Below are 57671 nucleotides of genomic sequence, written 5' to 3' on the forward strand. Positions count from 1 at the left end.
TTGTGTTGTGTTTAACATACTTTTAAACCTCAGCTTGCTCAGTGCGTATTGTTTCTTAATCGACACGGAAAACAGGTCCTTTAGGAGAAAAAGGTAGTTCATTTCCTCTTGGCAGTAAATAAGCATGTTCTCGTCGAATGGTCAGTTTGTCGCAATAGCCATCAGTAATAATTAAAAGTGGTCCATTTTTCGGAAAGTCCTCAGCATGAGAGATTAAATCAATCGCAGGCTGCAAAACGGTCCCCCCTCTACCTCTGACTTGAACACGATCGGCGATTGTCTCTGGGGCAACATAACCCGCATCGTAAGGAGCTGCATCGCAGAACACAAGACGAGCAAATGGTACATCTCGAGCTTGCGCGTAACTAGCAATAGCACCAAGCGCCTTAGCAAGCAATTTTTTATCCATTGAACCAGACGTATCCAAAATCACACCAAACGTACGTCCATCCTCGGATGAACCGCTGTAAACCCATTGAGGTCTTGGGATATCTGGCGTTGATGATTGGCGACGGCTGACACGGGCATAGGACCGCGTTTTTTCAAGTGGAGAAAAATATGAATCAAACCATTTGGCAAGCTCAACATCCCATTTAATCGGTGGTTGACCAAGTGCTCTAATTTCTTCAACAAGCCCAGAAGGAAGTAAACCCCTAGCTTGTTCTTCGTGATACATTAAACCTTGTTGAAGAGCATTCTTGCAAAAATCATCAAGCGTTTGCCCATTTCGAACATCCCAGAGCGACGGATCACCTTTGCCAATCATATCGCCTAATCCATTGCCACGAAGCGTAGCTAGTTTTCTATATAAGCGAATATCTCCAACCATTTTGTCGTAAATCGATTCTGCAGATAAACCTTTCAACTCTGGGTCTAAAAGCAGACCGATATTAGGATATTCACCAACTTGCATTTCAACCAACCAAAGGTTGATGACATAATCACAAGCGACATTCCACAAATAAGGATCGCGACCTTGGCAGCGTTCATGATGCTGTAGACCTGCGTGTAATAACTCATGCGCCATCACAAAAATACATTCTTCGTCCGTTAATCCAGCTGCTGGATTCATGTAAATTTCGCGTTCTACAACATCAATAGCCGCAACGGAAATGCTTAATCTTTGGCAGATAGCTTGGTCTTCAATAATTGAAAAACCGGAAGCAAGTGCGCCGAGCAATGGATAACGGTCCATGAACCACCGTTTTGCCCGCTGTGCAGCACTTTTAACACTCGTAGAATCTGTCAGGGAAGCGGAGTAACCTCCTGCAACACTTACAGCACTTGTGACCGCGTTAGATAACCCAATTGCAAAGTATTTTTCCCATTCGGGTTCTCCCCCCCAATAGCTACGCGCTGCTGTAGCCCGAACATCCATATCCGAACTTGCTACACCTGCTGTGCCAAAATATTTCAAAACTTCCGGAACGCCCCGTGCACAAAATTGCTCATAAAGAAACTCCTCATCCTTTACGGTCATATCCGTCCGTGTTTCCATATCAGAAGGAGGTGTTCCTAGTTTTAAATCAGCAAGAAATTTGGCTATGTATAAATCACAAGCTGCATTCCATGCCACTGGATGATCTTTCGTTTTCAAATGACCAAGTCCTAAATGCAACAAACAATGAGCAAGCACATAGACCCACTCCGAGGTTTCGCCTCGGCGTTTAGGGTGCGTGTAAATATATCCACCTTTTGTAACAGTTGCCCAACCATTTATTGGATAAGGGGTCCCATCACGATGGACAATACTGGTTCTTGAACATAAAGGCGAAAATATAGGATGGTTTTCAATTATTTCTACTGCTGCTTGGAATTGTTTTAAAGCTGGATTTACAGGTGTCGATTTTTTTGACATCATTACCCCTTATCTTTAACGGCGAGCCGTGGTAAGTCACGAACAATTTCCACCATTAGCCAGTCAGGAATATTAGAGGATTGTTCATTTTTCGCAACAACGAGCTGTGCAATTTCAAAACTAATGGTAGACAAATCTTTAATCAATTTTTTCACCGTATGAGCAAACTGCCTATGATTCCCACTGATATCATCTTTTCGAGCAGGAAGTTCTTTAATAATTTGTGCTCGAAAAGATTGAGCCAGAAAATAGAGAACATCACGACCTTCTGCAGCAGACGGAAATGAAATTTTGCCCTCTAAAATAGCATTTAATTGATATTTACCACTTAGATTTTTGTAAAAAGCTTTAAATTGTGTTGCATGAGCAGGAGTTAAAGAACCACCCGATAAAATACCGACCACTTCTGGTGATAAATTATCGCCAAACTCGCGAAGTGCATCAGATAGCATATGCCAGGACCTTGGCGTGGAGAACGGTTCTTCCGTTTTCGGAGGGGCACTCCACAGATGGTCGGGGCGAGACTCTAAATATTCAATAACTATCGGATGAATTTCGTTTTCGTACGCCCAAGAAATCCAATCTTGAAACGATACATTAAGTTGGACATGAAACATACGATTAATGAGCGCAGAGGACATCGGTTTTACAATTGCACTATCTTGCGCACGGTTGCCGGCACCGATTACAATCGAGCCTTCTGGAAGATGATAATCACCAATTCGACGCTCATGAATAAGACTGTAAAAAGCTTTTTGGACTTCTTGCGAACAAGCATTAAGTTCGTCCAAAAATAAACAGTAAGGTTCCTTGCGAGCAATCATTTTGGGTGGACAAAATTGACTTTTGCCGTCAACGATCTGAGGTACGCCAATAATATCTTCTGGCGCAAGCTGAGAGCCTAAAAGTGAAACACATGGAAGTCCGACTTGATCTGCAAATGATTCAACTAAAGCTGATTTTCCAATTCCTGGGGCACCCCAAATAAAGACAGGGCGAATAACGGAAACGTTAAGCAATATCTGCATCAATTGTGACTGTGTAACGGGAACAGCAAGATTCAATAGATATACTCCTTTTTCTTGAAAGATAATCTTATTATAACAAAAACCACCATTACGGCGGTTTTAAGAAAGCGTAAAATATGTTGTACAAACCCTTTCCATTTAATCGACTCTTTTAGGTTAGTGAAAGAAGGAATAAAATACCAACAATAGAGGCCCTCTTTAAGATAAGTGATTGATAATGAAGTGAACCATTTTTTAATGGTATAGCATTAAAATAGACCTCTTCAAAATGCTGACCTATGAGAGTCCTTAGTGAATCATCGGAGTATGACAAAAAAACGTTTTGGTTCGAATGAATCCTCCATCCATATTCCCTCTGACTCAGTTTCCGTACATCCCCATATAAAAGAGACCCTCCGGCTTTATAACCCGTTTTACTTCTTTAATCACTTGGTGAATTTCGGCCTTGGGAACATGTAAGAGGCAGTTTAGCGCATATACTGCATGGAATGAATTATCATCGAAATCTAAACAAGCATTTTGCATAGTTCAATACTAAATTCCAAGAAATAAAAAAGCCGAATGGATCGTTCTCATCCACTCAGCGCTTAGGGTTATTTTACAATAATTTGTATAACATCACTTACCGTTGTTCCACTTCCATTCATAAACTCACCGCGATATTGATAAATGCCAGGAGATTTCCCAGAGATTTGTGTAATGGCCGATTGAGCACTTGGTATAGTTCCCACCATGATCCCAGTTGTCACTGGACAACACAGGTTTGCCGGGATTCGCCTCAACGCCGCTATTATTCGGAAAGTGTCGGTTTACCTGGCGACTCATTTGCAAGCAGCTCCGGACTAACGGAATGCCGTTCGAACTTGACTGCATCAGCCCTCGTATAGATCATATCGGCAGGAAGGGTTGGCGGATCTACCGTTGTTGGAGTCTCCCTGGTTAAACGAACATACTCGCTACCGTCTCCCGTAAAGTCGAACGTTCCTAGATTAACCCAACCCGAAGAGCCGACCGTTGCATCGATATACGTCACCTCGGTACCCGTCTGATGTTTCACTTCCACTTTGACATGATTATCGTTTGCCGTCGTATGGACGAGCTTGTAGATGGAGACCGTATATTTCCCCTCTGGAAACTGGCCTTTCCACGTTGCTGATGATCCTTGAACTGTAGTGTAACGGGACTTAACCCCAATTTTGTATCCGGCTAAATTGCTTTGGCTCCAAGACCCTTCTGTCGTGTATAACCCCGTTGTATCTGTACTGTCGACGATAACCGTTAGGTCCTTGATCGATATGGTCAAAGGCGGTGTGGTTAAGGTCACTCCGTCAATCGTTACAGTGGCCCATACCTCAATGTAATCCCTTTCCCCATCGAGATTTAGAAGGGTCAACCGACCGCTGCTATCCACTTCAGCCAGATCCGTACGATCCACGAAATACTGCACATTAGCCTGTGTCAGATCACCGATCAAACCGTTATCCAAATAACCGGTTACACTTAGTTGTGCGTTTTGAGTCATCTGCAGCTCATTTCGATCAGATTGGATCACCGCCGATTCCAATTGCGGTATTCTGTTCGGGTCCACCCACATGATCGCATCGGCTACTACCCTTGACTTGTTGGCCTTATTGGTTAGTTCCACGTAGCCACTATCGCCTGCAGCAAAAGGATAGTCACCTAGGTGTACCCAAGTACCATTGGCCGTTGTCTCATCAACGGTAACTGTCTCGGAGCCCCCGCTATAATAAACAGTAAATGAGGCATTCGTTGCCCAATTTTCAGTCGCAGCCGTTATTTGCGGAAGCTTGTAATACACACTGTAAGTAACACTTTCCGGCAGCTCCGGCCGCCATTTCATTTTGCTTGTCGCTGTGCCGGCCGTCGATTTGGCATACACATAGTTATCATAGTAATAGTCGTTAGCCGTCGTATCCCTTATCCAGATGCCTTCTGCCTCCGCCTCCGTATTATCCACAATGATAGATGAACCATCCTGTCCGTCGGGTTGGACTGGAGTTTCCGTTACCTGATCAGGCAGATAGAGTGTCCGCTTGCGGGTCTGTTTCCCCTCCGATTCCACATAATACGTGAAGGTTTGGGATAAATCGTTCACCCGTATCGACCATTCCATCGGATATATCGTATCTGGGATGGTTGTATACGTAGCCCCGCCATCCAAGGAATAATGAATTGTCGCTGGTTTCGTCGTTTTGGCCTGCACATAAGCATCATAAACCGTTTCGTCAGGCTTGACGATCAGCATACCTTTAACTGCATCGATTGGACTGTGAATATCGAAGAAATAGCTTGCATCCGATGTATCAGCAGTTCTGACCTGGTGCAGCGGCACATCAATGTTGAGTCCTTCTACAATGATAGCAGTTATTCCCTTGCTTGAAACCGTGGCTTGAATGATTCCGCCACTCATAACCGCTTGTTCTGGTGTGCCATTATCGCGGATGATCGTTACGGTATAATCTTGTGCCGGGTTGAATCCAATGATTTGTTTATTCAATTCGATCGGAGTCTGAACTTCATCTGACGATGCGTTGCTCAGCCCGATGTAGAATTTATCCCCGCTCTCACCCGTTATCCAGTTCAATTGAGGATGATTAGTCTTAATAATCCCCTTGGGCATCCAGAGCCAAACGTCCGAATTACCATAAAAATGACCTGGTTTATTCCCATAGAGGTGATATTTGAACCATAAAAAATTCGTTTCAAATACGGAAGGAAATGTAATACTCCCATTCGATTTCAACGATTGTTCGCTGATCAAATAATCCATCGTTTGCCCGAGCTGCCCCGGTATATGGTGATAATAGATGGATGTTGCCCCGCTTGGGCCTTCCAGAGGGAAATCCGGTTCAAGTTGGCTAACGGCGAAGCCCTTATAGTAATAACCCGGGTAACTGGAAGATCGACCAATAACCGCATTATGAGCAATATCCTGCAGCAGTTTATCACCTGTATAGAGCGACAACCTCAGCATGAATGGGGCTTCCTGGGCATTCATCCGATAATAGCCGGTTGTACTTCCCGCCTCAAACGTCAATCCGCTCGGTGAAACAAGCCAACGATCCGCTTGTACGCCTCCGGCTATATCTTCTGGGAGCTTGGTTCTAGGATACTGGTATTTACCGCTTTCTGGCCAATGGAACGATTCTGCGTAATTATACGTCTCGGGCTGCGGAATTGTAACGGTACCTTCAGGAACCGGACGAGCAACGAACATCGTTGCATAACGTTTGGCTTCCTTATATGCAGCATTCAAGTATTTGGGATCCTGAGTTTCCTCGTAAAGCTCCAAAATCTCCATCCACAGCTTGCTATAATAATAAATGAACTCATTTTTGCTCACATTCACGGATGCAGGCGTATCGATATGCTGCATGATATAGCTGTCGGCTGCATCCTTGGCAGCCTGCAAATACTGCGCATCTCCTGTCATACGATACATCATCAGGGGCTGAATGACAGGACCGCGGTCTTTCTGGTCAGGATCACGCACGAGGTACTCTTCCTGTGCCAGCGCCCCAATTCCTGCCGAAGTGCCCATCATCTGATTAACAGCGGCGACGCTTGAAACATCGAATGGCAGGGTGGCCATTTTCCATAACGAAGGCACGCCGTATACTTTCTTCTGCGTCGGCGACCAACCGATGCCATTTCGTGATACGCCATACTGAACGGAGGGCAATGCTCTCGTATCGTAAAGCTGGTCATCCCCGGTCAAATAATAAGCCCCCAGAAGAACCGCATTCGAACTTGTTCGAACGCTATCCTCGTTCTCGATATCAATAAAGCCCTTGGCACGGCTCCACCACCCGCTAGGTGACGGGACATACTGAACAGAGTCGTCCCCTTGCGGGTCAATCTTAAGTAAATCGATCATATTGAACATCGCGTCAGTAAGCGACTGATCTGAAACATTTTCCCGGTATGCCGAGTAACCGTACTCGTTGCGAAGAATATCCGCATAGGACTCATAAAGATTGTTTTTTTGAGCGATTAGCCCCATATGAAATTGATAAGTGTTTTCTGCGGTCATTTGCGAATAAGTCCCTAATTGAGGAGCATACAGGATTGGCTGCACGCTGCCTTCATTGTTGACTAGGCTCATGCCAAGCCGTTGTTTCGTGACGCCTCCCGTCGGTTCAAACTCAACCGGAAGCTCTTGCGAAGGTACAAATACTCCATACGTCAATGGATTCCCCGAACTGTCATTCTTCTCAACCAGACTCATTGGAGCGCTCAGCTCCCTCAAGCTTGTTGATTCCACCGTACCTACCATTTTGGCATGCGACCTGAATCCATTTAACACTTCATTGATGCCAGAGACTACCTCTGTTGTGAAGGACTGATATCCAATCACATAATTACCATCGCGGCGAGGCGTGAAGGCGAAGGAAACATCTGGTTTATCCCCTGCCATGGACCAGTTCACTTCAAAATCGTAATCACTTCCATTCATAGAATCGGTTAATACCGCCGTGCGGCTGTCGGGAAAAGTGATCCCGTCGAATGTAATCCAGCGTTTGTTCATCGTATCGTAGTAATTGGTTCGGCTCCCTGCATTCCCATCCAATAAAACCCATTGCTCCTCAAGTCTTTCCGCCACAGTATTGATTGGCATCCAGTTTCCTGTGTCCGTGTTCCTGTAGAACATGTCACGAACGATGGATTTGCCCCCATCCCATGCTGCTTCATAGAAGGTCGCCTTATAGTTATCATTTTCGATGCTGCCCTTTTCCGTGTAACTGAGATTCGCTAATGTGCGGCTCCGCAGCGGGGGCAACGGCGGTTCTTGCTGCCTGATATTTCCTTCGAACTTGACTGCATCGGCGCGAGTAATAATCGTGCCCGTCGTAGGTTGCGTTCGAGTCAGCCTGACAAATTCGGAATCATCACCACTAAATTCATACTCCCCCAAATCAACCCATCCGACCGATGGACCCGACGAAGGTCTAAGATCCATAAACTTGACATCCGTAATCCCGTTATGAACAATTTCAATCTTCACATTACTATCTGCTTTATCCGCCCAGTCAAGCTTATAGAACGATATTCTCGCCGTCCCTGCTTCCAAGCGTGGATTCCATGTGATGCTTCTACCTACGGCATCCGTATATTTTGAACTGGAATTATTGTATCCCTTCACTCCTGCGCTTGTGGTCCAATAAGGAGCGGAGAACCCGTTATTGGCGTTACCCGCATCAGGTGTCACAACATCATTGATCGTGATGCTCCCGTCATCAATGATAATCGTCTGATAAGGTAAGGTTTCCGCATAAGCGGCCCTTATTCCGATCAGGCTGAAAGGAACTACTATCGTCAACATGAAAACGATGAAGAAAAACAGCTTCCTTTTGACCATACAACTCACAGCCTCCCTTAAATTGATAACGCTTTCAAAATAACAATGCCCTCCTTTGTTCGAAGATCGTAAAGAAGCAATTAGCCTTATCCTTCTGGCTAATCCCGCTCCGTCGTTTTTATCATAGCATGCCATATCACCGTGAAATTTCTTTCATTTCAAGAATTTCTTATAAGATTTTAAGTAAAAAAAGAAACCTACATTCGAATTGATCGCTCCATTGCAATCAGATAGAATGTAGGTCTTCCAAGTGGAAAAATCAATTATAATGGCGGCTGCACCAATAGCAGCTTTCCAATCTGAATGACCGTTTGATCATACCAAGCTGGATGCTGCCGAACATGCTCCATACTTCTTTCATTGCCGCTTGCCTCAAACACGGCCGCTTTGTCTGTCTTCTTGTGGTCAACTTCGAAGCGAACCGTATGTTTCCCATTCGGTAGCACAGGTAAGAAAACATACTGATTTCGATTATGGTCGTTATAGGGTGTGAATCGATCGATAAGGAAGGGTTTCCCTCCATCCACCGACACCTTCAATCTGCCAGAATCCGGCCCCCCGATATCGAATAATCCGATGTGGGTCCCCTCAAACTCCACTGTGATCGTCTCTCCGGGATCGACTGCTCGCCATAGACCAGGAAACAACCAATCGTATTCGCGCACTAAAGCAAAATTATCGGGGGTCATGTAAGACCATCCTGCCGAAAAAAGAGTAAGACTCTCCAATGGCAGCATGGTCGCATACTCCCAAGGATTGGCCGGGACCAAAGTATTCTGAGGCAAGTGATGTTCGATCTTTCCTACGCGATCTCGAAGTTCGCTGATTTTCTCAAACGACCGGGTGATTGTATCCGTGTAAATCTGGTGTCCTTCGGGAATCGTCGGATGGATCGAATCATGCGTAAAAATAACGGCTCCGGGAATGGACACGTCTGCCCTTGAGGTGAAAATGAGCTTTCCATCCGAAACCAATTGACTGACTGCTATGCCCAGATGAATCGAAGGAATGCCGTAATAGTCCGCGACTTCCTCTTGCATAATGGCTCCCTTCTGGTATTCTCCAGACTGAAATAGGGCCACATCTCGCTCCTTCAGCGTATATACGAACAGGATATCGGTAAACCGGCTCCGCTTGCGGATCTGTCGGACAATTCCTTCAATCCGCGCCTTGGACTCCGGAACTCCGCCATCGTTACCAACAAATTCAACAAACACGAGATCAGGCTGATGACGCAGTACATCAGTCTCCAAACGGGCGCAGCCGAGGTCCGATCCTGTCCCATCAATGCCTGCGTTCACAGAGCGGATATCCGCATTGGGATATTGTCCTCGAAGCCAATCCGCCGTCATAACTCTGTATCCTTTAGAACGCGTATTACTGCCACCGAAATAAACGATGGTCACGGTTTCCCCATTTTCCAACTTCTGAATGACATTAGGCAGCCCTCTTCGAGGGAAAAATTCCTTCATCGTAACTTCACCTGGCCTCACTTAGCGTTTTAGGAGCAAAAAATTTTACAGCAAACACTTCATAATAAGGCGAACCATACGTTGCACAGAAATCAAACCGAATTCGGGTTACCCCTTTTGCATGCACCTGATGTTTATTCAACGAAAGATAATTCCCACGGATATTAATTTCACTCTCGGTTCCGTCTTCTAAGGTTAAGGTCACATCATAATCTTGGATAAGTGGCTCGATCGGATCATCGAAATGCTCCAAATTCAGCTGCGAGTTGAACACAAGATGGATTTCATCCAGATTCTTGGGGCTTGCAAAACCAAATTCCAGCCATTCCTGTCCTTCCGTACGTTCAGAAATCCAGCTGTTTGGCAGACCATAAGGTCTGGAGTATCCGTTGACAACATTCACGGGATTATACATATTTTGAGATGGCAATAGGTCTTTGAAGCAAATGTTCTTATTAAGCTTCTTCAGCCTGGACGGCACTTCCGGCCTATAATGAAAGCTGACTGCCCCTGTAATTTTCTCTTCATTGCCGTATACGGCAATGCTCGCCGGGCCTTCCAAAACGATGTAGACCTTGTCATCAGCCGGTTTCTCGCAGCCCAGGTCCAGCGTAATCCAGTCATCGTGACCACCTGAAACAACCAAGTGATAGTCTTTCAGCCCGCTTGTGGGAATATAGTTTTCCTTCCGCTCCCCGCCAAACAGCTTCACTTGCAATGTTTCCGAATGCTCGGATCTATTTTTAATTTTGATTCGCACGCTTTCAGCCATGGATGTCTGAATCGGCAAGACCAAACATAACGCTTTCTCCAAGGAGATCTCTTCGGTTGGATGAACATTATCATAGCTTCGCTGAGACGAGGCACGAATCGTTAATCCGTCAGCAAAATAAGGATCCAACTGCTCTTGAAGCCCTACAATCGTTTGCCCATCTCGAAGCAGCTGCGCTTGAAGCTCACCCATATGGGATTTGACTATGGCTGCAGGGTCGGCCTCGTATTTTAAGCATAACGCAGCTGCCGTTCCTACGGCCTGCCCCATACAACCGCAGGTTGCCATGACCCTTGTCGATCCAAAAGCCACATGGGTAGCGCTTATATTGCGCCCAGCGAACATGAGATTAGGAATATTTCGTGAATATAAGCTGCGGAAAGGGATATTATACAATCCCGGCACGAAATTCCACGCTGTAGCCGGCCCCTCATCGTAGATGCCTTTGTTCGCATGCAGATCCATATACCAGCCTCCGACGGATACAGCATCATCGAAATGAGGCTTTGCTGTGAGATCGTTCTGAGACAACATGTGCTCCCCTATAAACCGCCTCGACTCCCGCTTTCCCGGAATCGGGCATACATAATCCAAGATGAGATTGTCCACATCATCAAACTCGCCGCTATTTTTGATATAATCCCAAATCCCGTACACCAATTTTCGCAGTTCCAAGGCGATGTCTTCATTATTCTTGATAATATCCATATGTCCGCCGTATTCCAGCCACCATAATCCGCCAAGCCCGTTGATTTTCCTCGGAAAAGACCGATGGTTTAAGCCTTTTCTGATACTATCGAAAAAGGCCAACTTCGTAATGTCATACGCAAAGCCTGGTCTTTTGTAAGGAACGGGATAGTCTACGTCACGGGCTTGAAACAGAATCGTATCGCCCATGGTGTAATGATCCGCCACTTCTGGGGCCAACTCCTCCTTATATTCATGCTTCGCCTCTCTTCCCCATCGGAAGTGAGCACCTGCTTGGTATCCAACAATTCCATCGCCGGAGCAATCGATGTAGGTTGGGCTTTCAAAACGAAATTTTCTTTCGGAAGCTAATTGCAGGCCCTCCACCCATTTAATTCTGCCGTTCTCCATGCCCGTTTTATGCACACATGTATTTAGGAACAGAGAAATGTTAGGCTCCTCATAAACCATGTCGAGCAAGACCGTATCCGAAAGCGAAAGCATAAGTTTCTTATTGTATAACGGATTATAATGAAAGATCTTCAGCTTGAGTTCTTCTACCAACCCGCCCTCGCGAGCATAATAGGATGGACTGTTTCCGAGATATGCCGATCCGTTGATATGAACCCTGACCTCGCTGCTCGCATTTCCCCCAAGAACCGGCCGATCATTAATAAATGAAACCTGCAGCCCTTGGCGTGCGGCAGCAATGGCAGCGCATATTCCGGCAATACCTCCGCCTACGACGGTTACATCTGCTTTTATAAGCTCCATTTTGATAACCTCCATGATTAGATGCTTCTATCATGGTAATGGTTTTGGTCCCCTTTTTTTTACATGATTTCGCGAAAAAATCATACATTTTTAGCATCCTTATTTGGTTTCGTAGCGTGTCATTTTTATCCGGTACTGCTTAGGGGTATCCCCCGTATATTCTTTAAATAGTTTGCAAAAGTAACCTTCATTGACGATGCCTACTTCCTCGCACAATTCCAATAAAGAATAATCCTGAACTTGTAAAAGTTCGAGAGCTAATTGGATTTTTTTACGGTTGATATAGCTGATCACGCCTTCATTCATTGTTTTTTTGAATAAACTGCTAAAATACGATGGAGCTAGATTCACTTCCTCGGCAATCGCCTCGAGCGTTAAACGCTGTTTCAGGTTTTTCTCTATAAAATGCATAGCACTCATGATTTCTGCACGATGTAATAGTTGGCCCGCGTGTACGTATTCGAATGTGAAGTCGCCAATATAGGCAAGCTGCTCCTGAAATGCCATAAATTCCATGGGGAATTCTGCTATTTCCGTGGCCATCTTGTTCCCTGATTTAAACTTCTTGGTAATGTCTCTGTACAAGTCTCTGATCATTGGCGCCATGATAGACTTGTGGATTTTATGGTCCGTAACAAATTGGTTCAGATCGGCGAGTGCATTGTCCAGCTCTTCCTTGGAAATCTTTCTTTTCAAACATATCAGAAAATCAGCCAGCTTCTGCTGAAAGTCTGATTTTTTGTCATTATGATATTGGAACCGATGCATGGGTGTTTTTACTACTTTCTCTGTATGATAATAGAAATCGTCACTCACATTTTTAGCTTCCGTGTACGCTTGTTTGATCGATTCCCAGCCTCGGTACGGACCTCCAAAAGCGACGGATACCCTTTGATTCAAATATTGATGCAAATGGGAGACAATCTGCCCTCCCAAGGATTGGCAAGCATATTCCGTTTCCATATCACTGCGGTTATTTTCCCAGGATAAAAAGCCAATAAAACGATTATCGGACAGATCCGCAGCTACGCCACTGCCACCATTCATCACCGTTTCTTCGATTATATTCGTAATCGCATATTTCAAGATGTTTTGATCTGCGGCTGAGTATTCGTTTCGGAAACTTTCATACGTATTCATTTCAACGATGAAGCAGCAATAGTTGGCTTGAAAGAAATGAAACTGCATGCGATTGGCAAAATCCGATGCCCGATGAGAAGGAATTTCGCCTCTGATCAGCTCGTTAAAAAATTGCTTGCGGACTCTATATTTATTTTCAAGCACGGATACGTTTAACGATTGAAATTCAGCTTCTTTTTTCTTAAACTCATTTAAAATTCCGGCTGCCTTATCTAAAGCTCGATCCAAATCCACTTCCTTTAGCGGAACCTTTACAATGTACTCCAATACATTGGCATGAATAGCTCGCTGGGCGTATTCAAAGGACGAATAGGCGGTCAAAAGTATGTATTGGGTATGGGGGAGCTCCACTTTTAGCTGCTCAATCATGGAGATTCCATCCATTCGCGGCATAACGATATCGGATATGACGATATCCGGCTTAAGTTTTAAAATCTCCTCGATCCCATTCAGCCCATTATTCGCTTTTCCCACGAGAACAAATCGTCTATCCCTATGGGAGAGCTCGTTAAAAAACAATTCCAATCTTTGAATGATTAAGTCTTCATCGTCAACAATGAAGCAGGTATAGTCTCTCACCATTATGCATCTCCTTTTTGCAAGTCTGCCGGGAATAAGGCGCGTACACGGGTTATTTCCTTAGGTATGCTAATGATTTGGAGCCCGAATTGCTCTCCGTAGTGAAGTCTTATTCGGCCATGAATATTATTTAACCCGATTCTTTTCCTTTTTACTTCCACATCACTCGGTTCTGAAATTAAAATATGCTTTATTTGATCGGCTGGAATTCCCTCGCCTTGATCAACGACTTCTATGATGACGATGCCGCCCTCCTTGTACGCATGAATCGTAATCGGGCCTTCGATCTCTCCTCCGTTATAACCATGGAAGATACTATTCTCCACAAGGGGCTGCAGCAGCATTCGAAAAACCGGAAAATCCATTAACCCTGCTTCGATATGTTCAATCAAGTGGAAGTTTCTGTTATACCGGATGTTCTGGATCTCGACATAGTCCGCTACATTTCGTAATTCCTGGCGTAGGGAAACCTTCTCTGAAGCGTCATCTATTCCGTATTCCAATAATGAAATGAGCGACCCAATCACAACATCTACTTTCTCTATTTGTCCGAGACGTATAACATTGCTGATCGAACCAAGCGTGTTATACAGAAAATGAGGGTTTATTTGAGACTGCAGCACTTGGATCTCCAGCTTCCGTTCAAGCTCATTATGAAGCTCCGCTCGCCGAATCAGTTCCACAATTTGCTGCAGCATCCGATCGAAGGCTCGGGAAAGATCACCAAACTCATCGTTTCGGTTAATCGTTATGGTCGTTGTGAGGAAGCCTTGCTCCACCCGCTTCATTTTTGTTTTGAGCGCATAGAGTGGATTCCTAATATATTTGGCAATAAAAAAAGAAATGAACAAACTTAAGAGAAGACCTGCAGCTAGCAGCTCGATATAATAGGTTTCCAATCTGGACAAAGCTGCTTTCAAGCGTGATTCATCGTTGATCGAGATCATGGTCCAGTTGAATTTCTCCGTCGGTTTTTTCAGAAGGTAGACCGGAATGCCATCCTTGGTATGCAGTTGAAGAATTGTTTCTGTTGTATCCAGAATTTGTTCCGCTGACGTTTCTCCGATTGAAAACGTATGATCTTGAATATTCAGCAGTCCTTTATTCTCAGAAAATCCGGCAATAATTTGACCCGATGCGGTGATCAGAGCCAGATTCATTTGTTCCTGTTTATTAATCTTGAACAAGGTCTCTTCAATGGCATTTAGATCCAAATCTACCGCAATAGCCATAGGAAACGGAGCTCCGTTCAGATATCGAACCATCGTAACTGTCCAGCCTGAATACTTGGATTTGTAAGGATCACTAACAAAGGTAGTCCTTCTGTTCTTGTCAGCCGCATCAAACAAAGGCTCTCTTTCCGATAAGGGTTCATCGAATATTCGGGTAGGTGTACTTCCGCCTAGAATGGATAAATCGCTTTTGATCAAATAAATATTACTGACGTAATTACTGTTGAGTTCATACAGCTCTCTTAATTGCTTTTTAATCACTTCCGTATTGTCAATGTTGGCTTTCACCGATGTTTCGACTGAGAAGAGAATCGTCTGGAAGGAGGAAAAATTAACGGTGAAATACTGGTCTACCTTGTCAAGTATTTGGTTGGTGTAATAAAGGTCATTGGTTCTTATTTCCTTTTGGACATAGCGATAAGACAATTGACTTATCAAGATGATGCAGCTTAATACAAATGCAAATACGATAAAAAATAATTTTAAAGGCAAGCTGAATCTTCTTCGCATCGATCATCTTCCTTTTACTTCCATAGTAAACTAAGAATAGCATAGGACAATAAAGAGAGGGCTACGAATAGCCACTCTCTTCGTTAATATTTTACTTGATAAGGCCGGCTTCTTTAAATTGCTTGATTGCAGAATCCTTATATTTCTGCATGTCAAACTTGGTATCCAGCGTTTGGAGGAAATTGTCCCAGCTCGAAAGAGGATCTTTGCCCGTCATAAATTTGACCAAGCTTTCATTAATGAAACGTTGGCGGTCAGCATCCAAGGTATCGCTGGGGTCTGGGGTCAATAAATTTCCGGGCAACGTTGGCCCCACATATTGCTGATTGTTCTTGAATGCTTCCGCCGTCTTCGGATTCTGGAAGCTAAAGTACTCAGCATCATCACCACGGCGCGGCATTCTATAATGATCGACCCACAGGTACTTTTCTTTCATTTCCTTCGATAATTCGGAGGTTTTATTTTTGATTTTGCCGTCCACCACATCCCAATGAATCCCTTTGATTCCGTATGCAAAGTTTGGATAGGCTTCTTCGTCCGTAAAGAGATAATTCAGCATGGACAAGATCCGAATGATTTTGTCCTTATCCGCTTTCGCGGATATGGCCCATGAATTGCCTTGGAACGATTTTCTCTCTACAATTTGATCACCGTAAGGACCTTTCATCGGAGGAATGACGATCCATTCCGGCACCTCTCCACTGATTTCTTTCATTTTCTGCTGATAATCCGGTTCCAGCCTACGGGCATCTCTGATCATAAAGCCAACTTTACCCTTAAATAACTTCTGGTCCAACAACTCAGGCGAATTCATCGTCACCCAGTCTGGGTCTACCACATTGGCTGCCATCATTTTATTAATGTAAGCAAGCGCCTCTTTCATTTTGGGATCGATAAATAGGAATACCGGTTCATTATCTTTCACTTCAACGGCTGAAGGAGGATTGACGCCAAACATCCACATCAAGCTATCGAAGCCGTAGGTTTGCAAATTGCCTTCTTTATTCATACCGCCGATGAATCCGTACGTATCGTTTTTGCCATTACCATCCGGGTCTTTCTCTGTAAAGGCTTTCATAACTTCAAAGAGCTCGTCAGGTGTCGTTGGCACTTCCATATTCAGCTTTTTCAGCCAATCGTTGCGGATGAAGAAGCTTCGACTGATACCGTTTACATTATCATAGCCTGGAACTCCAATGGTTTTTCCTTGATAGGACATCGCTTCCCAGGAGTCGCTGCTAAAACGTTTCTGTAATTCAGGAAACTGATCCAGATACGGTGTCAAATCCGCAAGAACGCCTTGGTCATAATATTGTGCAAGATCAGCACGGCTCTTCAAGAAGATCAAATCTGGAATATCCCCACCTGCAATGAGCGTATTCAGTTTGGTTGTTGCCTGCCCAGCTTGAGGAATCATCATATCCAAGTCGATGTTCATCTCTTTTTCCAACATTTGGCGTTGAATATCTTCATCACGTGGGGGTATCGGAGCAGCAGCATTGAAAGTACCTTGGTTAAACATTGAAATTTTCATTTTGGTTTCAAATTGGCTGGACTTACCTTGCGAATTACTCGAAGCTGTCGAGGTAACTTCTCCCTGTTCCCCACATCCTGACAATACCGTTCCTAAACCAACTATTGCCGTCAGAATAGCAAATGAAATCTTTTTACGCTGCATATTGACCTCTCCTTTTGCTTATATATTATCACGGTTTCCCCGTAATAACTTAGGTTGCAATTCCTTTTAACCTTTAACTGATCCCAAGAGCACACCTTTGGTAAAATGCTTCTGCATAAATGGATAAACCATCAAAATCGGAACCGTAGTCACGACGACAGCGGCCATTTGCACAGCGAATGTGCTAACTGCTCCGGAATTGGCAATCGAATCAGCGCTTTGTGTTGCGACGTTAAGCAGAATGTTGCGCAAGACAACTTGAAGTGGCATGAGGTTCGAATCATTGATGTAAACAATAGCATCGAAATAACTGTTCCAATGGCCGACGGCGTAAAACAAGGAAATGGTGGCAAGGACGGGCAAAGACAGGGGTAAAATGATCCGCCATAACGACTGAAGCTCACTTGCACCGTCAACCCTCGCTGATTCCTCGATTTCGCCAGGCAATTGCTCGAAAAAGCCTTTAATAATCACCAGATTAAATGCACTAATGAGATTTGGAATAATCAATACCCACGGACTGTCTAGCAATCCGAGAGAGCGGATTAGTAAATAAGTTGGAATTAACCCCCCACTGAACATCATGGTAAACACAATGAATAGTAAAAACGGACTGCGACCCGGCAAATATTTTTTGGATAACGGGTACGCCGCGATTACCGTAAAAAACACATTTAACGCAGTGCCTACAATCGTTCGAAACAATGTAATTTTATACGCCTGCCCGATACCATGAGAAATGAATACTTCTTTATAGGCTATAAAGGTAAAGGATTCTGGTATAATAACAATCCCTTTTCTTAACACTTCCGATTCTGGCGTCACTGAGACAGCAACCACGTATAGAAAGGGTAGTAAGCAAAGTAGGGATAGAAAAATAAGAATCACATAAACGACGGCTTGCCAGACTTTTTCCCCGATTGTCAAATTAATCATTTTAAAAACCACCTCACCAAATTTGCCCATCGAATTTTTTGGCGAGCTTATTCGCTGCCAACACTAAAACAAATCCGATGACAGCTTTAAACAATCCTACAGCAGTAGCCAAGCCAATCTTAAGACGCTCCAACCCTTCACGGTATACCCATGTGTCGATAATGTCGATCTTCTCCTGGTTAAAGCTGTTGGCAAACATGAATATTTGGTCAAAGCCAGCATCCAGAATATGGCTTAATTTAAGGATCAGCATCAGAATAATGACTCCTCGAATGCCGGGTAAAGTGATATGCCAGAGCTGTCTCCATTTGGAAGCGCCATCCATTCGAGCTGCTTCATATAAGCTTGGATCGATTCCTGCTAATGCTGCAAGGTACAATATCGCTCCCCATCCAATATCCTTCCATACTTCAGATAGGATGATCAGCAGTCTGCCCCAGGCAGGTTCCGTTAGAAATGAGATGGGTTCAACCCCAATTTCCTTCAAAATCATGTTAAAGAGACCATCCCCTGGGGCTAATAATGCCACCAAGATTCCATAAACAATGACCCATGACAGAAAATGAGGCAAATAAGTGATCGTTTGTACGATTTTCTTAAACCAATGGCTATAAACTTCATTGAGGAGTAAAGCAAGTACGATGGGAGCGGAGAAACCGAACAATAGCTTATACAGCGATATGATAATCGTATTTCCCATGATGTCCCAGAAATAAACGCCGTTCATAAAATCCGTAAAATTTTTAAGTCCCACCCACGGGCTATCCCATAGTCCCAAAGCCAGGTTATAGTTTTTAAAAGCAATCATGATTCCCGCCATAGGAATGTATTTGAATACGGCAAAGTAAACTAATGCCGGCAATAAGAGAGCATACATCACTTTATACTTTTGTAGCGTTCTTATCCATGACTTCCGCTTTTTGGAGAGGGGAATGGCGTCCGCTGCCAATTTTGCTTGCATATCATCACCTCATCTTTGTTTGTAGTTGTATAATAGCACCCCCCTATCGGATAAATTTCTGAAATTTCAAGAATTTCTTATAAGATATTTAGTAAGTTCCATGGTTTCAACAAATCCACTAGAACATATGTAGCGTTAGTTGTTAAGTAAATCATGCAATAGAACAACAAATAAAGTAAAAAGTACGATTATCCTAAAAATAAAAACGCCGCCTTATAGGCGGCAAAACTTCAATTTACGCCATACATCTGTTAGCATCAGATCAGAGGCGTACCTTTTTGGAAACAGAAAGTCAAACTTTCTCCCGGAATATATCAGCCCGGTGCGGATGGTTGGGATGCCCGATCGTTTTGATTCGAAGTTTCCGGCATGAGGATTTAGCCTTCTTCCCTCCGGACACCACTTTCATACCGGGGAAAAGATCGACGACAAGCTGCAGAATAGTTATTCCCTAATCCAAATCCTCTCTCTAAGAAGTTCGATTCTTACCTTGTCCTTCAAAGGGGTGTAGGGGAAACGCGTTCCACATCACCGATGAGCAGCTTAACCATGGCATGTTATATTTTAGAATAGTGTAGGAATTTGACATGAAACAGCATCAATAAATCTTGGATCAAACCCATAATAAGTCCAATATGCCCCATTCCATCGATAACCTGAAGCTTCACCGTATTCAAGCCGGGTTGGGTAAAACCAGAATCTCTCCCCGTTCAATAGCCAAACATAAGTGTATTGAAATAAGCAGTCAACTATATAAGATACAGCAGGTTTTTCTGGGATGAATGTAGGGGGAGGAGATTGTGGCACTAATGACATTTGACTTCACTCCTTATAAAAGAGATTTGTTTGTACAATTGCGTTTTTTTCTTCCGAGCTCTTTCGTTTTCCCATATATAATACGTAGGCGAATAACTAAATGACTGTGCAAATGCCTAGTTCAGAGAAAACCACAACGGCTCCTTGTCCCTTTTCACCAGTTTCCTTTTCAATTTCGATCTATTTCCGGAAATAAAGAGCTCGCCGATAAACGCATGGCAAGAGTGAGCCCTACGTCAAAATCACACTCAATTCGGTCCATTTTCCATGCCGATGCATCTCGACTTTGCAGAAGATCCACATGAAAAAGCTACACCGATTCGCCTTGGTTTTCGAAAGCGTCCGGCTGATGAGGTGATCCAAGAACTAGGAGAATACGTATTACCGTACTTTCCGCCGCACAAAATCGAAAAAACATCATCGGATTGGCCCAAATCCTGATAGTGATTTTCAAGTTGTGAATTTATGAATAGCATGACAAAGCACCCGGATATATATATCCGGGTGCTTTTTATAGCCAAGTTTTTAAGTGGGGATGCATTATATAAAAGAGGCAGACTGAGATTAACACCGCTGGCTTTAATTGCGATCCGAACTTCATCCGGGCTGAGTTTATGATCTGGAACTTCAACAATCTTTAGCTTTGAAATATCCCCGTATTCTTCGATTCCAGTTCCCTGCATACGATACACCCTTAGTTGCGATCATGTAAGACTGTGCCTCTTTTCATATCTTCAACTTCTTTACGCTGATTTCTGATAACGTTCTCGTAGTAGCGACGTCCATTGTTCATAGTCTATTTGAATCAAATTAAAGCATCTTACATAATTGTCCAATCATTCTCTTTTTGTTCAACATATCTTGGAGGTATCAAATAAAAGGAGTTGATATTTTGGTACGTATTCTCGATAAAGCTGCCGTCCAGCCGCGCCGTAGATTCAACTTAGCAAACTCATTTATTATCCGTCGTTCACCAGCAAGATCTCGCCTTGCAACAATCACTATACGGATTCCAGTCAATTCTCAACGTAATCGGGTAGATTTGGTAGCAACCGTGGGTGTTCGAGGTGTCACTGGTATTGCACAAATACTCTTTAGAATCTTCCGCGATGGAAGAGAGATTTTCAACACACAACAAGGTATCGAATCTGCTGGCTCTGAACAAAATTATGCTGTTACGTTCCAGGCGGAAGATAGAAATGTATTAGCTGGTACCCATGTTTACACAGTCACAGCAGAAAATCTTACTGCAAATACAAGAGCCGATGTTGTTGGGCCGATATCGTTTAGTGGGTTAGCCGTTAAAACGAGAACCTAATACCGTATTGGCAATAATTTTTCGCACCTGAATAGAGAGCCCTGCAAAAACCTCTATTTTGAGGGAATGGGTACTTCCAAGATGGAAAAAGAGTAAAAAGCAGCTCGTTCCTCGTCAGAGGATAGGCTGCTTTTGCTCATTTACACTTAGCATAACTGCCCTTTAGGTTAATTCATCAATTAATTTCTTGCGCTGATTTCCTATAAGGTTTCTTGTGTTCACGAACCCGAGAGGCCTAAGGCGCGTAGCGCCGGGTCGAAGACTTAGCCTCGCAGGGTTGTCTGCTGAATCCACTTTTTCGGAAATCCTCTGCAGACTAAGGCGGAACAGCCCGCAGCTTAAACACGGTGTTATATGATCTCAGCGCCTTCTTCGAGAGACTTACAAATTCCCCGTTAGTTGGACAACATGGATTAGACAACTCCTATCGTATTCAAAAAATCATCAATCTTAAGAGGGGGATCATGGTATGACTTATTTTGGTTCGAGCGCACGATCCCTAGGTAATTTAGAAATTCATTACTCCAGAAAATCCATTTAATTCCCACTCTCCATGTTTGTTTGGAGTAAAAATGTATTCTCTTTTCCAACCCTTTAACTTCTCATCATCGCCAACATATTCTTCCTTAATGCTTAATCTAGTTTGATTAAAAAACTCATGCTCGAAGTAACTCTTATAAATGACCGCATTTGTTATAGTTATTCCTTTATGAAAGACAGTTGGGTATAATGTAGTCTGTTGTACATACATATCTGACTCGGGATCGGAATCCATATTATTGATAAATAATATAGATAGAATATCCTTAGCATGGACTCCAAACTCTTCGGTAAAAGATTTCTCTAATTCCTTATACTCCAGTTTTGACACCTTTTCTCTCAATGCTAAATCAATGATCATTTTTTCTTTCTTCTCAACCATTTCAATTGCAGTGTTTATGTCGAAATCAATTGTTTCTTCTTTTATCGGCTTTAATTGTTCTGATGATTGACAAGCCGATAAAAACAAAATAACAAATAGCTACTCTCCCCTACAAAACACCTATATCCTTTTTCTAGTATCTTTCACTTGTTATTGGGAACAATTGGATTTCTTTAAATATTCATGTTTCAAAATACTCATCATTATACGATCGACATATTGACCATTTTTATAGACCTCGTCTCTTAGTATGCCATCCTTCTTGAAACCAGCCTTTTCATAACTCCGAATAGCACCAGGATTATCAGCATCTACCGTCAAATACACTTTATGAAGGTTTAAACGCTCGAACGCAAAATCCAGGACAACACTTGTCTCTTCTGTTGCATAACCTTGCCCCTATACCATTTTGTTCCCAATCCAAATACCAAATTCAGCATGCTTGGACCAAGGATGGATCTTAAACAATTGGGTACTGCCAATCGGGATGCCGTCTTCTTTTATTATGGTAAAATAGACAGCTGATGAATCTGTTTGCGCGTACCTCCGTGTACGTTCTCTGACCACTTCCGGTGTTAGGGGCATACCACTTCCTGATGGTAACGTTCGGTTAACTACAGGATCGGACAGCCATTCATATCGTTGTTCCCAATCTTCTTCAACAACAGGCCGTAATGTTACTCGTTGTCCGTATAGCATATTTCCCCTCCGTGTACCTAGATAGTTAATTATTTTAGCCCACAATTTTGGGTATACCATTTGTATCATAATAATGAATTTCATCTAAGCAAGTATGTTATATAATGTGCCCGCATTGACGAACCCTCACCGACTTAAGCTACCAATGGGAGCGGCCGCGATGCGGTTGTCGGTGCAGGGTTGTCGCCTGGTTCCACTTCCCTGAAATGCCTCTCGGCGACCATGGGGTAGCTTTCTGGCCCGCAGCGTGAATATAGTGTTATATGATGGGAATGCCTTCTTCGAGTTTAAGACAATTGCTTTACCCAATTCGGTATGTGATGACCAAAGTATTTAGTAATCTTCTCAGCTTCTGTTAATACATACTTGATACCTTGGTCATTTAAAAACCAGTTATTCTTGCTTATTCTAAAATCATCTTGCTTTACTTGGAAAACTATATTTGACGGGAATACTGTTTGATAAGTCATTAATGCACGTCTTGAGAAAAATGATTTACAAACTATAATAGCTCGAGTGACCATAATGTTATGTTCTTTTAAGACTTGCCATGAGTTTCTTGCATTATCGAATGTGTTCTTAGCTTGATCCTCTCTAAGAATTGCCTCTTTAGGAATTCCAAGTGACAAACCGATGTCTCTTTGAAATTCCCATTCAGTGATTGTTAACTTAGGATTATTACCACCGGATGGAAGTATATATGGTGCTAATCCAGATTTATATAAATCACATGCAATCTTCATCGGCTTTGTATGACTTCCTCCGGGAACAAGGATGACATCTGCCGGTAATAGATCTTCTTCTTTTACAAATACTAGTTGAGTAATGCAATCAAAAGGATATCGCTTCAAGGTAACACCTCCAAATATGCATTCCTTTCATATAACGTTCCCGTATTCACGATGTCCCCCCCCCTTAAGGGACGAAGTCCCGGCCGCGATGCGGTTAGTCGGTGCGGATGTGTCCGCTGAATCTACTCCTCTGCTGATCACATCTCATGGACCGAGGAGCCACCAGGCTCCGATGCGTGAATATTATGTTACATGATGTCAATGCCCTCTCGAATTAGCCCACAAAATGATCTTTGATTAATTTCATTTCGATATTATTCCACGTGCGTCCTGCTTTATCTTGATATACATTCTCCATACGATTCATCTTCTTAAAACCAATATTCTCGTAACATCTTATTGCCGATACATTAAAATCAAATACGTTTAAATTTATTGCCTTTAATCTGAATTGTTCAAATCCAATCTTTACAATTTCCTTTAATGCCTTGCTTCCAATTCCTCTTCCTCGATTTTGCGTTTCACCAATTAAAAATCTTCCAATTGCAGCTTCTTCAAGTTCTTTATTAAACCTGCATAGTTGTATTGTTCCAACAAATTGCTCTGCCTCTTTGATCCTATATATATAAACATCCGATTCAATCGTATTTATTCCTTTACTGTAATGGGCTTTCAATTGTTCTATGGTTAATGGATAGGAATAAGTTAAACCTGCCCATTGTACGATGAAATCTTCATCTTTTTGATTTATCCATTCTATGATCGTTGTAAAATCTTGTTCTGATAATGCTTCTAAATAAACCTTCATTGAATGATCCTCCAAAATAAGCAGCATTGATTTCATGTAACGTTCTTGTATTCACGACGCCCCACCCCCTTAAGGGACGAAGTCCCGGCCGCGATGCGGTTAGGTGGTGCGGGTGTGTCCGGCTGAATTCACTTCCCTGTTACTGTAATGCCTCTCCGAATCCACTTCTAACTTCTGCCAGACCGTGGGCGAATGGCCCGATGCGTGAATATAGCGTTATACGAATCTTCCGACTTCATCGAACCTACTGAACATGATCTTGATCTTCATTGCTTACTTTTGATCTTCTTCTGCCTTTGACTAGATTAGCTTTTGAACATTGATCTATATCTACGTTAATTATCAAATAACCCTCTGCCAATCAAATTTGCAGTAACCGGCTTCTTACCAATTTCTCTTGACCATATAGATAATTGACCGATGTGGTGGATCTCGTGGGCGATCACATGCCGCATTACTTCGCCGTATTTATGGGGCTCCCTTTCCCCTTCATCAGTGATATCAATCATAAAGCGGTCTTCTAGGCTGCCATTCCAATCATAAACAAACGGAGCTAGTTCCTCGTGGCAACGGGCGGAAAAATCTTTTATCTGCTGTAAGCTTGCCACTTCCTTGAATTGTGGGATATCAATCGCTTTTTCTTGTATTCCACCGCAAATCCAGCCATACTCGACTGCCACTATGTGATACAGCGTGGGGAGAATGTACCCAATACCGCCGGTGCGTTGTTTCAGCAACTCTTCCTCACTCACAGTTTCACACCAATCAAACCAATCTCTGCGAACTTGCCAGTTATACTCGAATAGTGTTAACATGCGGTAGCCTCCTAAAAACTTCGTTGATACTCATTCTATTCGCGAGATAATTGTGTTGTCCTGCTCTTTAGTTTAGCTTCCAAACTGCATCTGCGAAACGACCCAGCCTTAGATAGCTCTTATCTTAGGCTGGGTCGTTTGTTGTCTGAGTGTTCTTCCATGATTATACATCTGACAACCAAGGGGTGGTAGCCCCGCAGCGTGAATACATTGTTATGCGCGGTTACTGTCTTCGAAGCATCACCTAAAAACCTTTGATCAAGATTCCAACTCTATTTTTTGCTTTGGTATAAAAACTCAACTTCACCATCTAGCAAATATCGATATTCAAATAATTGCATTGTTCTTTCCCTTATTCTCTCCTTTATAACTGTGACTAAGCTTACCGATCCTCGTGATCCAAGGTAACCATTATCAATAAATGTTTTCTCTACAAATTTTGTTTCCCTTAAGTGATACTGTAACCATTCTTTCTGCGATTCAATTAGTGCTTCTCTTGGTTCTCTATCCAACTTAGAAAGAAGCTTTTTATATATTTGATTCAACTCTTTATCCCAAATCTCTGTATATTTACTTTCCAACGCCCCCCATCCCAATGTTGTAATAATCTCTTTGGAATTTTGAAATTCATTAAATTCCACTTCATAATCATGATCTATAGGATTTCGAAGCATTTCATCATAAAATTCTCCTTTCAATTCATAGTTCCCAATGCTCATGGATAACACTTCATTGTTAGAAGGATCTGATCGACCTTCAGTTATTTCTTTTGATTCTGTTCCATTACCTGTACTCACTACATCAGGAGGCAGTTCAGAATTCATTATTGATTTAGTTTCGTTGTTCAAGGTAGTCGATTGACTAATATTTTGACAAGATGAAAACACTATCGTAATAAAAAATAATAAGAGTATCTTACCTTTCATAAATTATCTCCTTAAATATCATCTTTAATATTTACCGGTAATGGCGCATAACGTTTCCATATTCACGATGTCCCCCCGACTTAAGGCCGCGTCAGCAGCCGGCCGCGGTGCGGATGTGTCCGTTGAATCAGCTCCACTGCCAAATGCTTCTCGCGGACCGAGGGCCGAATGGCCCGATGCGTGAATATAATGTTAGACGACGTTATTTGGCTTCAGAGCGATTTCCCACATGACCTTCTTATTCTGGTACCTTAAAAGTTCATATTCTTCTATGTACATGTACTCCCACTTATCTTTGCTGAAAAACCGCTCTATCTCACTCTGATCAAAGAATCTTCTATTAATCCCTTCATTCTTGTATAGATACTTGTCCTGGCTTTGTTGAACTTCACCTTTATTTACTATTTCTTTTGTCGAATTTAATCTACACAACAATAGTCCTTTCGTATTTAACGCACTATGTATGTTATTTATTATTTTATTGGTCGTATCTTCATCAAAATAATGCAGACTGAGATCCGTTATTAATATGTCTATGGATCCTTTATCAAAGGGTATCCCCTCACTCATGTCAAAGCAATGCGTCTTACAATCAGGAATTGATCCCTTAAGTTTTCTCAGTGCTTCCTCAGAGATATCACATGCTATTGGATTAAATCCTCTCTCTGATAAATAAAGGCTGTTATTCCCTATACCACATCCTAAATCAATAATCCGCATATTAGCTTCATTGAATTCTTTTGAATATTTATCAAGCCAATTATCATAGGTGGGCTTCATGTTTGGTCTTTGAAATGAATGATTCCAATATTCCTTTAAGCTTTTCATAGTAATCTCCATTCAAGTAATGTCGTCTAACGTTCCTGTATTCACGACTCAGCGTACGCTGAGTGTCCGGCGAACGCCGGACCAAGGACGAATGTCCGCAGCGTGAATATTATGTTATACGAAGGGACCTTGAGTTGCTTACAAATGCTTACGACAAGAGTTTATGAATATCCTTTAAGTTCTCTTTTAACTGGTTTGAAAATTCAATGTCGTATTCAAAAGATCCCTTTAATGTGGTTTCAATCAATCGATTTCTGGAATATCTTCTGTTCTTAATCGAATAGGCGATTTCATAGCGTCCCATTCTTTGATCCATAAAAGTCACTTCTAATTCTTCTTCACTTATTGCTCTTAAACTTATATGTTCTACTTCGCCATTTTCAGCCTTTAAAAGCCCTTCGATAAAACGATTCAATTCTTCCTGATCAATCCAGATCTCAACCTGTCCTGCAAACTGATCGTCCTTTATATTCACTAAGTAATTAATGGATTTAGATCGCTCTAATTCAACGTCTATAAATGAAAAAATGATATGTGACTTCTTATCTTCGGATTGAAGAACAAAATCATACTTCTCAAGTGGCTTATTAAATATCAAATACTTCGTCCTTTCGTATAACGTTTTAGTATTCACGAGCCCGTAAGGCTGTTGAGCCTCTAATACCTCTAATAATTACATCGATATTTTCATCATTCACAAAATCAGCAACTATTCCATTATGTTGAATTATCTTAACGTTTTTCAAATGATTTGTAGATAGCAATACAATTTTGCATCTTTGTTCTGCACTAAACATATGATTTTTTTGAGAATTCTGGGCAATAACAACAGTCACGGAATCAAATATTTTTGTTGCTCGTTCGAGTATATTTAAATGTCCTAATGTAAAAGGATCGAACGATCCTGGATAAACTGCTTTCATAACTCATCTCCAATTTTTTAGATTTGCAGCAAATGCATATAACGTTCTCGTATTCACGAAACGACCCAGCCTTAGATAGCTCTTATCTTAGGCTGGGTCGTTTATTGTCTGAGCATCTCCTTCGATTGTTCATCTGACAACCAAGAGACCGCAAGGTATCGCAGCGTGAATATTATGTTAAGTGAAGTCTCCCACTTCCTGAATAGCTTTCATAATTATTGGTTTTATTTCTTGCAAATTTCTTGTAGATACTTCCCAAATGATGCTTTCATCAATACCGAAGTATTCATGAATCAAGATGTTCCTTAGCCCAATCATATTCCTCCATGGAACTTCCTGATACTTTTTCTTTATTTCTTCATTAATGTTTCTAGCCGCTTCTCCAATTATTTCTAGATTTCGTACTACTGCATCCAAAAGCATTTGATTTGATAAAAAGTCTTCATACCCAACGTTCAAGAGATACGATTCTATCCGATGAATTGACTCTAAAATGTCCATTAATGAATTTATTGGCCGTTTCACTGATATTGTACCTCACTAAGTATTTCATCCTTCATATAAGGTTTAATGGCATTAGGAGTAACAAGATCAATGTGGCGGTTAAATATAGTCTCCAAATAATGCTTCAGCTCCAGGAATTCAAATCCAACAGGACGAGAAAATTCAACTAACAAATCAATATCACTGTTTTCTGTCTGTTCATCACGAGCAAAGGAACCAAATAGCCCGATCTTCTCGACGTAAAAATGTTCCTTCAAATAATGCTTTTCGGATCTCAATTTATTTTCAATATCTTCTCGCTTCAATGAACTTCCCTCCTCTGAATCATTATTATGCTTTCATTATAACCTAAAGAGTTATTTTTGGTTCCTAGTGTCTTACGGGAGATTTCACTTAACGTTCCTGTATTTACGACGTCCGACGAAGTCGGATGTGTCTGCTGAGTCCGCTTCCCTGAAATCCATCCAGCAGAACAAGGCTCCGTTAGGAGCCGCAGCTTGAATATTATGTTAGACGACGGAATCTCTTCATGAATCGACCTTCACTATGTATCTTCAGCAGGTACATATTCAATCAAATCAGATAATTTGCAGTTAAATGTATCGCATAGCTTGAATAAGGTTTCTAATTTTGTTGTTTCTATATTGGTTTCCCTGTATAACTTGTTAATTGAATTCCGACTTAATCCTGATTTCGCCATCAATTCAGTTATATCATCTATTCGATGCTCTGCCATAAGTTCTCTTATATTACACTTGATAATGCTCATTTTTTCCCCTCCATAATTCTATCTTATCTCTCTTACCAGCAATCATCAACGAAAAGCGAAGTGTTAACTCTATAAAGTCAAATATTCACCTTGTAACTAACTCTATAAAGTTATATAATAACTCTATAGAGTTAAAAAGGGAGGTCTAACATATGGTTAATACATTAGATTCATTAGCAGAACCACTCATAAGAATACGATTGGAATTACTCTACACTGAACTTTCAGAACATCATACCGAATACAGTCAACTTACTTTAGAAACAGATCAATATTTCAGTACGCTTCGTGATGCTTTACCCGATCAACTTCAACATACAGCTTTTCTTTACGAAGACGCTCAAATTTCTCTCCAGTCCATCCTAGAAAGAAGTATTTACATACAAGGTTTCAAAGATGCTCTACAACTCTTTTGTGAGTTACAGAACTCTGGCATTTAGAGGGTCTTCCGACCCGCTGTTCTATTATTATTGATTCTGTCGTATAACGTCTCTCGTATTCACGACGCGAGCCGGCCTTAGATAGCTCCTATCTTAGGTCGGCTCGTGTGTCGTCCGAGTTATCTTCTTCGATTATTATACATCTGGCGACCAAGGGCCGTAAGCCCCGCAGCATGAATATAATGTTATGGGATGTACCGGCTTCTTGAATATACTTACAAGCTATCACTTCTGTATTTGTTAATATAATTATCTAGTGTTTCTCTGGCATTTTCGTAAATTCTTATTACTTCATCCAATTCGTTCTTTATTTCTATGTTATTTTCCCAATATTCTTTATCGACTCTTAATATTGAACAAAATAAATCTCCAACATATAATTCACCTGATTGTAAAGGGTTCTCAGCTAATCGCTCCAGTGCTAAAGGCAAAAGAATATCTAAACTAGTTTGTTGTAGTATTAATAGTCTCAGATCTTCAAGATTGAACTCATTTAAAGGTTTCTTTCTTAATTCATGAGAACGGACTACCAATCCAGAGCTAAAAACTGGTTCACTCCAGCCCTCTCCTTCAAGTTCTTCGAGGGTTTTAGTTATATCTACTTGCTTCATGAATCTCCCCCCACTCCTTAAATAGTCAGTTCCCGGTATTTCACATAACGTCTCTCGTATTCACGACGCCCATTACCCTTAGATAGCTCTTAAGATATTATGTATACTAAATTCGTTTCAAAAACTTGAAACCCTTTATCTATGCGGTTTTCACGGTTTTAAAAGAGTTATGAAGAGTGCAAAAGTGGATATGTTTTGTGGGCAAGTTGTGGGCAAGTAGAAACACATATTAAAAATCCCACCACCGATTAAGGTAAGTGGGATTTTTTATACTAAGCGGGTGATGGGAATCGAACCCACGCTACCAGCTTGGAAGGCTGGCCGTTCCGTACATCATCGTTGCTCTATCTTATCAAAAACACCGTCAAATAAGCAACTTTGATTTTTTGATGCGGTCTACAATAGCCTATCTATATCATGTTTCTACTATTATACTGCCCCATTTTTTCCCCATAATCAAAATACTATAATAAGAAGAAGACCATTGCTTAATCAAGCAACAGGTCTTCTTCTTATATGCCTCTCGTCTGATACTCTTCAATATTTCGTCCAGTAGTCTATATTCCTCGGCGGCGGTGATTTCTCCAGCTCTTCTGTCTTGATGATCTGAATCCCATCTGTCACAGATTTATCAGGCCACACGATGAACCCTCGATCTTCCAGGTACTGCAGCCCTGTCAGTAAATCCGGACGCCTCCGCCCGGTCATCCTCTCCAACCGTCTAAAATCAGGCATACGGCTTTTATGTACTGGACTCGGGTAATTGATAAGGATTCGAAGCAGCCTACGTTCAGGATCGGGTAGCATATGGAATACCTCCTGTAAGAACATACGTTTGTATTATATCAGCAATAAAACAAAAAAAAGAACCCCGCCAGCCTAAGCCAGCAGGGATCTTTTGAAACAAAAGCAACGGTTCCAATACCGAGCTCTGTGCGAAAGGAGGAAAGCACGAACTCTAAAGCAGTTTATTCCACCCCACTAGAGTATGTGCATTGAAAAAGACCCCACCAGATTTTGCAGGTAGGGTCTTAGTTTAAACTAGAGAAATTAAACCCAGAAAGAACTTAAAATGATAACCAACAAGATAAAGAGAACAAGAACTGCTCCGACTGAGTTTTTACCGCCGTATCCACCTTCGTAACCAACTTCACCCATGAGGACTCCTCCTTTCTACGATCTCGATACAATGTATTCAAAAACTCAAGCAATGCTAGGGCCAATATTCTTATTAACAAAAAAAACGCCAGCCTAAGCCAGCGAGGTTCTTTTTACCGATGCGGCGCTGACCACATGGATATCACGGGTTGTGTTACTCAAGTTTTTTTCTACTTCCCGTCAATGCGGACGGAAAATGGAGCATATGACACCGAACAAAAAGGAAGCTGTCACAAAAGCCATAAAAATGACTGCGAGACAGCTTCTTCTTTTTTTAAAGAAGGAAACCTGAGCTGTAGTTGGCGGGCTACACTTCATGTATATTCACAGAAATGCCACTTTGCTAATCATTTTCAAATGTACATCATCAAAAAAAATACAAAGGGGCTGCAACAACTCCCTCACGTTAAAAACTTCCTCCTCCACCCAAGCAGTAATCGAAATAGGCTAAAAAATTAGGCTAAACACTTAGTTAATCGCCCAAGCTTATACATAAGTAACCACATATTAATAACATGACTCTAAAACAAAGGAGGATTACGCATGAGCGCTGATGCCGGGTATGGCTATGGCCGTAGTGCTACTTTTGTCTTGGTTCTGTACATTCTTCTCGTTATCATTTTGGCAGCAGGTTGTTGGATCTAAAAACTGATGAAAACAGAAGCTGTTCCCAAAGCCATGAAAATGGCTGCGGGACAGCCCATTACAAAAAAACCATTCCGGGGTAAAATGAAAGTGTCGCTAAACCATCAAAAAAGACCCTGCCAGCCAGTAATAGGCCCGCAGGGTACTCGTGTTATTTGTTTAATTTCTGGAGAATACTTTTTTCCAAACGGAGGAAGACGATTGCCGCCTCTTCGCGGATCAAAGGATCTCCGGGGCGGCTGCCATCGAAAAGCCCTTCCTTTTTCGCTACATCCCAAGCAGCTGCTGCCCAGGGGCTTACTTTGTTGATATCTCTTTCTTGTGCCACCGCTTTCTCCTCCTTCTTATTAAAAAGTGTCAATTCAGCCGCCCTGCGACGTACCAATCCAGCTAGGACCTTCCCACCTGCTTTGTTATATGCCGTGATGTTTTGGGCGATTTGATCGATGGTCCGGCCTGCGCATAGCTTTTTAAGGTTCCCTGCGCCGCAGTTGTAGCAAAAGCTGACCAATGCGTCGAATTGATTCTGGTTGAGTTGAGCCGTTACTGGCACATATGCCTGGTCATTAACGTATGCTTCGAACTTTGCCAGATCCCTAACCAACATATCATCCGCCTGTGCCTGTGTTATGGTCATTCCCTGTTTTACATCAGGCCCATGATGTCCCCAACCAATCGTCCAATATTTTTCCGTTGGCACTGGCTTGTACGCCGTTAAGCGGCAACCCTCAAAAGACTTGATAAGACTAAGCCCTGCTTGTGATATTTTTCGGTTCATTGAGCATCACCTATTTTCTTGGCTTGTTTCAAAGCCTGATGCCCATACACTGCAGATGTCCCGGCGAGTATGCCTTGGATCAGCGACTCAACGGACCACCCGAGCAGGCCGATTGTCAGCCATACCGCAATGATCAAGACAATGTATACGATACTCCAATCGGCAACCTTCGGGTTTTCTTCAGAATCCAACCAATTACCCAACATGCAGCCACTACGATTAGCAGCCGCGGATCGATCAATTCAAAAATCATGTTCCATTCCATATTTCACACAACCTCTCTAATTTTTATTTATCAGTGCCTTGGGAATCGATCTTTGATGTCTCGAAGTTCTCCGATAATCACTTCATATTTATCACTAAACTTGTCCAACAAATCCTGTAATCTACCCTCTCGTTCCTTGTTGGCTCGCATCACATAAATTAGCAGCCATACAAACAGCAAGGCAAATGGCCCTTGTGTTAGAAAGTATTTAACGACTTCATTCTCCATCGCCCTTCCCCCTGTATCTCTAATAGAAATAGCCCCCGGACAACCCAGAGGCAAAATAAAAACGCCCTTATTCGGTGTCAGCTTCTAAAAGTTCTTGTACTTGGTCTTTCCAGCGAAATGGCACATCATCAATTGTCTTTAGGTCTTTACGGATAAGATCACAATAGATTTTAGCCAATGTCCTCACCTCCTGAGCCTGCATATATTTCTGCTAGTTCTGCCAGGGCAAGTTGCATTTCGGTCTTGTCGGCTTCCTGGGCTTCGGCCAGTTCCGTCAAGGCCAGCTTCAGCTCCACATTCTCCGCTTGCAGGCGTTCCAGCTCGCTCGGCACCTGCGGCTGCGGTCGCGTAATCTCCTCAATCTCTTCCGGCGTTAGTCCTTCGACCCATAAATCGGGCATAGGCGGTGACTCAGCGTGTGGCATATCACCTCGTCCATCTTCGGGCAGTGCCGCCCACTCGTCATAGGTCTGCTGAAACTCAGTCAGCGCAGTATCAACGGCGTCACGGTATGCCTGCCAGCCGTCAAGGTCGAAGCGCGGTCGAAACAGTCCGGGAGTAACCGGCACACCAACAGTGTAACCCGCGATTTCCGGTTCCGCTTCCTCCTCCGGTTGCTCCTCTGCTTCTTGTTCAGCTTTGTCCGGATCGATGAGCTGCGGCTCGATTTCCGCATAAAAAGGGACGACACCGGAAAAGGCATCGTCCACTAGCGTATCCTCTATATAGAAGCCATCTGTATTTACTTTAGGTACGGCTTTCATGTGATACCTCCTTTTTACCATTCCGCTATAAACGATACGTTAGCCATATCTACATAGGTACTTCCACCGATATATAGAAGCACACTGCCATCTGTCCCTAGAACAACTTCACCCATTCCAGAAGTACTGCCAGCGGAATAATATACTGGAATAGTTACTGTCCTCTTCGGGCGATATCCTGCAGGGAGTCTAAATAGTACTACTCCTTGAGCAACATTACCCCAAGCACACGCCCTGTTATTTGAACTCGACTACCTACCTTTGTATATTGTAGTGTTTCTCCCGATACGCCTGACCACCCGTTAAGTAGTGTCGGATTAATCCAGACGATAGGCTGATCCTTTTCAACCTTCTGCTGCATCAAGACATTTACGGCTGTCGCACTCTGCTGTACGGCATCGGTCAACTCTTCGAGCATGGCCTTTTCGTTGGCGGCGTATGATCCGGCGAATGGACCGATAAGGGATTTGTCGAGCATCAGGTATGTGACGGAATAGGCTGCGGATGGATCGTAACTATCCGTTAATTTATTTTTCTCATAATATGTAATAAATTCATTTACTCTTAAAGAATCAGCCGACGTATATTCCCAGTCCTGCGAAAACGAAGTAAGTGGCGATAAATGTAATTTCTTTATAAGACTTTCAATTGATTCTTTATCAGCATACTTAGGACTAGTCTCCTCCATTTGTCCGCACCTCTTATTTATTTCTTATTAAGCAATTTCAGCTAACGTTCCCGTATTCACGACGCGAGCCGGCCTTAGATAGCTCCTATCTTAGGCCGGCTCGTGTGTCGTCCGAGTTATCTTCCATGATTATACATCGGACGACCAAGGGGTGTAAGCCCCGTAGCATGAATATTATGTTATGTGATGCCTCAGTCATCTTCGATTTACTTTTATATTAGTCCTTTTTTAAATGCAATTTATAAATCTTTAATATATATTCTTTATCTTCTGAGTCATCATTATGTCCTTCTATTAGTAACCCATTATGAAATGGGGACCCTAAAAAATCATCAAGTATTTCTCTTGGGTTATTCAATATTTGTATTTCACAGCTAAATGGTAATTTCTTGTTGATGTCAGATATCAGATTGAATCTTAATTGACTTGCCATAATATCAAACCATAAATAAAAAAACATACCTAGATTTGAACTAGAGCGTTCTATTTGATCTTTCCGATTCTGTATAACTTTATTTATAAATTCATCGAAATCGTCAGTTGTAATTTGATTAATCAGATCAGGAGAAATCGAGATTCTCCACATATTTGTTTCAATTTCTTCTTGAAGATCAGCTTCAGAGGAACCGATATAAATTAAATCGTTTATTATATCTTGAAGATCTTCAAAATACTGTTCCTTATTCATTTGTTTTTCCTTCTTTCATACAATACGGAGGTTTCCTATAACGTTCAATGTATTCACGACGTCCGACGTAGTCGGATGTGTCTGCTGAAACGCTTCTAAGAAATCAAAACCAGCAGACCAAGGCTCCTTCGGACCGCAGCTTGAATATTATGTTGACGGAATCTCTTCTTCGATTAATCTAAAAATCCCTTTATTGTTTCATATAGTTTTGATCTTTCATTTCTTCTTATATCATGTCCACTCTCTTTAAATTCTTCTATTTGAATTTCCGGAAATTGTCTTTTGTATTGTTCTAATCCTTTATTGGATAATAGAGAATCCTTTTGTAATCCACGTATTACAAGCACTGGTTTTGAAAATTCGAATGTGATCTGTTCTTGTATCGAGTCTCGTTGAATTCCATATACTGCTTCCGGCCTAATATTATTAATCCTTCTATAGGGTATTAAATAGTTCTCAATATAATCATGTGCCCATTCGACTGGCATCGCCTTATGTTCAAGTGGATAATCTTGAATAATTAACTTTTTAATTCGTTCTGAATACATTCTTGTATAACCTAAAGCATAAGATACACCTCGTGAGTAACCAAACAAATAAAAATGATCTAGACTAGTTTCTTTAATCACAGACTCTATATCCAAAATATGATGTTGCAAATCATAACCATTTTGGGGTGTATCACTCATTCCCCTTCCTCGAAAGGAGAGCGCAACACACCTTCTAGGTAACATAAACTCAATAAAATCTTTATATTCCTCAGCCACTTCTGAGAGACCGGGACATATTAAAAGAGGAGTTAAGGACTTATCAGAATCATAAAAAGAATCAAGATAATGTACTGTACTATCACTGTTTCTAGTATTCTTTGAAATTAACGCCATCGAAACACCTCCAAACCATGTAAAGATTCTGTCGTATAACGTTCCCGCATTTCTGACGTCCAAGCGGCTTAAGGCACAAAGTGTCGGGTCGTCAGATTTAGCCGATTGGATGTGTCGCCCGATTCTACTTCTCTGGCCTACTTTTGGCGACCAAGGAGCGTCAGCGACGAAGCAGAAATGTATTGTTATAAGATGTTGGCGTCTTCTTGAACATCTCACATAATCATTTTCAAACAAAAAATAGCCCTAACTTTATTGCTAGGGCTCTGATGTTATTTATATATGTCTCCTCTAGGTCCTATACGAACTACAAAAACGATTAATTCATAATTAAGAACCTCATAGATTATTCGGTAATTCCCTACCCGTAATCTATAGATGTTGCCTTCTTTACCCTTCATTTTCTTCGTATTCGGGTTGTTAAATGGGTCATTACATAATTGCTCAAGGGCTACAAAGATTCTTCTTGCGATAGTTCGGTCTATTTTCCCTAGGCTCTTTTCTGCTTCACTTGAAAATGTCGCTTTATATTTCAAGTTCACGTTTTAGGTCCTCCAAGGATTTAGTCTGACCATTTTGAAACTCATGGCGTCCCTGTTCTATCGCCTGAATATCTTCTGGAGTCAAACAGTCGTCTTCCTCATCAAGCTGTTTCTCAAGTAACCATGATAAAAAGCTCTTTGCGACAACCTTATTCTTATCATTTAAGTTACCTAATATGTTTTCCAGTTCATCATTCGGGACACTCATCAACTGTACCCCCTTTTATTTAATCATTCTTATTATACGCCAATATATAAGGAAGCTCCAGACATTGCTTTTTTATGCTACATCGAAGTATTAGCCTTCACAAATCCGCTCTTACGCCAATTTCTATAACGTTTTAGTATTTACGAACCCGAAAGGCTTAAGGTACGTCAGCATCGGGTCGAAGGCTTAGCCTAGCAGGATTGATTGCCTGACTCCGCTCCTGGCTTCTTATCTTCCAGCAATCCCAGGAGCCTTAAGGAATACAATGTTATATGCTGTTGCTGCCATCTTCGACAAACAAGTTAGATCCTTATATCAATGATTTTATATATTCTATTGCTTCTTTAGATACGTAATTAGATAGGTGATTTACTTGTTTCGATTCTATAAACATCCTTACTAGTGTACTGCTTGTATTTAGATGATCAGTTTTTGGAGTTAGATATACTGTTTCTGCCGTGCATATTTTACTATTGTATTGTTCTAATTTTATTTCATGGTCTAAAACTGTTGAGCCTCTAATACCTCTAATAATTACATCGATATTTTCATCATTCACAAAATCAGCAACTATTCCATTATGTTGATCTTAACGTTTTTCAAATGATTGGTAGATAGCAATACAATTTTGCATCTTTGTTCTGCACTAAACATATGATTTTTTTGAGAATTCTGGGCAATAACAACAGTCACGGAATCAAATATTCTTGTTGCTCGTTCGAGTATATTTAAATGTCCTAATGTAAAAGGATCGAACGATCCTGGATAAACTGCTTTCATACTCATCTCCAATTTTTTAGATTTGCAGCAATTGCATATAACGTTTCCGTATTTACGACGTCCGGCGAAGTCGGATGTATCAGGCTGCTCCTGCTTCCCCGAAATGCTTCTGCCGAGCCAAGGGCGTATGCCCGATGCGTAAATGTAATGTTATCAGAAGTTCATTCTCCTTTGAATAATCTGCAAATCATTTATCTTTTAAACGTTCAATAATTTGGTTTATTAAACTGGTCATTTCCTTTATAAAATCAATCAGTTCTTTATAAGACTTTATTTCGTGAGGTAACTTTCCCTCATGTATTACGAAATTACTATATTGGTATGCCCTTCTTAGAGGATATGTTAAATTTTCATTTAGTATATTTTCTCTAGCCAGTAAAGAAATTATTTTTGAGACAGGAAATTTAGTCTCCTCCTGGAACACTTCCAAATAAAGATTTCTAAGTAGTTTTTCAAGGATGACTCTTTGTCCAAATACTTCATAGATATCTTCTTTATTATCAAATAATTGTTCGAAAGTAACTTCCTCTGACTCATCAAATTTCGGAAGTTTAATTTCGCTTTGATTAATTTGTAATACTTTCTCTGAAAATTGACTATTTTCTTTTTTTCTATCTTTACCTTCAATAAATTTTTCGAGCACGCTATGTATCGCAGGCGCCGCATATAAATACAGCAAAACCAAAGCTAACATTAGCACATTAACAAATATAGTATTTAAATCTTTAATGTATAATAGGAAATTCCCGAATGCCATTATAAACGATAAGATAGGTATAGCTATTAAAGCAGATATTCGAGGGCTTATAATTATATCTTGGTCACTATTTGGCTGGTCCTCTAACAAACCAATTGAATAATTGCTTAAAATATCCTCAAGTTCTTTAAGTAGCTCTCCCCTCATACTATTGCCTATATGTTCATTTTCGTACACTTTTGCATACACCATTTCTATCACTTCAACGGTGCTCACCTTTAATGTGCAGTTTTTAATTGATTCAAATCCATCTATAACAACCTGTAAATCAATTCTAGAAACAGGAACCCCGTTACTAACATGGTTCCTTATTATTAAATTTGTGATCTCGTCTCTTAATCGTAATGTTTCTTTTGCATGTTCTCTTCTGGAGCGATGTTCTTGATATGCAAAAAAAATCACCGCTAATACCAACGAAATAATTGTTGCTGAATTCACCAAAGATGTAGAACCTACAATACTATTCCAAAAAGCACTCAAAATCAGATCTCCTTTAAATGAATTTCTGATAACGTCTCTGGTATTCACGAACCCGAGAACCTTAAGCCAACGGGGCGGCCGCAAAGCGGTTAGGTTCGCAGGGTCATCCGCCTACAAAACGCCTCATTGAAGTGCCTCGGGCGGATCGAGGGTCGGCGAACGCCGATCCGATGTGTGAATATAATGTTATCCGATGACCGCTCTTCGTTGAAATCCTTTCATTTACTTTATAAAGAGAATCCCCAACCACTATGGATTGGGGATTACAAAATATTAAGCCGAAACACCAGTAAGCTCCAAATTTATGCTTTTCTCTAAAAATTCTTTAAATTGGCTCGACTTTGCAACTGCATCGATTGAAATCTTGTATGTTTCATTAAATTCATATACTTTTTCTGGTAGCCACTCGATAGCTTTATTTATCAAATTCGTATCAATTGGTTGGTTCATAATCTTTAGTATATCTGTTATATAGTATTCAGAGTTTTTAATTACCATTGATACGTAAATATAAGCGATATGAAATTTAAAATTAAGTTTTAGGGAATTTATTTTGTCCCCATAGTCATTTCTCAATAGAGATTGAATTTCAAGCATAAGTTTGCCGCAGAATAAATACACAGGGAGTGGTACCTTTTTATTAAAGACTTTCTGATAGTCACTTTCCTTTTTAAGTAATGAGGAAGGTCTTGCCCGTGCAAAATCAGGTTCTCTATGAATTATTGATATAATAGATTGAGCAAGAAATGGTATACTAATGATTTTATCTGCTGTCTTCCCAGTATTTTTGTAATAACCCTTTCTTCTATCATAGAACAAGTCATTTTTTTTAAAATATTCTTCAATTTCTCTTTGAAAAATATCAGTTGCTTTTAATGACGATATCGCTATAGGAGTTTGAAAATTAGAAGCCTTAATAACTTTATCAATTACTTCAGGATCATCCTTGATAATAATTTTCACTAAAATTGATCTAATTTCATTTTCAATACCATATTCCTTTAAATATTTATAGATTGATGTCGAGGATTGTAAGCCATTTACAATTTGGACATTCTCAAGCGTTAAATCTTTTGCTACGGCTGAGCCTTTGTCCGCCAAAATAGTGACACCGTTATTGAGAACCCAAAAGTTTATCTGGTGATCGCTTTCCAAGCTTTTTTCTATATCTTTATTTACTTCTACTGCTCCCTGATAATCCCTGACATTTAAATCAAATATATATTTCCTTAGCTCCTCATTTTCATCAGTAATAAAATCATAGTAATCCGTTAATTTTACTAAAGCTAAATACCCCTCCTTAGCAACAATTGGATTTTCACTTAATTTTAAAGTTAATGTATATGGTTTCTCTTTTCTATATAGTTCAAGCAGTTCTCCTATACCATAGTATAGAAAATCAACTTTGGCGTTTCTAAAGAATTGCTTTGTTTTGTTTATAAGAATATCTTCTTTAGCCTTAACATTTTCATGGATATTCTGAGAAAACCCTCTAGATGCATAACAAAACTTGATATTTAAATCAGGGAATTTCGAAGCTGTTTTTTTGTATACCTCTTTAAATAATATTGATTTCTGATAAAGTCTATTGTTTAATAAGTTTTCCTTTGATTCTAGACTAGTGAAGTTAAATATTTGATCGATTGTCACTATAATTTTATCCAAAGGTGTAGCCTCAAATGATTGAGTTGTTTTAGATTGAATAATCCAAATCTCAACCTTAACATTCCTTCTTATATTTTCTATAGCATCTATATCATCAATTATTTGCCCATCAATAAATATATAAAAAGAATCAATACCACCATCAAGTCCGCCATCAACTATACCTTCTTCGATTTCTTCTAAAGACATGTTATTTTCTTTTAATATTTGATCAGCAGTAAATAATTCAAACAATTCAGATGGTTTTAAATTACCGTTAATATCAAGTTTATAATCATCTAAAATTGCATCTAGCAGAATTTGGTCGTTTGAATTGTTCATTTCACTTGTCTCCCGCAGGCTAAAATTTATTTTTATATTATACTATTTTTGCCAGATATTTTCGAGTATTTTCGAGGTTTTCGGATAACGTTTCCGCATTCCTGACGTTCAAGCAGCTTAAGTGACCATAGGGAACGGGTCGTCAGACTTAGCCGGTTGAATGTGTCGCCTGAACTAACCTCTACGAAATCCATCTTAGCGACCAAGGAGCGTCAGCGACGATACAGGAATGTAATGTTATAAGATGTCCCCCGCTTTCTACGACAATCTATACAAGAGCCCTTTCAATAAATCCATATTCCTTTGTTTTTAGGTTAATTATCCTTGTTCTTAAATCGTTCTTAGAAATGAAAACTGGCTCTCCCACTCTATCAATACAATAAGCTATTGGGATTGAAATACCGCAGTTTCTATATGAACCATCTGCATGACTTGTACCCAGTATCATCGTATTATATTTAACTGCGATTCTCTTAGCCTCAGAAATCCACTCATCAAATTGTTCTTCACTAAACATTCCTACACCTATCGGATGTGCAATATAAGTTAAACTTGTATCATATTCTTCCAATCCAATTAATCCTTGCAATAATTCTACACATAACAAATAACCGATCTTGTTCCCATCAACCTCAACTGCAGAAGGAGTATATAAACGATCATCCATGGGTGTCTTTGCACGTTCTAAGATGATCTTTCCATACTGATTTATTATTAACGCTCTATCTTTCTTGTTGTTATCTCTATAACCGGTAATTATCATCTTCTTATACTTATTTGCTAATGCACATGCTATTGATACATTTTCTTTATCTGTAATGTAACCCTCTGGAAATAACACTGTATCGAAATCATAATCTAAGGCTAGTTCTGTTTGGAGTTGTTTAAGATTTCCTTCATGGTTTGGCTGAGAGATAAGGATCTTCATAGATTGTTCCCTCTTTTCAATAATTTTGCGGGGATTTCTTATAACGGTTATGTATTCCCGAACCCGAGAACCTTAAGGCCCGAAGGGCCGGCCGCGGCGCGGTTAGCCAGTGCAGGGTTGTCCGCCTGATCAACTTCCCAGAAATAGCTTCTGGCAGACCAAGGGCCGAACGGCCCGCAGTGTGAATACTTTGTTAAGCGATGTAACCGACCTCAAGATATGCTTTCAAATGATTTGTTCTTTTGTGAGTTGAAAGTTTGTGTTCCCTAATCTCATTTGAAATACGTTTATATCCTTTTTTTCAGCAATTTTCATCAGTTTTTCTTTAATATCAGGCTTTATTTTTGCTCCTAAATAAACTCCCTTTGGTTTTGGTACATGTCGATTAAATGGTTTAAAATCTTCACCAATTGGAAATGCCAGTCTCCATTCACGTTCATATTCCCATTCCTTAGATTTAGAAATTGCTGAGAATGTACTGACCAGGTTATTATATCTTCCAGGTGTATTGAAATATGGCGTCATATCAAATAGCTCATTTGAATATATCACTGGCTGTAACGCTCTTGTTAGAATATCCTTTCTCCCACATTGCTTAAAGTCATATTCCAAGCAAAAACCCGAATGATTTTCTGCATAGTGACTCCACATTAATGTAGAATCATTTACTTCACTAAAACAACAAACATACGTACTTCTTTGAACACGATCAATAATTGCAATTAATTTCTTGTAATGGACATCCTCTATGGTCTTTTCAATTGTTATTGCAAATTGATCTAATGCACCTGGATCTTGATTAACTGCTGGATCTAAGCTTAGACCAAATTTCAGTATCTCCATAAATGGCTTATCTCTTAAATTATTTATTACTTCATCTATCGAGTACTCTAGTTTGTGCGTTCTGATTATCGTAGGTATTTCATTTAATAGACCTTGCCTCATTCTTTGATCTACAAACTTTTTAAAATCTAGAGTATGAGCACAATCAAATGGATCATTAAAGTTATTTGCTGATGTTACCCGTACTTCATCATTGATAAAGTTTTCTAATGAATATTGACTAAATGCTCTATATTTAAATAGTGAATCTGGAATGTTTAAATATTTGAGTTCCATAGCTTCTTCCATTTTCATTTCTTCCTGATTTGTTGGATACATCAATTTCAAATAATCTTTTTTCCACATTTTTCTACCCCTTTTCGGTTATTTCGCTTAACGTTCCCGCATCTATGACGCGACCCGGCCTTAGATAGCTCTTATCTTAGGCCGGGTCGTGTGTTGTCTGAATTTACGACTATGAGCTTGCTTCTGACAACCAAGGGGCGAATGCCCCGCAGCTTAGATGCATTGTTAAGTGATGTTACTGCCTTCTCTGTATTTACATTCTCATAAATGTTTTACAGTTATATATTGTTTCTTATGTATTCTAGTTATTTATAGTATTTTAATGGTATTTCATCATGTCTTATATGTTATAATTTTCTAGTACAATATACGGCTTTAAGGGCGGTCGGCTAATCTCCCAGAAGGGAGGTGATGCCCATGGAGGTCAAAGATGCACTTTCCTTAATGTTCATGTTCGGCATGTTCATTCTGGCATTGCTCACCTACATGAAAAAGAAATAGACCGCCCTCGCTAAGGTAACGGTCTATTTCTCGACCTAACTCCTGTGGCCGACTGCTCTTTATGCAGTAATTGTGTATTCTTACCTCAGTATAACTCAATTTATAACGCTTTTATAGGTTTTATTGATTATTTTTTATTTATATAAGGTCTGTAATGTTGTCTGTAGTAATTTCAGCTAACGTTTTGTATTCTCGACGTCCCACCGACTTAAGGCGACGAAGTCGCCGGGCGTGATGCGCTTAGTCGGTGCGGATGTGTCCGCCTGAATTAGCTTCCTCGAATTGTCGCCGCGGTGGACCGAGGGCCGAATGGCCCGATGCGTGAATATGGTGTTATGCGATGCCCTTTCCCTTATTGATTAACTTACATATATTCAATTGATTATCTCTAACAACCGAAAAAACCAGCATCACTACTATATAAGCTCCTGATTTTAATTAGCATTAATCAGTTCTACGATTTCGGTTTGATTTGTTTCAATAGCTCTGTCCAAAGGACTTCCATTATAAGATAGTACTTTCCCTTTGAATTTCACGTGAGTTTTAAAGTCAACACCTAGTCCTAATAATAGTTTAACTATCTCCTTATATCCTAAACCGCAAACCCAGAACAATAACTCTGATTTAGGGGTTGTTTCACTTTTGAAATCCGCCCCATTCTCTAATAAGTATTCGGCAATTTTTATATTGTTTCTCCAACAAGCCCATTTGAACGCTGTTGAAAAATATATCTTATCAATTCCGTTTTCTACTAATGTTTTAGTTGCTTCTAAATTTCCGCCATCAAGATTCGTTGTAAAGTCAAGTAGTGAGCTTTTCAGACCATCAACTTGATTTATATCAACCCCCATGAATAATAGTAATTCAATTATCTTCCTACTTCCGTGTGCGCAAGCAAAATGAATAGGTTGCAGATTGTTTGAACCTTTTGAATAGATGTCTGCTCCAACTTCAACTAAGTATTTGGTAACGTCGTAGTGATTGTTAGTAACAGCAATTGATAACGGACTTTGTTTTGCAACATCTTTAATTTCCTTGTCTACTCCTGCTTCAATTAAAAGTTTCACAATATCCAGATTTCCATTTCTACAGGATATTTGTAAAGGAGTCCCTTGAATTGGGCTTGAATAGTCAGTAAGCTTTTTATTGAGTGCACTAGGCTTTACGTTAATCAAAAGCCTTTGTACCAACTCTTTATTTTGGTTGTAACAAGCAAAATGTAAATTTTCTTCATTTGTCATTGTTGTCAATTAAAATCATCCTCTCAATATCATGTTGCAAGGGTTTCGCATAACGTTGTTGTATTCACGAACCCGAGAGCCTTAAGTGACCGCAGGGAACCGGTCGTCAGACTTAGGCTCGCAGGGTTGTCCGGCTGACTCTGCTTCTCCGAAGTTCCTCGGCCCGGACCAAGGGAGCTTAAGCTCCCGCAGCGTGAATACAGTGTTATGCGCGGTTACTGTCTTCGAAGCATCACCTAAAAACTTTTGGTCAAGATTCCAACTCTATTTTTTGCTTTGGTATAAAAACTCAACTTCACCATCTAGCAAATATCGATATTCAAATAATTGCATTGTTCTTTCCCTAATTCTCTCCTTTATAACCCTGCCTAGACTTACCGATCCTTGTGATCCAAGGTAACCATTACTAATAAATGTTTTCTCTACAAATTTTGTTTCCCTTAAGTGATACTGTAACCATTCTTTCTGCGATTCAATTAGTGCTTCTCTTGGTTCTCTATCCAACTTAGAAAGAAGTTTTTTATATATTTGGTTCAACTCTTTATCCCAAATCTCTGTATATTTGCCTTCCAACGCCCCCCATGCCAATGTTGTTATAATCTCTTTGGAATTCTGAAATTCATTAAAATCCACTTCATAATCATGATCTATAGGATTTCGAAGCATTTCATCATAGAATTCTCCTTTCAACTCATAGTTCCCAATGCTCATGGATAACACTTCATTGTTAGAAGGATCTGATCGAACTTCAGTTATTTCTTTCGAATCTGTTCCATTACCTGTACTCGCTACATCAGGGGGCAGTTCAGAATTCATTGTTGATTTAGTTTCGCTGTTCAAGGTAGTCGATTGACTAATATTTTGACATGATGAAAACACTATCGTAATAAAAAATAATAAGAGTATCTTACCTTTCATAAATTATCTCCTTAAATATTATCTTTAGTATTTACCGGTAATGGCGCATAACGTTGTTGTGTTCACGAACCCGAGAGGCTTAAGTGACCGTAGGGAACGGGTCGCCAGACTTAGGCTCGCAGGGTTGTCCGGCTGACTCTGCTTCTGTGAAATTCCTCGCCGGACCAAAGGAGTTTTAGCTCCCGCAGCGTGAAAATGGTGTTATATGATGCCACACGACTCCGAAGCCAAACTTACAAATTCCTTATGTCTGTTAATAATTCAGCTCGGTTTAAATCTATGTACTCAAATAAGTATTCAAATATATTTCGATCTTGATATAGATATAAATTCGTTTCTTCATTTATTATTTCTTCAAAATTCAATTCATGTACTTCTTGGCTTTTCAAGACTTCATATTCACTTCTTCTATTAATATTTTCTCTAAGTACTTTTATTTCGATTCCATTCTTCTTCAATATCTCTTTAATTTTATTCATTACCCTATAATCATCAATTGCATTGATGCGTTTAAGAGTATCAATTGTTTCATCTAACATTAATCCTGTAGAATTCTCTAGAAATCCAACTATTCCACTCATCGCTAATTCAGTATCGAACTCAATAAGTAAAATAATATCTTGCAGCCAAATAGGTAAAGAATTAAAATCTTCTTTAACTTTAGAACCTTCTTCTTTATAGAGATTCGTACATACTTCACCAACAATATCTTCCGCAGATCCATTTTTTATTGTAACGAGAGAGATAAGGTTATCGATTTTCTTAAAGACTCCCATGATATCACCTTCAAAATAAATATCTTTCGTGTGGTTTCATATAACGTCTTTTTCACGAACTTCGCAAAAATATCATCTCTTGAGGTGTTTACGAACTTCGTGAACACACCTTCAACAACCAAGTTTACGACTCCTCTTCCAATTGATCTAACGGACTTTTAATTCTTCTTATGTCCTTCACACTCACATGTGTATACCTTTCGGTGGTGCGTACACTTTGATGACCGAGCAACTCTTGAATGAAGCGAATGTCAATTCCACCTTCCAACAGATGTGTAGCGAATGAATGGCGCGTAAGGCGTGAATACTAACCTTTTTCTGGATTCCAGAAGCAGCACGTGCTTGTTCGAACACTTTTTGAACCGTTCGTTCAGTAATATGGCGCTCTGGGTGTTGACCTGGGAACATCCACTTCTCAGGCTTTTCTTGTTGTAAATACGGTTGAATCATATCCATAGCTGTATCGGATAATAGCGTAAGACGATCCTTTCGATCTTTGCCTTGATAAACTCGAAGTGTTTTTCGCTCGAAATCAATGTCTTGAGTTTTCAATCGGACCACTTCCCCTACCCGTAATCCTGAAGAATAGGTAAGGTATAGGATCGCACGATGTTTTAAATTATGGAGTGCTTTTAAGATCAACATCACTTCGTTCATCGATAACACATTCGGCAACTTCTTTTCTTTCTTAGGGCGAACATAAGAGACTGTTTCCTCAAGCAATAATACTTTTTGAGCATAGAATTTGATCGCGCTGAGCGCTTGATTAACATAGGAATGGGAACATTTCCTATGAAGTAAGTGTAAGGAATAACTCTGAATCAATTTCTCGTGACCCATCCTCTGATTTTGCTGCTGTACAAAAGCATGAAATCGATGGACTTGACTACAATAAGCTTTTATCGTTTTTTTACTATAACCTCGAAGCTGCAGTGCATGAACGAAAGACCTTTTTATCGACTCATTCCATGAATAGATTGGAATGTGTTCCTGCATGTGAACTTCATTGTTAAACAAGTGGCACTCTTTCATCAACACGCTATCAACATGAATCTTCGTTCCTTCAAAATGTGTATGCAACTGTTGAATGGATTCGAGTGTATATGGAATCAGCCAGACCTTTTTATCACGGTCCCATTTCCTTACTGGAATTTCTCGAATCTTCATCACCATTTGTTCATCATACTTAAAACGGACATACAAGGAACTTTCATCATTTCGAGACACCCATATTCTCACATTCCCACCCTTTCATTATAGCAGCCACCTAATTATTGGAAAGCAAAAAGAGCTCACAATCGCCGTTATCGACGTTGTAAGCTCCCGATACTTTCGGTGCTGTCCATCCTTAATGATCTAACCGCATTCAGTTAAATTGTAACCATTAAATAGATTAAACCATAATCAAGGTAGCCATGGCTCCCTCATTTCTCACCTTACTTCAAGCACGAAGATGCAGTGCAAGCGAAATCTTGGCCTTTGCGTGTAACATGATGACTAGTAGCGTAGCGAATCGGTCTTAATGCTTCATGCCGTCTTCGAGCAACTCACATCTTAAGATATATGACCATCTGCGTTTGGCGTCGATTCTTACATGAAGAATAGAGACTCGTGGATCTTACTACATCTCCTACCCAGATTCAGTACATGATGGTATTTTGTATAATAGAGAGATACATATTGTGGAACTGCGAAGGAGTGGAGCTACTGTCATGAAACCGGAGTTAGATCCGAGAGAAATCAGAACTCTGCAAAAAATAAAAACCGCTCTCCTTCACATGATGGCTTCCCGAATCGATCCCATATCCATTACGGATCTATGTGCCGAGGCACAAGTGACACGGCCTACCTTTTACAAGCATTTTAGTAGTGTAGCCGAGTTAATGAAGGTCATGTCCAAGGAGATGATGGAAGATTTGGAACGCTGCATCGTGATCGAGAAAAAAATATCCCTTCAAGAGGTTGATTATGTGGAACTGCCCTCCAATATGGTAGCTTTATTCAACCATGTGCTGGAGAATCGGCAGTTTTACGAAGCCTTCATTTTAATCCAACCGGACACGCCATTTACGCGTTATTTCAAAGCCACGCTATACCTTTTTGTAAATGTCGGGCTTGAGGCATCTATCGAGACAGGCGCCCAGATCAGCGTTCCGTCCGACGTGGTGATCAACTTTATGACGGGCGCGTTTCACGAGACCATCTTGTGGTGGATGTTGAATGGATATCCCTACACTCCACAGGAAATGACGGCCATGGCATTACGCTTGTCCATTAACGGACCCTATCAATTCTAGAAATTTGAAGGAATATTTGTCCATTTCATCGAAATACAATGTACTAACACGAAATCGATAGAAAGAGATGTGTATGAGATGAATGGAATTCTGGGTGTATCCGGACTATCGTTCTTGCTGGTAACGCTGTTCACCCCCCTGCTTATCTGGGGATTGCGTACGTTAAAGCTTACGCAGCCAATCCGGACCGAGCTGCCTCCCGATCATCAGGCCAAACGCGGGACGCCGTTAATGGCAGGTCTTATATTGCTGATTGGCGTTGCGATGTCACTGCAATTTCAACCCGCGCCACTTACCGTTTTCTTATGCTCGACCTTTCTTTTGTTCAGTTTGATCGGATTTATGGATGACTTCAAAAAAGCTGCATGGCAGGACCCGTCCGGCATTTCCGGTCGCATGAAGCTTGTTTTTCAATTCCTGTTTACCGGCACATTACTGTATGTGCTGTTCCATTTCTTTTCACTGACAAGTGATATCCGACTCTTCAACGGGTTCCAACTCCATCTGCCGGTTAGCGTGTACGTCATCATCATGCTGCTATTCATTGTGGGTTCGGCGAATGCCATTAACTTTACCGACGGTTTGGACGGACTGTTGATCAATGTGGCCATACCCACCTACTTTTTCTTCTTCTTAATCTCCGACAAACCGGAGGTTCAGATGTTCTCGCTGGTCATGATCGGCTGTCTGCTCGGCTTGCTGCTCTACAACATTTATCCGGCCCGGGCTTTTATGGGGGATACGGGATCCCTTGCCATTGGCGGTTCCCTTTCATTCTTAGCGGTGATCGAGAAGGTCGAAATTCTGATTCCGTTGCTGTTCATAATCTATTTAGCCGAGCAGCTCTCGGTTATCCTGCAGGTATGGTACTACAAACGGACCAAGCTGCGTCTGTTCCGAATGACCCCGATCCATTTCCACTTCAGTCTCAAGTACGGCTGGAGCGAGAACAAAATCGTGATGATCTTCGGTTTTGTCTCCTGGTTTATGGCTCTTCTCTGTTGGGTACTTGCAAAGTATGTGATGTGAAACACCGAAATAGACAAGCAAAAAAAGCCTCCTGGTAGGATTGAAGCGTGCTTCACTCCACTGGCTGGCTTTTTTCATGTATAAGGATCAGTCCCGATGGGAAGAAGCGATCTCTTCCAGCTCTTTTCTCAAACTCAGGAGCGTTAACGCACGCTCTTTGTCATGCTGGACATCATAAAGCAGTTGCTCCATGAACTCCCAGACATCCTCCAATTTGCGTCTGCCTTGATAAAACTGCAACGCCTCAGCGTTTATTACATAATCACTGTGCGTTTCTTTATAAACCCTCATAAATTGATCAAAAAAGGGCTCATCCACAAAAGACATCATATCCGCCTCAACCGGTGCCAACTTCAGTCCTTCCCAATCGATCAGCTTCAGTTGCTGCCCCGTAGACATCAGATTCCATCCATGAACGTCGGTATGGCATAATGCCATTCGCAGATCACGATTCTTCAGCGCTTCGGACAACTCTTCAACTTTAAGCATGATTTCCTTCAATCTATCGATATAATGAAGCAGCACTTCCCCGAGGTCATACGGCAACTCCTCGTCCAGCGTGCTCTTTAGCTGCCCAAGAAACGGCACCGTGTAGTTTTCCGTCATGGCACTTGTCACAAGCGGAACCTCTGCCCCATAGCGATGGAGCTCTGCGATCATCTCCGCTAGCTGCCGTACCTGATCCTCTGTCAGTTCTTGATCGGCAATCGTGTCCCCAACGATATATTCATACAGCAGATAGATCCCTTCGTCATCCTCGCATTGATAACTGCCGTCCGTCGTGAGAATGGGGGCTGGAATCTTGCCCTTCAAACGGCTATGCTCTTCAAGCCACAGCAATATCGGCACATAATCATCAATGAGCGCCGTCCACTTGGGAGTGGATGCCCGGCTTTTCTCATAAGCCTTCAGGAAATAATGCTCGTTATGGCTCCTGACTCTAAATGCGAGTGCAGCCCAGCCACCCTGCTGTGGTGAAATTTCGGTATGCTCCAAGCCATAATAATCCTTCAACATGTTTTGTAGACGCTCCATGGGTCCTCCTATCAACCTTTTTATAAATCTTGGTGCTCCCTTTCACTTTATCATAACGATAGTGAAGATATGATATAAAGTCCATCATTCACGACAAGATGCTGTTCTTCAGGGGCTAGTCCCTGAATTAACACCACTGTCGGAAACATGCCGGGCTTAATGTGTACAGGGAACCAAGGCCGATGTTTATCAATGACTATCAACAACCCGTTCTCATCACCCATCGCTGCAAATAGTTTGCCATCACCTCTCCATAGCGATAAACCGAAGACTTCATGCAGTCGACGGATTTCTTCACGGACATCAACCACCGGAAGACCGATTTCGCTAATCGCTATAATATGCTTCGCATTGAAAGAATCTGCTTGCTCGTGAACCGTCGCATGATGAGCAATGAATTCAATCAAATTGCCGTCAGGATCATAAAAATAACAAGCCGATGCCGGCCAATCCTTAAATTCAAATGGTTGATTGCCATCTTGAGTAATCAGCTCAATCCCGTTATTCTCCAACCACTTCATGGCTTCGGATAATTGGTCAACGGCGATGGAGAAGGCAATATGATAAAAGGCGCGGGAGTCATGATCCTGAACAAATTCGATGGTTGATCGACCGGCTTGGAGCTCCAATCGTTCATCAGCGTCCTTCTTGACTTCAAATTCCAAAAGATCTACATAGAATTTCTTGATCATAGCCAACTGTTTCGTCCGTACTTCAACTTTCAATATATTCATATGGAACACCCCTTCTTCATTACTGTCATGCTTGTAGTAACTGCGCTTAACTTGACCTCATTGTAGTTTTTCAATAATAATAGATCAATACTATTTTTTCTATAAAAACAATAGTTTATAACTATATAATACGGAGTGAATCGAATGGAGATTAGGCAGCTGCACTATTTTTTGATGCTGTGCAAGGAACTACATTTTTCCGAAGCGGCACATAAACTGGGTATTTCCCAGCCCACCTTAAGTCAACAAATACGGGTATTGGAGGATGAAGTCGGGGTTCCGTTATTTGATCGCATGGGTAAAAAAACCGTTCAGACGGAAGCTGGAGCCATCCTGGAACACTATGCCCGACAGATGATTCAGCAAATGGAAAATGCAAAGAGAGCAATTGCGGACTTGACCCATTTAAACACAGGCCATTTACGGGTAGCCGTGCTTCCCTCCGATTTGGATTATCGACTGACTTCATTGCTTGTTGAGTTTCACAAGGAGTTTCCGAATACCCAAGTGCAGATCATTCCTTCCATTGATATCGTGAACCAAGTGCTAAACAATGAGGTCGATATCGGGGTGGGTCTTGCCATTGAGCCTGACAGCCGGTTAAACCGCATACCTTTTTACACAGAAACCTATAGGCTCTATGTTCATGAACAGCATCGTTTAGCCAGCCGTGAGCTATTAGAGCCTCAAGAACTGGGACGTATTCCATTTGTGATGTATCCGAATGGGTTTTATGGACGCGAACTGATCAACGCATGGTGCAAAGAGCAAGCGATTGAACTCAAGATCCTGATCGAGACCGGTTCGGTAACCTCTCTATTTCAGCTTGTGAGAGAAGGAATCGGTGCGACCATTCAACCAAGTCAACTGATCGACAGCTTTCAGTCCCTCAGTTTAAAGGCAGTTGCACTCAAACACCCTCCTTCCAGGGATTTGGAGATGTACTATCGCAATGACAAATATTTAAGTGCAGCAGCTCGTACGTTTATGAAACGGATGGAGAATTCCTTCTAGAATGGTTCTAGACTTATGACAATGTTTTACCTCATATAAAAAAACAAGAATGCATCATCTGCATCCTTGTCTCGCCTGCAACGTCTTATTTTATTCTAATGGCCTGCCTTCTTTATAATAAAGATTCCGCTTAAGAATCACGAAGAAAATATGTACGTTCCGGTACCCGTGTTCCGACAAGATGTCGTGAATGCGGGCTGCGACAGCATCATGAATCTCCTGAGTTCTCTGGAACATGAGGATTTCCACGGATAACGGCGTATTGGTTATGATCTGATAAGGAAGCAGTTCAATCTTTACAATTTCCTGCGGTATTTGAACAATACCGGCGAATTCGGCAACGACCTGTGGTGTGATTTCTTCAAGAAAAACTTCGGTAAATCCTTTAAAGCGTAAATATGGCACTCGTATCCCTTCATTTCGTCAAATTATTGTCTTATAGATGTCCCCAAGTGACTTTTATCTCTCTTCTACTATACAATATTGTTATTGTGAAAGGAATCACTATGATTCAGATGCACATATTCGCAGGTGAATTTCAATTATAGTTATCCTTTCAATTGCCCTTTACGGAGCATTTCCGTTAGACTTGATAACATCCGATTCATCATACGAGAAATTCATTATGGAGGTGAAGGTCATCATGGGCCGAAATCTATGGGATGCCGAATGGGAAGTAACCGAGCCGTTAGTCCGATTATTACTTAACCGTCAATTTCCGCAGCTGTCCGCCCTCCCGATTCAGGAGATTGGCAACGGATGGGACAACACCGTTTATCGCGTTGGCGATGAGTATGTGTTTCGCTTCCCCCGAAGAGATATTGCCATAACTTTACTAAATACCGAAGCAAAAATCCTGCCCAAGCTGGAACACTACATAACAGTACCTTATGCGAAACCCCTTTTCTTCGGAAAAGAGAGTGAAGACTATCCTGCACCTTTTCTGGGGTATACCTATCTTCCAGGGAAATTTCCGATTGGAATATCAGATGAAGCGCGGATGCAGTCGGCGGCAACGCTCGCCCGCTTCCTGAAGAACCTGCATGCATTTCCCGTAGAAATAGCACAGCAAGCGGGTGTATTGTCTGACCAGCGTAATCTGACCGATCTGGCCGGCCGGAAAGACAAAATGTTGAATTTCCTCTCCCGTCTTACCCACTATATTACGCAGGCGGAGTTGAACGAAATTGCAGACTATTTGCGGGGCATCCACCTGGATCGGGCCAGGCAGCAACATGTTCTAATCCACGGGGATCTCCATTTTAAAAACATATTGGTCGATGATGCCGGCAAGCTTTCGGGTATTATTGATTGGGGTGACGTCAACATTGGCCATCCTGCCTGTGACCTAAGTATCGTTTACAGCTTCCTGCCACCGGCCTCCCGAGCGGCTTTCTATGATATCTATGGCGAAGTGGACGAAGAAACTAAGATTCTGGCACGAATGATCGCCGTATATATCCCCATGTTAATATTCATCCAAGCCATCGACGAAAAAGATGAAGCCATTGCATTGGAAGCCAAATCGATTATTCAGCGTGCCATCGCCAAGTAATAGTTCGATGGTTATGGCGGAATCATAATTCATGCAAAAAAGAAGCTTGAAGGTTTCAAGCTTCTTTTTTTATAGTTTCGTGATTTGTCTGACGCTTTTGCAACGTTAAATTTTTAACATTCCCATTAATGGCATAATGGTTTTTATCATATTCATGCCCAGTGTAATGTGAGGCACGATTTGTCCCAAGAAGCCCAATCCGCCAACCGCCGCGACTCCTTCTCCTCGCTCAGCCCCTTCGACTGCCGGAGCGCTTGGAGGACCTCCAAACAAGTTGCTTAAAAATCCGGAGATTTGCGCTTTATCCCCGCTCCGAGCAATCGAGGCCGGCATATTTTTGTTAGCACGAAGTCCTGACAGTGTTACTTCCCGGCCTTGGATCTGATTCAGTTCTCCGATATAGTAGCTGCCGTCCTTCAGAACGACCACGACCGGTTGGCCTACCCAATGCTGCGGAGGGCTCGATTTGGAAGCAGATCTGGACTTCCTTGCGCGTTTCGATGACATATTAGGATCACCTCGCTTCCCTGTTTATCATGATGACATCATATGCAGAGCCGTCTTTCATTCTTGTGCCTTTATAGGATGATTGATATAAATGCGTCAATAATCTAGATTTACCAGCCCAGTCACCATATGAAAATAAGCAGAAATTATTTCCGTCGAATGTGGCTTTTTGCCTCCCTCCGGTGTCTAATTAACTGTAAGGTCAAGAGGAGGTTCTTATCCATGTCAAGAGCTCATGACAATCTCCCTGTTTATCCGGATAACCAGGGAACCAAGCGTACATTTGAAGAGATGTATGATGAATACCGCTTGAGGATTCGCCATTATCTCGCACTGAAAGTGAATCCAATGGCTGCAGATGACTTAACACAACTAGTGTTCTTAAGGGCCATGGAGAACCTCGATAAGTTTAACGAGAATTCCAGTCTGTTCACCTGGATCTTCAAGATCGCCCAGAACACGGTTAAAAATGAATATCGAAGTATATCACGTAAACATGAGATGCCTTATGACTTTACAAGTTATGAATCACAGTCCATCTCCCTTGATTTTGCCAGATATGTAGATATTCGAATCGATATTAGCGCGGCACTTAAGCAGCTGAGTGAGCTTGATCAGCAGATTATATCCTTGCGATTTTTTGTGGATTGTACGCTTTCGGAAATATCCAGGATCGTGGGCATGCGCGAGAGTGCGGTGAAAAATCGATTGTACCGTTCCTTAGAGAAGCTAAAGAAAGAATTAAAAGAATGGGGTGACATCACAATTATGTCAATTCTTGATTTGATATCCTTTGAAAGCAAAAGTGAAGTTAGTCATCGTCAGAGCCAAGTGCATCAGGACCTGTTTCAAGAACTAAAGAACAATGTAGAACAGATTGCAGCGAAATATAATCATCAGCCATCACGCAAAATCGTAATTGAGATCTATCCCGATCTGCCAACATTCCATCAAGCCGTTGGAGAATCGGATGCACCTGACTGGTTCATGGGCACATTCGATAACAACACGTTAAAAATCGTCTCACCCTTAAACCCGGGTCCCGAGCATACGTATCAATCGATCCTCCGGTCCACGCTGCACTTGTATACCATGTGGTTGATCAGCGACATCAACCCCCTTGCCCCCAAATGGATTCGGCAGGGCATTGGCGGGTACGAAGCGCAGCAAATGTCCGAAGATTTCATTCGAAGCACGACTTCGGCAGCCATCAGCAATCATGCAATTCCAAGCTTCGAGGATCTCAATGATGATTCCTGGGATTTCGGCAAAACGGGATTTCAGTTCTCCTATCTGATGGTTGAGTTCATCATTAAAAAATATGGGTTAGGTCCATTAAATCAATTGATTCGTAAGCCCAATGGTTATCAAGACATTTTCCAGCTTTCCGAAGAAAAGCTTCATGAACAGTGGGCGAAAACCCTCCAAGATCAGCTCGTTTAGGTCAAGAAAAAGACCGTCAGGGGAGTTCACCCTGACGGTCTTTTGAGTTTAGAGCATATCCGGGATTTTGTATGCGTGTCCGTGATTTTCTCGCCGCAAATGACGATCGGAGCCCCCACGGAATTCAAGTCGCCGACCGAAGGCGTTATCGGCATGGAGGTAAACGGGGTGCCCGCCGTGTAGGCGGCGTACCGGGAGCTGCGGTGCAGCATGCCCGATCCGACCGCGGCGATAACGTCGGCTCCGTCCCGCTGCACGTCTCCGCGGTCCTCCGTCGCCTAGTTCACATCCTTCATCTCCAGACGAAGCATCGATAGCCAGGCAATCCATAAACCGGCGGCTCCAAGCAACACATGGATCGCGATGATGGAGTTAATGGACAGCGACGGTCCGTTAAAGCCGGAACATACGATGAGCACCAGCAGGATGGAGGAAACCATAGTGGCCGTAACCGAATGCTTGCGCATGCCGAAGTACAAAGGAATCAGGGCCATCCCGGCAGCCGACAGCGAACTGATGGTGTACTCAAGCAGCAGCACTCGTACCTGCTCCATCGTCAGCGAATCCGCAATGAAGGGATAGAAGTAATCCACGGCTACCAATATGGAACCCGTCAACACGTCGGTGAACAGGATCATTCCGAACGTAAACACGAAGATGATGACCAGTTTGGCAGCGATCAGCTTGCGGCGTTTGATCGGATACGTAAAGAGCACGGTCAACGTTTTGTTTCTGTATTCCAAGGCAATCATTCCTGAGAGCAGCGCCCCGGCGAATATCATGAATGTTGCCCTGACGAAGGTATCGATCAGCATGAACGACTCCGGGTAAGTGGAAAAAGCGTAATCGTCGGCTCCATAATCGGTTATGCCCATCATGGTCAGGAACAGAAGGAGCGCCAGGTCGGCCATGGCGGCATAGCCGATATTACGGGCGAACCGGTACTTCCGGAGCTCCAGCGAAATCAGTTTAAGCAATGTCGCCATCCCCCTTCATCAGGTTCATGAAGTATTCCTCCAAAGTATGCGCCCGTTTGAAGATCGATTCGACCGCGACGTCGTGGCGAACAAGCCCCGCAATCAGCTCCGAAGGACTCGCTCCTTGATCGTAAACCCTCATCGTATGCTGGTCCACCAGCTTGTAATTGCTTAGTCCGAGCAGATGCTCCATAACGTACGCCGCCTTGCGAACGTCGGTTGGCCGAAGCTCGATATATTCGCTCTGTTGTCCGCGAATGCGTTCCATCGCCACTTCCTCGATCAGCCGCCCTCCGCGAATGACGCCGACCGTATCGGCAATTTGCTCGATCTCGCCGAGAATGTGGCTGGAGACAAGCAGCGTGATCCGGTATTCGGCACTGAGCCGTTTGAGAAGATCGCGCAGCTCCTTGATGCCTGCCGGGTCCAAACCGTTGATCGGCTCATCCAAAATGAGCAACTCCGGCGTCGTGATCAATGCGCGGGCGATGCCAAGCCGCTGTTTCATGCCGAGCGAAAATTCCCGGACGGGCTTCCTGCCCGTATCCTTCAGGCCCACC

General features: G+C 41.7%; 61 protein-coding genes and 2 pseudogenes (1 of these 63 only partly in view). 8 read left to right on the forward strand and 55 right to left on the reverse strand.

Annotation, left to right across the window (positions count from 1 at the left end):
• Positions 1-55 precede the first annotated feature (55 nt).
• From ACOZB4_RS19670 to ACOZB4_RS19730, 13 genes are all read right to left on the reverse strand, one after another.
• Positions 56-1858: a DUF2201 family putative metallopeptidase gene (locus tag ACOZB4_RS19670; protein ID WP_379405609.1), complete on the reverse strand. Its 1803-nt coding sequence runs from the start codon at positions 1856-1858 to the stop codon at positions 56-58.
• A gap of 2 nt (positions 1859-1860) precedes the next feature.
• Complete coding sequence (locus tag ACOZB4_RS19675; protein ID WP_379404946.1) at positions 1861-2922, reverse strand: AAA family ATPase; 1062 nt, start codon at positions 2920-2922, stop codon at positions 1861-1863.
• Between the two features lie 324 nt (positions 2923-3246).
• Positions 3247-3411 (reverse strand): class I SAM-dependent methyltransferase, encoded by a 165-nt coding sequence (locus tag ACOZB4_RS19680; RefSeq protein WP_379404944.1) that lies wholly within the window; start codon positions 3409-3411, stop codon positions 3247-3249.
• Between the two features lie 68 nt (positions 3412-3479).
• Positions 3480-3635 carry a hypothetical protein gene (locus tag ACOZB4_RS19685; protein WP_422759606.1) on the reverse strand — a complete coding sequence of 52 codons (156 nt, stop codon included), beginning with the start codon at positions 3633-3635 and terminating at the stop codon, positions 3480-3482.
• 41 nt (positions 3636-3676) lie between these two features.
• A complete protein-coding gene (locus ACOZB4_RS19690; protein ID WP_379404942.1) occupies positions 3677-8230 on the reverse strand; it encodes a hypothetical protein in 4554 nt (1517 codons plus the stop codon).
• A 299-nt stretch (positions 8231-8529) separates the two neighbouring features.
• Positions 8530-9738, reverse strand: a complete 1209-nt coding sequence (locus tag ACOZB4_RS19695) for a GDSL-type esterase/lipase family protein (RefSeq protein ID WP_379404940.1) — start codon at positions 9736-9738, stop codon at positions 8530-8532.
• Between the two features lie 7 nt (positions 9739-9745).
• On the reverse strand, positions 9746-11971 hold the full coding sequence (locus ACOZB4_RS19700) for an FAD-dependent oxidoreductase (protein ID WP_379404938.1): 2226 nt from the start codon (positions 11969-11971) through the stop codon (positions 9746-9748).
• Between the two features lie 99 nt (positions 11972-12070).
• A complete protein-coding gene (locus ACOZB4_RS19705) occupies positions 12071-13693 on the reverse strand; it encodes a response regulator (RefSeq protein ID WP_379404936.1) in 1623 nt (540 codons plus the stop codon).
• On the reverse strand, positions 13693-15414 hold the full coding sequence (locus ACOZB4_RS19710) for a sensor histidine kinase (RefSeq protein ID WP_379404934.1): 1722 nt from the start codon (positions 15412-15414) through the stop codon (positions 13693-13695). Before ACOZB4_RS19710 ends, ACOZB4_RS19705 begins: the two co-directional genes overlap by 1 nt.
• A gap of 109 nt (positions 15415-15523) precedes the next feature.
• Positions 15524-17110, reverse strand: a complete 1587-nt coding sequence (locus ACOZB4_RS19715; RefSeq protein ID WP_379404932.1) for an extracellular solute-binding protein — start codon at positions 17108-17110, stop codon at positions 15524-15526.
• 66 nt (positions 17111-17176) lie between these two features.
• Entirely contained in the window at positions 17177-18046 is an 870-nt protein-coding gene (locus ACOZB4_RS19720) for a carbohydrate ABC transporter permease (RefSeq protein ID WP_213644881.1), read from the reverse strand.
• 13 nt (positions 18047-18059) lie between these two features.
• Positions 18060-19007, reverse strand: coding sequence for an ABC transporter permease (locus ACOZB4_RS19725; protein WP_379404930.1), 948 nt, complete (start codon positions 19005-19007; stop codon positions 18060-18062).
• A 1064-nt stretch (positions 19008-20071) separates the two neighbouring features.
• Entirely contained in the window at positions 20072-20506 is a 435-nt protein-coding gene (locus tag ACOZB4_RS19730; protein WP_379404928.1) for a hypothetical protein, read from the reverse strand.
• Between the two features lie 209 nt (positions 20507-20715).
• On the opposite strand from ACOZB4_RS19730, the gene ACOZB4_RS19735 reads away from it, so the two are divergent.
• On the forward strand, positions 20716-21141 hold the full coding sequence (locus tag ACOZB4_RS19735) for an exosporium protein C (RefSeq protein ID WP_076326624.1): 426 nt from the start codon (positions 20716-20718) through the stop codon (positions 21139-21141).
• Between the two features lie 508 nt (positions 21142-21649).
• Here the strand turns inward: ACOZB4_RS19735 and ACOZB4_RS19740 are convergent.
• The 12 genes and pseudogenes from ACOZB4_RS19740 to ACOZB4_RS19795 all read right to left on the reverse strand — a co-directional run bounded on the left by ACOZB4_RS19740 (position 21650) and on the right by ACOZB4_RS19795 (position 29126).
• The gene (locus tag ACOZB4_RS19740; protein WP_379404926.1) at positions 21650-22150 is read right to left on the reverse strand and encodes a hypothetical protein; all 501 of its coding nucleotides are present in this window, start codon (positions 22148-22150) and stop codon (positions 21650-21652) included.
• 63 nt (positions 22151-22213) lie between these two features.
• Positions 22214-22846, reverse strand: a pseudogene (locus ACOZB4_RS19745) (GNAT family N-acetyltransferase).
• 203 nt (positions 22847-23049) lie between these two features.
• Positions 23050-23613, reverse strand: coding sequence for a YdcF family protein (locus tag ACOZB4_RS19750; RefSeq protein WP_379404924.1), 564 nt, complete (start codon positions 23611-23613; stop codon positions 23050-23052).
• Positions 23614-23827: 214 nt separating this feature from the next.
• Positions 23828-24361 carry a GNAT family N-acetyltransferase gene (locus tag ACOZB4_RS19755; protein ID WP_379404922.1) on the reverse strand — a complete coding sequence of 178 codons (534 nt, stop codon included), beginning with the start codon at positions 24359-24361 and terminating at the stop codon, positions 23828-23830.
• A 335-nt stretch (positions 24362-24696) separates the two neighbouring features.
• Positions 24697-25176 (reverse strand): DinB family protein, encoded by a 480-nt coding sequence (locus ACOZB4_RS19760; RefSeq protein ID WP_379404920.1) that lies wholly within the window; start codon positions 25174-25176, stop codon positions 24697-24699.
• Between the two features lie 272 nt (positions 25177-25448).
• Positions 25449-26102 (reverse strand): lysozyme inhibitor LprI family protein, encoded by a 654-nt coding sequence (locus ACOZB4_RS19765; RefSeq protein ID WP_379404918.1) that lies wholly within the window; start codon positions 26100-26102, stop codon positions 25449-25451.
• Between the two features lie 192 nt (positions 26103-26294).
• Complete coding sequence (locus ACOZB4_RS19770) at positions 26295-26882, reverse strand: class I SAM-dependent methyltransferase (RefSeq protein ID WP_379404916.1); 588 nt, start codon at positions 26880-26882, stop codon at positions 26295-26297.
• A gap of 196 nt (positions 26883-27078) precedes the next feature.
• The gene (locus ACOZB4_RS19775) at positions 27079-27564 is read right to left on the reverse strand and encodes a hypothetical protein (RefSeq protein ID WP_379404914.1); all 486 of its coding nucleotides are present in this window, start codon (positions 27562-27564) and stop codon (positions 27079-27081) included.
• On the reverse strand, positions 27554-27853 hold the full coding sequence (gene coaD / locus ACOZB4_RS19780) for a pantetheine-phosphate adenylyltransferase (protein ID WP_379404912.1): 300 nt from the start codon (positions 27851-27853) through the stop codon (positions 27554-27556). The genes ACOZB4_RS19775 and coaD overlap by 11 nt, the downstream gene beginning before the upstream one ends.
• Positions 27854-28030: 177 nt before the next feature.
• Positions 28031-28354 carry a DUF86 domain-containing protein gene (locus ACOZB4_RS19785; protein ID WP_379405607.1) on the reverse strand — a complete coding sequence of 108 codons (324 nt, stop codon included), beginning with the start codon at positions 28352-28354 and terminating at the stop codon, positions 28031-28033.
• Positions 28355-28374: 20 nt separating this feature from the next.
• Entirely contained in the window at positions 28375-28662 is a 288-nt protein-coding gene (locus ACOZB4_RS19790) for a nucleotidyltransferase family protein (protein WP_053492195.1), read from the reverse strand.
• A gap of 239 nt (positions 28663-28901) precedes the next feature.
• Entirely contained in the window at positions 28902-29126 is a 225-nt protein-coding gene (locus tag ACOZB4_RS19795) for a helix-turn-helix transcriptional regulator (RefSeq protein ID WP_339272635.1), read from the reverse strand.
• A 152-nt stretch (positions 29127-29278) separates the two neighbouring features.
• Between ACOZB4_RS19795 and ACOZB4_RS19800 the strand changes: the two genes are divergently transcribed.
• Positions 29279-29566: a hypothetical protein gene (locus ACOZB4_RS19800; RefSeq protein ID WP_379404909.1), complete on the forward strand. Its 288-nt coding sequence runs from the start codon at positions 29279-29281 to the stop codon at positions 29564-29566.
• A gap of 215 nt (positions 29567-29781) precedes the next feature.
• Here the strand turns inward: ACOZB4_RS19800 and ACOZB4_RS19805 are convergent, their stop codons facing one another.
• From ACOZB4_RS19805 to ACOZB4_RS19890, 18 genes and pseudogenes are all read right to left on the reverse strand, one after another.
• Positions 29782-30177, reverse strand: coding sequence for a contact-dependent growth inhibition system immunity protein (locus ACOZB4_RS19805; RefSeq protein WP_379404907.1), 396 nt, complete (start codon positions 30175-30177; stop codon positions 29782-29784).
• Positions 30178-30714: 537 nt separating this feature from the next.
• On the reverse strand, positions 30715-30984 hold the full coding sequence (locus tag ACOZB4_RS19810) for a hypothetical protein (RefSeq protein WP_379404905.1): 270 nt from the start codon (positions 30982-30984) through the stop codon (positions 30715-30717).
• Between the two features lie 243 nt (positions 30985-31227).
• A complete protein-coding gene (locus ACOZB4_RS19815; RefSeq protein ID WP_379404903.1) occupies positions 31228-31335 on the reverse strand; it encodes a YjcZ family sporulation protein in 108 nt (35 codons plus the stop codon).
• 796 nt (positions 31336-32131) lie between these two features.
• On the reverse strand, positions 32132-32758 hold the full coding sequence (locus ACOZB4_RS19820; RefSeq protein WP_379404901.1) for a lysozyme: 627 nt from the start codon (positions 32756-32758) through the stop codon (positions 32132-32134).
• Positions 32755-33023: pseudogene (locus ACOZB4_RS19825) on the reverse strand (phage holin family protein). Before ACOZB4_RS19825 ends, ACOZB4_RS19820 begins: the two are co-directional and overlap by 4 nt.
• A gap of 30 nt (positions 33024-33053) precedes the next feature.
• The gene (locus ACOZB4_RS19830) at positions 33054-33251 is read right to left on the reverse strand and encodes a BhlA/UviB family holin-like peptide (protein ID WP_379404899.1); all 198 of its coding nucleotides are present in this window, start codon (positions 33249-33251) and stop codon (positions 33054-33056) included.
• Positions 33252-33318: 67 nt separating this feature from the next.
• Positions 33319-33429, reverse strand: a complete 111-nt coding sequence (locus ACOZB4_RS19835; RefSeq protein WP_379404897.1) for a CD1375 family protein — start codon at positions 33427-33429, stop codon at positions 33319-33321.
• A complete protein-coding gene (locus ACOZB4_RS19840; protein ID WP_379404895.1) occupies positions 33422-34015 on the reverse strand; it encodes a hypothetical protein in 594 nt (197 codons plus the stop codon). Before ACOZB4_RS19840 ends, ACOZB4_RS19835 begins: the two co-directional genes overlap by 8 nt.
• A gap of 199 nt (positions 34016-34214) precedes the next feature.
• A complete protein-coding gene (locus ACOZB4_RS19845; RefSeq protein WP_379404893.1) occupies positions 34215-34703 on the reverse strand; it encodes a hypothetical protein in 489 nt (162 codons plus the stop codon).
• Positions 34704-34920: 217 nt separating this feature from the next.
• Positions 34921-35391 (reverse strand): hypothetical protein, encoded by a 471-nt coding sequence (locus ACOZB4_RS19850; protein ID WP_379404891.1) that lies wholly within the window; start codon positions 35389-35391, stop codon positions 34921-34923.
• 173 nt (positions 35392-35564) lie between these two features.
• On the reverse strand, positions 35565-36275 hold the full coding sequence (locus ACOZB4_RS19855; protein ID WP_379404889.1) for an alpha/beta fold hydrolase: 711 nt from the start codon (positions 36273-36275) through the stop codon (positions 35565-35567).
• Between the two features lie 272 nt (positions 36276-36547).
• Complete coding sequence (locus tag ACOZB4_RS19860; protein WP_379404887.1) at positions 36548-36817, reverse strand: type II toxin-antitoxin system RelE family toxin; 270 nt, start codon at positions 36815-36817, stop codon at positions 36548-36550.
• On the reverse strand, positions 36801-37025 hold the full coding sequence (locus ACOZB4_RS19865; protein ID WP_379404885.1) for a hypothetical protein: 225 nt from the start codon (positions 37023-37025) through the stop codon (positions 36801-36803). The genes ACOZB4_RS19860 and ACOZB4_RS19865 overlap by 17 nt, the downstream gene beginning before the upstream one ends.
• Before the next feature lie 570 nt (positions 37026-37595).
• Positions 37596-37811, reverse strand: coding sequence for an adenylyltransferase/cytidyltransferase family protein (locus ACOZB4_RS19870; protein WP_422759608.1), 216 nt, complete (start codon positions 37809-37811; stop codon positions 37596-37598).
• Between the two features lie 181 nt (positions 37812-37992).
• Positions 37993-39042: a hypothetical protein gene (locus tag ACOZB4_RS19875; protein WP_379404881.1), complete on the reverse strand. Its 1050-nt coding sequence runs from the start codon at positions 39040-39042 to the stop codon at positions 37993-37995.
• Positions 39043-39315: 273 nt separating this feature from the next.
• Complete coding sequence (locus tag ACOZB4_RS19880; RefSeq protein ID WP_379404879.1) at positions 39316-41028, reverse strand: AIPR family protein; 1713 nt, start codon at positions 41026-41028, stop codon at positions 39316-39318.
• Between the two features lie 268 nt (positions 41029-41296).
• Positions 41297-41956, reverse strand: a complete 660-nt coding sequence (locus tag ACOZB4_RS19885; protein ID WP_379404877.1) for a hypothetical protein — start codon at positions 41954-41956, stop codon at positions 41297-41299.
• Between the two features lie 225 nt (positions 41957-42181).
• Positions 42182-43144, reverse strand: coding sequence for a DUF2971 domain-containing protein (locus ACOZB4_RS19890; protein WP_379404875.1), 963 nt, complete (start codon positions 43142-43144; stop codon positions 42182-42184).
• A 357-nt stretch (positions 43145-43501) separates the two neighbouring features.
• Between ACOZB4_RS19890 and ACOZB4_RS19895 the strand changes: the two genes are divergently transcribed.
• On the forward strand, positions 43502-43585 hold the full coding sequence (locus ACOZB4_RS19895) for a putative holin-like toxin (RefSeq protein ID WP_220687457.1): 84 nt from the start codon (positions 43502-43504) through the stop codon (positions 43583-43585).
• A gap of 434 nt (positions 43586-44019) precedes the next feature.
• Here ACOZB4_RS19895 and ACOZB4_RS19900 read toward each other — a convergent pair whose 3' ends face one another.
• The 5 genes from ACOZB4_RS19900 to ACOZB4_RS19920 form a co-directional block, all read right to left on the reverse strand.
• A complete protein-coding gene (locus ACOZB4_RS19900; RefSeq protein ID WP_379405605.1) occupies positions 44020-44826 on the reverse strand; it encodes an ankyrin repeat domain-containing protein in 807 nt (268 codons plus the stop codon).
• Between the two features lie 264 nt (positions 44827-45090).
• Positions 45091-45744, reverse strand: coding sequence for a lysozyme inhibitor LprI family protein (locus ACOZB4_RS19905; protein WP_379404873.1), 654 nt, complete (start codon positions 45742-45744; stop codon positions 45091-45093).
• 233 nt (positions 45745-45977) lie between these two features.
• Complete coding sequence (locus tag ACOZB4_RS19910) at positions 45978-46520, reverse strand: DMP19 family protein (protein WP_422759610.1); 543 nt, start codon at positions 46518-46520, stop codon at positions 45978-45980.
• A 124-nt stretch (positions 46521-46644) separates the two neighbouring features.
• Positions 46645-46752, reverse strand: coding sequence for a hypothetical protein (locus ACOZB4_RS19915; RefSeq protein ID WP_422759611.1), 108 nt, complete (start codon positions 46750-46752; stop codon positions 46645-46647).
• Entirely contained in the window at positions 46704-47747 is a 1044-nt protein-coding gene (locus ACOZB4_RS19920; protein ID WP_422759613.1) for a tyrosine-type recombinase/integrase, read from the reverse strand. The genes ACOZB4_RS19915 and ACOZB4_RS19920 overlap by 49 nt, the downstream gene beginning before the upstream one ends.
• 485 nt (positions 47748-48232) lie before the next feature.
• Here ACOZB4_RS19920 and ACOZB4_RS19925 point away from each other — a divergent pair, with 485 nt between their 5' ends.
• Entirely contained in the window at positions 48233-48817 is a 585-nt protein-coding gene (locus ACOZB4_RS19925) for a TetR/AcrR family transcriptional regulator (protein WP_379416672.1), read from the forward strand.
• A gap of 78 nt (positions 48818-48895) precedes the next feature.
• The gene (gene mraY / locus ACOZB4_RS19930) at positions 48896-49846 is read left to right on the forward strand and encodes a phospho-N-acetylmuramoyl-pentapeptide-transferase (protein WP_379416670.1); all 951 of its coding nucleotides are present in this window, start codon (positions 48896-48898) and stop codon (positions 49844-49846) included.
• 87 nt (positions 49847-49933) lie between these two features.
• Here the strand turns inward: mraY and ACOZB4_RS19935 are convergent, their stop codons facing one another.
• Entirely contained in the window at positions 49934-50881 is a 948-nt protein-coding gene (locus tag ACOZB4_RS19935; protein ID WP_379416668.1) for an aminoglycoside phosphotransferase family protein, read from the reverse strand.
• A 50-nt stretch (positions 50882-50931) separates the two neighbouring features.
• Entirely contained in the window at positions 50932-51615 is a 684-nt protein-coding gene (locus tag ACOZB4_RS19940; RefSeq protein WP_379416666.1) for a VOC family protein, read from the reverse strand.
• A gap of 144 nt (positions 51616-51759) precedes the next feature.
• Between ACOZB4_RS19940 and ACOZB4_RS19945 the strand changes: the two genes are divergently transcribed.
• The gene (locus tag ACOZB4_RS19945) at positions 51760-52629 is read left to right on the forward strand and encodes a LysR substrate-binding domain-containing protein (protein ID WP_379416663.1); all 870 of its coding nucleotides are present in this window, start codon (positions 51760-51762) and stop codon (positions 52627-52629) included.
• A gap of 90 nt (positions 52630-52719) precedes the next feature.
• Here the strand turns inward: ACOZB4_RS19945 and ACOZB4_RS19950 are convergent, their stop codons facing one another.
• The gene (locus ACOZB4_RS19950) at positions 52720-53034 is read right to left on the reverse strand and encodes a DUF1904 family protein (protein ID WP_076321271.1); all 315 of its coding nucleotides are present in this window, start codon (positions 53032-53034) and stop codon (positions 52720-52722) included.
• Positions 53035-53272: 238 nt separating this feature from the next.
• Between ACOZB4_RS19950 and ACOZB4_RS19955 the strand changes: the two genes are divergently transcribed.
• Positions 53273-54184, forward strand: a complete 912-nt coding sequence (locus tag ACOZB4_RS19955) for an aminoglycoside phosphotransferase family protein (protein ID WP_379416660.1) — start codon at positions 53273-53275, stop codon at positions 54182-54184.
• Positions 54185-54289: 105 nt separating this feature from the next.
• Here the strand turns inward: ACOZB4_RS19955 and ACOZB4_RS19960 are convergent, their stop codons facing one another.
• Entirely contained in the window at positions 54290-54691 is a 402-nt protein-coding gene (locus ACOZB4_RS19960; protein ID WP_379416658.1) for a hypothetical protein, read from the reverse strand.
• 222 nt (positions 54692-54913) lie between these two features.
• Between ACOZB4_RS19960 and ACOZB4_RS19965 the strand changes: the two genes are divergently transcribed.
• Positions 54914-56134, forward strand: a complete 1221-nt coding sequence (locus ACOZB4_RS19965) for an RNA polymerase sigma factor (protein ID WP_379416656.1) — start codon at positions 54914-54916, stop codon at positions 56132-56134.
• Positions 56135-56160: 26 nt separating this feature from the next.
• Here the strand turns inward: ACOZB4_RS19965 and ACOZB4_RS19970 are convergent, their stop codons facing one another.
• The 3 genes in view from ACOZB4_RS19970 to ACOZB4_RS19980 are tightly spaced (at most 21 nt apart) and all read right to left on the reverse strand, a layout consistent with a single transcriptional unit that may run on beyond the window.
• Positions 56161-56391 (reverse strand): iron-containing alcohol dehydrogenase, encoded by a 231-nt coding sequence (locus tag ACOZB4_RS19970; RefSeq protein WP_379416653.1) that lies wholly within the window; start codon positions 56389-56391, stop codon positions 56161-56163.
• Positions 56392-56412: 21 nt separating this feature from the next.
• Positions 56413-57111: an ABC transporter permease gene (locus ACOZB4_RS19975; RefSeq protein WP_379416651.1), complete on the reverse strand. Its 699-nt coding sequence runs from the start codon at positions 57109-57111 to the stop codon at positions 56413-56415.
• Positions 57104-57671: the 3' portion of an ATP-binding cassette domain-containing protein gene (locus ACOZB4_RS19980; RefSeq protein WP_379416649.1), read on the reverse strand. It continues 356 nt past the right edge of the window; 568 of the gene's 924 nt are visible here — the last part of the coding sequence; its start codon lies off the right edge, out of view — the gene reads right to left on this strand; it ends in the stop codon at positions 57104-57106. Before ACOZB4_RS19980 ends, ACOZB4_RS19975 begins: the two co-directional genes overlap by 8 nt.

This window comes from Paenibacillus sp. NPDC058898, from assembly GCF_049316025.1.
In the GTDB taxonomy this organism is placed as follows: domain Bacteria; phylum Bacillota; class Bacilli; order Paenibacillales; family Paenibacillaceae; genus Paenibacillus_AQ.

What these genes read in the sequence shown, in the direction of transcription:
- ACOZB4_RS19865 (WP_379404885.1), bottom strand. Translation starts at nt 37,025, where the DNA reads ATGAGTGTCCCGAATGATGAACTGGAAAACATATTAGGTAACTTAAAT.
- ACOZB4_RS19700 (WP_379404938.1), bottom strand. Translation starts at nt 11,971, where the DNA reads ATGGAGCTTATAAAAGCAGATGTAACCGTCGTAGGCGGAGGTATTGCC.
- ACOZB4_RS19960 (WP_379416658.1), bottom strand. Translation starts at nt 54,691, where the DNA reads ATGTCATCGAAACGCGCAAGGAAGTCCAGATCTGCTTCCAAATCGAGC.
- ACOZB4_RS19785 (WP_379405607.1), bottom strand. Translation starts at nt 28,354, where the DNA reads ATGGACATTTTAGAGTCAATTCATCGGATAGAATCGTATCTCTTGAAC.
- ACOZB4_RS19925 (WP_379416672.1), top strand. Translation starts at nt 48,233, where the DNA reads ATGAAACCGGAGTTAGATCCGAGAGAAATCAGAACTCTGCAAAAAATA.
- ACOZB4_RS19695 (WP_379404940.1), bottom strand. Translation starts at nt 9,738, where the DNA reads ATGAAGGAATTTTTCCCTCGAAGAGGGCTGCCTAATGTCATTCAGAAG.
- ACOZB4_RS19760 (WP_379404920.1), bottom strand. Translation starts at nt 25,176, where the DNA reads ATGTTAACACTATTCGAGTATAACTGGCAAGTTCGCAGAGATTGGTTT.
- ACOZB4_RS19705 (WP_379404936.1), bottom strand. Translation starts at nt 13,693, where the DNA reads ATGGTGAGAGACTATACCTGCTTCATTGTTGACGATGAAGACTTAATC.
- ACOZB4_RS19840 (WP_379404895.1), bottom strand. Translation starts at nt 34,015, where the DNA reads ATGAAAGCCGTACCTAAAGTAAATACAGATGGCTTCTATATAGAGGAT.
- ACOZB4_RS19880 (WP_379404879.1), bottom strand. Translation starts at nt 41,028, where the DNA reads ATGAACAATTCAAACGACCAAATTCTGCTAGATGCAATTTTAGATGAT.
- ACOZB4_RS19940 (WP_379416666.1), bottom strand. Translation starts at nt 51,615, where the DNA reads ATGAATATATTGAAAGTTGAAGTACGGACGAAACAGTTGGCTATGATC.
- ACOZB4_RS19795 (WP_339272635.1), bottom strand. Translation starts at nt 29,126, where the DNA reads ATGAGCATTATCAAGTGTAATATAAGAGAACTTATGGCAGAGCATCGA.
- ACOZB4_RS19855 (WP_379404889.1), bottom strand. Translation starts at nt 36,275, where the DNA reads ATGGCGTTAATTTCAAAGAATACTAGAAACAGTGATAGTACAGTACAT.
- ACOZB4_RS19935 (WP_379416668.1), bottom strand. Translation starts at nt 50,881, where the DNA reads ATGGAGCGTCTACAAAACATGTTGAAGGATTATTATGGCTTGGAGCAT.
- ACOZB4_RS19820 (WP_379404901.1), bottom strand. Translation starts at nt 32,758, where the DNA reads ATGAACCGAAAAATATCACAAGCAGGGCTTAGTCTTATCAAGTCTTTT.
- ACOZB4_RS19725 (WP_379404930.1), bottom strand. Translation starts at nt 19,007, where the DNA reads ATGCAAGCAAAATTGGCAGCGGACGCCATTCCCCTCTCCAAAAAGCGG.
- ACOZB4_RS19955 (WP_379416660.1), top strand. Translation starts at nt 53,273, where the DNA reads ATGGGCCGAAATCTATGGGATGCCGAATGGGAAGTAACCGAGCCGTTA.
- ACOZB4_RS19680 (WP_379404944.1), bottom strand. Translation starts at nt 3,411, where the DNA reads ATGCAAAATGCTTGTTTAGATTTCGATGATAATTCATTCCATGCAGTA.
- ACOZB4_RS19965 (WP_379416656.1), top strand. Translation starts at nt 54,914, where the DNA reads ATGTCAAGAGCTCATGACAATCTCCCTGTTTATCCGGATAACCAGGGA.
- ACOZB4_RS19755 (WP_379404922.1), bottom strand. Translation starts at nt 24,361, where the DNA reads ATGAAGGTTTATTTAGAAGCATTATCAGAACAAGATTTTACAACGATC.
- ACOZB4_RS19800 (WP_379404909.1), top strand. Translation starts at nt 29,279, where the DNA reads ATGGTTAATACATTAGATTCATTAGCAGAACCACTCATAAGAATACGA.
- ACOZB4_RS19830 (WP_379404899.1), bottom strand. Translation starts at nt 33,251, where the DNA reads ATGGAGAATGAAGTCGTTAAATACTTTCTAACACAAGGGCCATTTGCC.
- ACOZB4_RS19690 (WP_379404942.1), bottom strand. Translation starts at nt 8,230, where the DNA reads ATGTTGACGATAGTAGTTCCTTTCAGCCTGATCGGAATAAGGGCCGCT.
- ACOZB4_RS19910 (WP_422759610.1), bottom strand. Translation starts at nt 46,520, where the DNA reads ATGGGAGTCTTTAAGAAAATCGATAACCTTATCTCTCTCGTTACAATA.
- ACOZB4_RS19945 (WP_379416663.1), top strand. Translation starts at nt 51,760, where the DNA reads ATGGAGATTAGGCAGCTGCACTATTTTTTGATGCTGTGCAAGGAACTA.
- ACOZB4_RS19720 (WP_213644881.1), bottom strand. Translation starts at nt 18,046, where the DNA reads ATGATTAATTTGACAATCGGGGAAAAAGTCTGGCAAGCCGTCGTTTAT.
- ACOZB4_RS19810 (WP_379404905.1), bottom strand. Translation starts at nt 30,984, where the DNA reads ATGCTACCCGATCCTGAACGTAGGCTGCTTCGAATCCTTATCAATTAC.
- coaD (WP_379404912.1), bottom strand. Translation starts at nt 27,853, where the DNA reads ATGAAAGCAGTTTATCCAGGATCGTTCGATCCTTTTACATTAGGACAT.
- ACOZB4_RS19905 (WP_379404873.1), bottom strand. Translation starts at nt 45,744, where the DNA reads ATGAAAGGTAAGATACTCTTATTATTTTTTATTACGATAGTGTTTTCA.
- ACOZB4_RS19845 (WP_379404893.1), bottom strand. Translation starts at nt 34,703, where the DNA reads ATGGAGGAGACTAGTCCTAAGTATGCTGATAAAGAATCAATTGAAAGT.
- ACOZB4_RS19815 (WP_379404903.1), bottom strand. Translation starts at nt 31,335, where the DNA reads ATGGGTGAAGTTGGTTACGAAGGTGGATACGGCGGTAAAAACTCAGTC.
- ACOZB4_RS19770 (WP_379404916.1), bottom strand. Translation starts at nt 26,882, where the DNA reads ATGAAGCCCACCTATGATAATTGGCTTGATAAATATTCAAAAGAATTC.
- ACOZB4_RS19715 (WP_379404932.1), bottom strand. Translation starts at nt 17,110, where the DNA reads ATGCAGCGTAAAAAGATTTCATTTGCTATTCTGACGGCAATAGTTGGT.
- ACOZB4_RS19895 (WP_220687457.1), top strand. Translation starts at nt 43,502, where the DNA reads ATGGAGGTCAAAGATGCACTTTCCTTAATGTTCATGTTCGGCATGTTC.
- mraY (WP_379416670.1), top strand. Translation starts at nt 48,896, where the DNA reads ATGAATGGAATTCTGGGTGTATCCGGACTATCGTTCTTGCTGGTAACG.
- ACOZB4_RS19765 (WP_379404918.1), bottom strand. Translation starts at nt 26,102, where the DNA reads ATGAAAGGTAAGATACTCTTATTATTTTTTATTACGATAGTGTTTTCA.
- ACOZB4_RS19850 (WP_379404891.1), bottom strand. Translation starts at nt 35,391, where the DNA reads ATGAATAAGGAACAGTATTTTGAAGATCTTCAAGATATAATAAACGAT.
- ACOZB4_RS19890 (WP_379404875.1), bottom strand. Translation starts at nt 43,144, where the DNA reads ATGTGGAAAAAAGATTATTTGAAATTGATGTATCCAACAAATCAGGAA.
- ACOZB4_RS19900 (WP_379405605.1), bottom strand. Translation starts at nt 44,826, where the DNA reads ATGACAAATGAAGAAAATTTACATTTTGCTTGTTACAACCAAAATAAA.
- ACOZB4_RS19670 (WP_379405609.1), bottom strand. Translation starts at nt 1,858, where the DNA reads ATGTCAAAAAAATCGACACCTGTAAATCCAGCTTTAAAACAATTCCAA.
- ACOZB4_RS19805 (WP_379404907.1), bottom strand. Translation starts at nt 30,177, where the DNA reads ATGAAGCAAGTAGATATAACTAAAACCCTCGAAGAACTTGAAGGAGAG.
- ACOZB4_RS19870 (WP_422759608.1), bottom strand. Translation starts at nt 37,811, where the DNA reads ATGAGTATGAAAGCAGTTTATCCAGGATCGTTCGATCCTTTTACATTA.
- ACOZB4_RS19885 (WP_379404877.1), bottom strand. Translation starts at nt 41,956, where the DNA reads ATGAAGATCCTTATCTCTCAGCCAAACCATGAAGGAAATCTTAAACAA.
- ACOZB4_RS19730 (WP_379404928.1), bottom strand. Translation starts at nt 20,506, where the DNA reads ATGCAGGGAACTGGAATCGAAGAATACGGGGATATTTCAAAGCTAAAG.